The 47,369-nt window shown below is 71.6% G+C and carries 47 protein-coding genes (1 of these 47 running past the window's edge); 31 read left to right on the top strand and 16 right to left on the bottom strand.

Features of this window, described 5'->3' with window-relative positions; genetic code table 11:
- Positions 1 to 217: 217 nt before the first annotated feature.
- The 3 genes from VQ03_RS17360 to rpsT all read right to left on the bottom strand — a co-directional run bounded on the left by VQ03_RS17360 (position 218) and on the right by rpsT (position 4,380).
- Complete coding sequence (locus VQ03_RS17360) at positions 218 to 2,242, bottom strand: ATP-binding protein (RefSeq protein WP_083468060.1); 2,025 nt, start codon at positions 2,240 to 2,242, stop codon at positions 218 to 220.
- 140 nt (positions 2,243 to 2,382) lie between these two features.
- On the bottom strand, positions 2,383 to 3,921 hold the full coding sequence (locus VQ03_RS17355; RefSeq protein WP_048452140.1) for a YifB family Mg chelatase-like AAA ATPase: 1,539 nt from the start codon (positions 3,919 to 3,921) through the stop codon (positions 2,383 to 2,385).
- A 183-nt stretch (positions 3,922 to 4,104) separates the two neighbouring features.
- Positions 4,105 to 4,380, bottom strand: a complete 276-nt coding sequence (gene rpsT / locus VQ03_RS17350; protein ID WP_048452139.1) for a 30S ribosomal protein S20 — start codon at positions 4,378 to 4,380, stop codon at positions 4,105 to 4,107.
- Between the two features lie 226 nt (positions 4,381 to 4,606).
- Between rpsT and VQ03_RS17345 the strand changes: the two genes are divergently transcribed.
- The 4 genes from VQ03_RS17345 to VQ03_RS17330 all read left to right on the top strand — a co-directional run bounded on the left by VQ03_RS17345 (position 4,607) and on the right by VQ03_RS17330 (position 8,261).
- Complete coding sequence (locus tag VQ03_RS17345; RefSeq protein ID WP_048452138.1) at positions 4,607 to 4,822, top strand: glycine zipper 2TM domain containing protein; 216 nt, start codon at positions 4,607 to 4,609, stop codon at positions 4,820 to 4,822.
- An 88-nt stretch (positions 4,823 to 4,910) separates the two neighbouring features.
- Positions 4,911 to 5,618, top strand: a complete 708-nt coding sequence (gene queC / locus VQ03_RS17340) for a 7-cyano-7-deazaguanine synthase QueC (RefSeq protein WP_048452137.1) — start codon at positions 4,911 to 4,913, stop codon at positions 5,616 to 5,618.
- Positions 5,619 to 5,695: 77 nt separating this feature from the next.
- The gene (locus VQ03_RS17335; protein WP_048452136.1) at positions 5,696 to 6,862 is read left to right on the top strand and encodes an acetyl-CoA acetyltransferase; all 1,167 of its coding nucleotides are present in this window, start codon (positions 5,696 to 5,698) and stop codon (positions 6,860 to 6,862) included.
- Positions 6,863 to 6,980: 118 nt separating this feature from the next.
- Entirely contained in the window at positions 6,981 to 8,261 is a 1,281-nt protein-coding gene (locus VQ03_RS17330) for an MFS transporter (protein ID WP_048452135.1), read from the top strand.
- Here the strand turns inward: VQ03_RS17330 and VQ03_RS17325 are convergent.
- Positions 8,203 to 8,475, bottom strand: a complete 273-nt coding sequence (locus VQ03_RS17325) for a BolA family protein (protein ID WP_048452134.1) — start codon at positions 8,473 to 8,475, stop codon at positions 8,203 to 8,205. The genes VQ03_RS17330 and VQ03_RS17325 overlap by 59 nt on opposite strands.
- A gap of 134 nt (positions 8,476 to 8,609) precedes the next feature.
- On the opposite strand from VQ03_RS17325, the gene VQ03_RS17320 reads away from it, so the two are divergent.
- The 3 genes from VQ03_RS17320 to cobT all read left to right on the top strand — a co-directional run bounded on the left by VQ03_RS17320 (position 8,610) and on the right by cobT (position 12,506).
- The gene (locus VQ03_RS17320; protein WP_048452133.1) at positions 8,610 to 9,236 is read left to right on the top strand and encodes a J domain-containing protein; all 627 of its coding nucleotides are present in this window, start codon (positions 8,610 to 8,612) and stop codon (positions 9,234 to 9,236) included.
- Between the two features lie 221 nt (positions 9,237 to 9,457).
- A complete protein-coding gene (gene cobS / locus VQ03_RS17315; protein ID WP_048452132.1) occupies positions 9,458 to 10,441 on the top strand; it encodes a cobaltochelatase subunit CobS in 984 nt (327 codons plus the stop codon).
- Between the two features lie 163 nt (positions 10,442 to 10,604).
- Positions 10,605 to 12,506, top strand: a complete 1,902-nt coding sequence (cobT, locus tag VQ03_RS17310; protein ID WP_048452131.1) for a cobaltochelatase subunit CobT — start codon at positions 10,605 to 10,607, stop codon at positions 12,504 to 12,506.
- Between the two features lie 285 nt (positions 12,507 to 12,791).
- Here cobT and rpmB read toward each other — a convergent pair whose 3' ends face one another.
- A complete protein-coding gene (rpmB, locus tag VQ03_RS17305) occupies positions 12,792 to 13,082 on the bottom strand; it encodes a 50S ribosomal protein L28 (protein WP_048434774.1) in 291 nt (96 codons plus the stop codon).
- Positions 13,083 to 13,516: 434 nt separating this feature from the next.
- Here rpmB and VQ03_RS17300 point away from each other — a divergent pair, with 434 nt between their 5' ends.
- The 8 genes from VQ03_RS17300 to VQ03_RS17265 all read left to right on the top strand — a co-directional run bounded on the left by VQ03_RS17300 (position 13,517) and on the right by VQ03_RS17265 (position 21,968).
- Positions 13,517 to 14,056: a hypothetical protein gene (locus tag VQ03_RS17300; RefSeq protein ID WP_048452130.1), complete on the top strand. Its 540-nt coding sequence runs from the start codon at positions 13,517 to 13,519 to the stop codon at positions 14,054 to 14,056.
- Between the two features lie 58 nt (positions 14,057 to 14,114).
- Positions 14,115 to 15,014: a DUF3108 domain-containing protein gene (locus tag VQ03_RS17295; protein ID WP_048452129.1), complete on the top strand. Its 900-nt coding sequence runs from the start codon at positions 14,115 to 14,117 to the stop codon at positions 15,012 to 15,014.
- A 3-nt stretch (positions 15,015 to 15,017) separates the two neighbouring features.
- Complete coding sequence (locus VQ03_RS31050; protein WP_053078626.1) at positions 15,018 to 15,347, top strand: hypothetical protein; 330 nt, start codon at positions 15,018 to 15,020, stop codon at positions 15,345 to 15,347.
- A gap of 88 nt (positions 15,348 to 15,435) precedes the next feature.
- Positions 15,436 to 18,945: a helicase-related protein gene (locus tag VQ03_RS17285; RefSeq protein WP_048452128.1), complete on the top strand. Its 3,510-nt coding sequence runs from the start codon at positions 15,436 to 15,438 to the stop codon at positions 18,943 to 18,945.
- 9 nt (positions 18,946 to 18,954) lie between these two features.
- Positions 18,955 to 19,248: an RNA-binding S4 domain-containing protein gene (locus tag VQ03_RS17280; RefSeq protein ID WP_048452127.1), complete on the top strand. Its 294-nt coding sequence runs from the start codon at positions 18,955 to 18,957 to the stop codon at positions 19,246 to 19,248.
- A 160-nt stretch (positions 19,249 to 19,408) separates the two neighbouring features.
- Positions 19,409 to 19,747 (top strand): ferredoxin FdxA, encoded by a 339-nt coding sequence (gene fdxA, locus VQ03_RS17275; protein WP_048445664.1) that lies wholly within the window; start codon positions 19,409 to 19,411, stop codon positions 19,745 to 19,747.
- A 442-nt stretch (positions 19,748 to 20,189) separates the two neighbouring features.
- Positions 20,190 to 20,777: a CarD family transcriptional regulator gene (locus tag VQ03_RS17270; RefSeq protein WP_048452126.1), complete on the top strand. Its 588-nt coding sequence runs from the start codon at positions 20,190 to 20,192 to the stop codon at positions 20,775 to 20,777.
- 312 nt (positions 20,778 to 21,089) lie between these two features.
- Entirely contained in the window at positions 21,090 to 21,968 is an 879-nt protein-coding gene (locus VQ03_RS17265; protein WP_048452125.1) for an RNA polymerase factor sigma-32, read from the top strand.
- Between the two features lie 282 nt (positions 21,969 to 22,250).
- Here the strand turns inward: VQ03_RS17265 and VQ03_RS17260 are convergent, their stop codons facing one another.
- A complete protein-coding gene (locus tag VQ03_RS17260) occupies positions 22,251 to 22,931 on the bottom strand; it encodes a 4'-phosphopantetheinyl transferase family protein (protein WP_048452124.1) in 681 nt (226 codons plus the stop codon).
- A 70-nt stretch (positions 22,932 to 23,001) separates the two neighbouring features.
- Positions 23,002 to 23,937 carry a LysR family transcriptional regulator gene (locus VQ03_RS17255; RefSeq protein WP_245292111.1) on the bottom strand — a complete coding sequence of 312 codons (936 nt, stop codon included), beginning with the start codon at positions 23,935 to 23,937 and terminating at the stop codon, positions 23,002 to 23,004.
- Between the two features lie 352 nt (positions 23,938 to 24,289).
- On the opposite strand from VQ03_RS17255, the gene argJ reads away from it, so the two are divergent.
- From argJ to VQ03_RS17240, 3 genes are read left to right on the top strand one after another with little or no spacing between them, the layout of a single operon-like run.
- Positions 24,290 to 25,531, top strand: coding sequence for a bifunctional glutamate N-acetyltransferase/amino-acid acetyltransferase ArgJ (gene argJ / locus VQ03_RS17250; protein WP_048452122.1), 1,242 nt, complete (start codon positions 24,290 to 24,292; stop codon positions 25,529 to 25,531).
- Complete coding sequence (locus VQ03_RS17245) at positions 25,528 to 26,259, top strand: SIMPL domain-containing protein (RefSeq protein ID WP_048452121.1); 732 nt, start codon at positions 25,528 to 25,530, stop codon at positions 26,257 to 26,259. Before argJ ends, VQ03_RS17245 begins: the two co-directional genes overlap by 4 nt.
- A gap of 59 nt (positions 26,260 to 26,318) precedes the next feature.
- The gene (locus tag VQ03_RS17240; protein ID WP_048452120.1) at positions 26,319 to 26,735 is read left to right on the top strand and encodes a (deoxy)nucleoside triphosphate pyrophosphohydrolase; all 417 of its coding nucleotides are present in this window, start codon (positions 26,319 to 26,321) and stop codon (positions 26,733 to 26,735) included.
- 3 nt (positions 26,736 to 26,738) lie between these two features.
- On the opposite strand, the gene VQ03_RS17235 is transcribed toward VQ03_RS17240, so the two are convergent.
- Both VQ03_RS17235 and VQ03_RS17230 read right to left on the bottom strand, forming a co-directional pair.
- Entirely contained in the window at positions 26,739 to 27,092 is a 354-nt protein-coding gene (locus VQ03_RS17235; protein ID WP_048452119.1) for a DUF427 domain-containing protein, read from the bottom strand.
- Positions 27,089 to 27,970, bottom strand: coding sequence for a methyltransferase domain-containing protein (locus tag VQ03_RS17230; protein WP_048452118.1), 882 nt, complete (start codon positions 27,968 to 27,970; stop codon positions 27,089 to 27,091). Before VQ03_RS17230 ends, VQ03_RS17235 begins: the two co-directional genes overlap by 4 nt.
- Positions 27,971 to 28,094: 124 nt before the next feature.
- On the opposite strand from VQ03_RS17230, the gene VQ03_RS17225 reads away from it, so the two are divergent.
- Both VQ03_RS17225 and VQ03_RS17220 read left to right on the top strand, forming a co-directional pair.
- Positions 28,095 to 28,970 carry a lytic transglycosylase domain-containing protein gene (locus VQ03_RS17225; RefSeq protein ID WP_048452152.1) on the top strand — a complete coding sequence of 292 codons (876 nt, stop codon included), beginning with the start codon at positions 28,095 to 28,097 and terminating at the stop codon, positions 28,968 to 28,970.
- A 160-nt stretch (positions 28,971 to 29,130) separates the two neighbouring features.
- Positions 29,131 to 29,310, top strand: coding sequence for a hypothetical protein (locus VQ03_RS17220; protein WP_157064143.1), 180 nt, complete (start codon positions 29,131 to 29,133; stop codon positions 29,308 to 29,310).
- A gap of 51 nt (positions 29,311 to 29,361) precedes the next feature.
- Here the strand turns inward: VQ03_RS17220 and VQ03_RS17215 are convergent, their stop codons facing one another.
- The 4 genes from VQ03_RS17215 to VQ03_RS17200 all read right to left on the bottom strand — a co-directional run bounded on the left by VQ03_RS17215 (position 29,362) and on the right by VQ03_RS17200 (position 33,236).
- Complete coding sequence (locus tag VQ03_RS17215; RefSeq protein WP_048452116.1) at positions 29,362 to 30,567, bottom strand: pyrophosphate--fructose-6-phosphate 1-phosphotransferase; 1,206 nt, start codon at positions 30,565 to 30,567, stop codon at positions 29,362 to 29,364.
- Positions 30,568 to 30,632: 65 nt separating this feature from the next.
- On the bottom strand, positions 30,633 to 31,499 hold the full coding sequence (gene fabI / locus VQ03_RS17210; protein ID WP_048452115.1) for an enoyl-ACP reductase FabI: 867 nt from the start codon (positions 31,497 to 31,499) through the stop codon (positions 30,633 to 30,635).
- Positions 31,500 to 31,643: 144 nt separating this feature from the next.
- Entirely contained in the window at positions 31,644 to 32,570 is a 927-nt protein-coding gene (locus tag VQ03_RS17205; RefSeq protein ID WP_048452114.1) for a DnaJ C-terminal domain-containing protein, read from the bottom strand.
- 216 nt (positions 32,571 to 32,786) lie between these two features.
- Positions 32,787 to 33,236 (bottom strand): RT0821/Lpp0805 family surface protein, encoded by a 450-nt coding sequence (locus tag VQ03_RS17200; protein WP_425350074.1) that lies wholly within the window; start codon positions 33,234 to 33,236, stop codon positions 32,787 to 32,789.
- 160 nt (positions 33,237 to 33,396) lie between these two features.
- On the opposite strand from VQ03_RS17200, the gene pdxH reads away from it, so the two are divergent.
- From pdxH to VQ03_RS17165, 7 genes are all read left to right on the top strand, one after another.
- Positions 33,397 to 34,005, top strand: coding sequence for a pyridoxamine 5'-phosphate oxidase (gene pdxH / locus VQ03_RS17195; protein WP_048452112.1), 609 nt, complete (start codon positions 33,397 to 33,399; stop codon positions 34,003 to 34,005).
- A gap of 157 nt (positions 34,006 to 34,162) precedes the next feature.
- Positions 34,163 to 34,885 carry an SDR family NAD(P)-dependent oxidoreductase gene (locus tag VQ03_RS17190; RefSeq protein ID WP_048452151.1) on the top strand — a complete coding sequence of 241 codons (723 nt, stop codon included), beginning with the start codon at positions 34,163 to 34,165 and terminating at the stop codon, positions 34,883 to 34,885.
- Entirely contained in the window at positions 34,878 to 35,897 is a 1,020-nt protein-coding gene (locus VQ03_RS17185) for a hypothetical protein (RefSeq protein WP_048452111.1), read from the top strand. Before VQ03_RS17190 ends, VQ03_RS17185 begins: the two co-directional genes overlap by 8 nt.
- Positions 35,894 to 36,358 (top strand): NUDIX hydrolase, encoded by a 465-nt coding sequence (locus VQ03_RS17180; RefSeq protein WP_048452110.1) that lies wholly within the window; start codon positions 35,894 to 35,896, stop codon positions 36,356 to 36,358. The genes VQ03_RS17185 and VQ03_RS17180 overlap by 4 nt, the downstream gene beginning before the upstream one ends.
- The gene (locus tag VQ03_RS17175) at positions 36,355 to 36,786 is read left to right on the top strand and encodes a TIGR02301 family protein (protein WP_048452109.1); all 432 of its coding nucleotides are present in this window, start codon (positions 36,355 to 36,357) and stop codon (positions 36,784 to 36,786) included. Before VQ03_RS17180 ends, VQ03_RS17175 begins: the two co-directional genes overlap by 4 nt.
- 195 nt (positions 36,787 to 36,981) lie before the next feature.
- Entirely contained in the window at positions 36,982 to 37,245 is a 264-nt protein-coding gene (locus tag VQ03_RS17170; protein ID WP_048452108.1) for a hypothetical protein, read from the top strand.
- Positions 37,246 to 37,348: 103 nt separating this feature from the next.
- Positions 37,349 to 38,437: an SPL family radical SAM protein gene (locus VQ03_RS17165; RefSeq protein WP_048452107.1), complete on the top strand. Its 1,089-nt coding sequence runs from the start codon at positions 37,349 to 37,351 to the stop codon at positions 38,435 to 38,437.
- Positions 38,438 to 38,457: 20 nt separating this feature from the next.
- Here VQ03_RS17165 and VQ03_RS17160 read toward each other — a convergent pair whose 3' ends face one another.
- Entirely contained in the window at positions 38,458 to 39,411 is a 954-nt protein-coding gene (locus VQ03_RS17160) for a polyphosphate kinase 2 family protein (RefSeq protein ID WP_048452106.1), read from the bottom strand.
- A gap of 81 nt (positions 39,412 to 39,492) precedes the next feature.
- On the opposite strand from VQ03_RS17160, the gene VQ03_RS17155 reads away from it, so the two are divergent.
- Together VQ03_RS17155 and VQ03_RS17150 are read left to right on the top strand one after the other, a co-directional pair.
- Complete coding sequence (locus VQ03_RS17155; protein ID WP_048452105.1) at positions 39,493 to 40,086, top strand: histidine phosphatase family protein; 594 nt, start codon at positions 39,493 to 39,495, stop codon at positions 40,084 to 40,086.
- Between the two features lie 276 nt (positions 40,087 to 40,362).
- The gene (locus tag VQ03_RS17150) at positions 40,363 to 44,448 is read left to right on the top strand and encodes a Pls/PosA family non-ribosomal peptide synthetase (RefSeq protein ID WP_048452104.1); all 4,086 of its coding nucleotides are present in this window, start codon (positions 40,363 to 40,365) and stop codon (positions 44,446 to 44,448) included.
- A 14-nt stretch (positions 44,449 to 44,462) separates the two neighbouring features.
- Here the strand turns inward: VQ03_RS17150 and VQ03_RS17145 are convergent, their stop codons facing one another.
- A complete protein-coding gene (locus VQ03_RS17145) occupies positions 44,463 to 45,299 on the bottom strand; it encodes an EamA family transporter (RefSeq protein ID WP_048452103.1) in 837 nt (278 codons plus the stop codon).
- A gap of 178 nt (positions 45,300 to 45,477) precedes the next feature.
- On the opposite strand from VQ03_RS17145, the gene gcvA reads away from it, so the two are divergent.
- Positions 45,478 to 46,365 carry a transcriptional regulator GcvA gene (gene gcvA / locus VQ03_RS17140; protein ID WP_048452102.1) on the top strand — a complete coding sequence of 296 codons (888 nt, stop codon included), beginning with the start codon at positions 45,478 to 45,480 and terminating at the stop codon, positions 46,363 to 46,365.
- 57 nt (positions 46,366 to 46,422) lie between these two features.
- Here gcvA and VQ03_RS17135 read toward each other — a convergent pair whose 3' ends face one another.
- The gene (locus tag VQ03_RS17135; RefSeq protein ID WP_048452101.1) at positions 46,423 to 46,812 is read right to left on the bottom strand and encodes a DUF3775 domain-containing protein; all 390 of its coding nucleotides are present in this window, start codon (positions 46,810 to 46,812) and stop codon (positions 46,423 to 46,425) included.
- Positions 46,813 to 46,973: 161 nt separating this feature from the next.
- On the opposite strand from VQ03_RS17135, the gene VQ03_RS17130 reads away from it, so the two are divergent.
- Positions 46,974 to 47,369, top strand: partial view of a sulfate transporter family protein gene (locus VQ03_RS17130; RefSeq protein WP_048452100.1) — the 5' portion only. The gene runs 354 nt beyond the window's last position; only the first 396 of its 750 coding nucleotides appear in the window; the start codon lies at positions 46,974 to 46,976; its stop codon lies beyond the right edge, outside the window.

Raw genomic sequence — 47,369 nt, 5'->3', positions numbered from 1 at the left:
CAAGCACGCACGCATTCCCTCCTCACGACCCTCACGACGAAGCCCGCCAGAACCTTCTGGCGGGCTTCGTCGCGTTCAAGCCCCCTCGCCTCACGGCGACCGACGCTTTGCAAGGGTCTTCACCCGATTCAGGACGAGTGGCTTGGGATGCCCACAGCCTCCAACCAGGGTGAGCGCTGCGGGACCCACCGTCCCTCCACAGCGCTCGGGGGATGCATCACGCCGCCTGCGCTTCCAGGAGCGGCGGCAGGGCCTTGAGATCGAGGGGCTTCGACAGGAAGCCGTCAAAGCCGGCATCGAGGGCAGCGGCCTGATCCTCGGCCTGGACGTTGGCGGTCAATGCCACGAGGCGAAGGCGTGGGAGACGATGTTCCGCCTCGTGAGCGCGCACCTGACGCGCCGCTTCGAGCCCGTCGAGGATGGGCATGCGGATATCGACCAGGGCAAGGTCGAACTGCGTCGCAGAGGTCGCCGCCTCCTGAAGCCGTGCGACGGCTTCCGCGCCGTCCCGGGCCCAGAGCACGACGGCACCGAGGCGCTCGAGGGCTTTGGTGGCGAGGAGCGCGTTGATCGGGTTGTCCTCCGCCAGCAGCACCCGCGGCCGGCGCGAGGATGGCCGCACGGCGCCCTCTCGGGCGGCCGGGGCGCGAGTGGGCGGCGGTGTCGGCTCGGCCAGACGAGCGAGGAGAGAGGTGAGGCGAACCGGCTTGATCAGGTAACGGTCGAAGCCGGCGGCAGCCGGAGAGCCGAACTCGCGCCGGTCGAAGGGTGACAGCAGCACGATGCTGCGGCTCACGCCGGCCTGTCGCGCCGCGGCCGCGATGCCGCGCACCGCCGCATCGCCGAGGGCGCGGTCGGCGACCACCGCCGCGAAGGCCTCGCCAGAGAGGGCCGTGACGGCCTCGGCCGCGCTTTCGACCACCACCGCCTCGGCGCCGGCCCGGCCGAGACGCCGCGCGATGTAGGGCGCCTCGAAGGCCGCGGCAGCGACCACCAGAACGCGCTGTCCGTCGAGGCTCGGCGGTAGCTGTCGAGTCCGGTCTGGCCCCTTGCTCAAGGGCAGATGCACCCGGAAACAGCTCCCCTCACCCGGGCACGACGTGACGGCGAGCCGGCCGCCCATGCGGTCGACGAGGCGTTGCGTGATCGCGAGGCCGAGGCCGGTGCCCTCGTGCCGCCGGCTGGCACTGCCGTCCCCCTGCTCGAATTCCTGGAAAAGCATCGGCAGTCGCTCCTCCGGGATGCCGGGGCCGGTATCGTGCACGGCGACCGTGAGCCCATCGGCCTCCCAGGCGGCCGTCACGCCGACACCGCCCGCCTCCGTAAACTTCACCGCGTTGCCGGCGAGGTTGATCAGGATCTGGCGCACCCGGTCCGCATCGCCGATCACGGTCGCGGGCAGCGCCTCGATGTCGGCGGCGATTTCCAGCCCCTTGTCCTGGGCGCGGGGCGCCAGCAGCTCCACGACGCTCTCCACCAGGGCCGCCGGGTCGAACGGCTCCGCCGCGAGGTCGAGGCGGCCGGCCTCGATCTTGGAGAAGTCGAGGATGCCGTCGATGAGCGACAGAAGCGCTTCGCCAGAGGTCTTCACCGCCTCGGCATAGGTGCGCTGCTCGGGGTTCAGGGGCGTGTCGAGCATCAGGTCGGCCATGCCCATGATGCCGTTGAGCGGCGTCCGGAACTCGTGGCTGACGCTCGCGATGAAGCGCGACTTCGCCACGCTCGCGGCCTCGGCCCGGCTGCGGGCCTCCTCGAGAAAGCGGGCGGCTTCGACCCGTTCGGTGACGTCCCGGCCGGCCCGCAGCATCTCGGCCCGCCCGTCGCGTCCGACCGTCACGGTCTCCACGAAGGCGAACCAGCGCGAGGGGCCGCCACCGGCCGGCTGGATCGCGAGGTCGACCAGGCGGGCGCCGTCGGCACGCTGGTGCATCACGCCGCTCTCGACCACGTCGGCCTCCCGCATGGTGCCCAGCAACGCCTCGGGCGTCGTGCCGAGCAGGTCGGCGAAGCCGCGATTGGCGAAGGTGATCCGGCCTTCCAGATCCCTCTGGACGACGAGCTCGATCTGCGCCTCGACCAGGCTGCGATAACGCTCCTCGCTCTCGGAGGTCCGCCAAACGAGGTCGTGCAGGCGTTCGACCTCCCCCTCGCGCCAGCTCCGGGTGAGACGGTCGCTTCTCCACCGCGCCGCCAGCCAGGCAAGAACGGCGACGAGCCCGATCGCCACGCAGAGCCACACCATCCCGCATCCTCCAGGGCACAGTCGCGGCGCGAGGATGGCGGATGGAGCTGAAAGATGAGTGGGGAAAGTGGCTTAGCGAGGTCTTCGGTCCATCGCGAGAATCCTGCGGACCGCGGCGACGTTCCGTTAACCAGGATGCATCACGCCGCTGCCGGCCGCCGGTCCGAGCGGCTGCGATAGGACAGGGCCTCGGCGAGATGCAGCCGGCGCACCCGCGCCTCGCCGTCGAGGTCGGCGAGCGTCCGGGCGACGCGCAGCACCCGGTGGAAGCCGCGGGCGGAGAGCCGCATGGCGTCGGCGGCGTCCCGGATCAGCGCCATCCCCTCCGCGTCGGGCCGGGCCGCCTCCTCGATCAGGGTCGCCGGGCAGGAGGCGTTGGTGGTGCCGGCGGGCTGGCCGACCTCGGCGTAGCGACGCTCCTGGAGGCTCCGCGCCGCGGCGACCCGGGCGGCGGCCTCGGCTGAACCTTCGTCCGGCGGCGGCAGGATCAGGTCGGCGGCGGTGACGGCCGGCACCTCGATCTGAAGGTCGATGCGGTCGAGGAGCGGGCCGGAGAGCCGGGCCTGGTACTGGGCGACGCAGCGCTCGTTGGGCCCGCGCCGGCAGGCGAAGCCGGGCTCCGTGGCCTGGCCGCAACGGCACGGATTCATCGCGGCCACCAGCTGGAACCGGGCCGGGTAGGTCACCCGGTGGTTGGCCCGGGCGATCATCACGTTGCCGGTTTCCAGGGGCTGGCGCAGGGAATCGAGCACCTGCCCGTTGAACTCGGGCAATTCGTCGAGGAAGAGCACGCCGCCATGGGCGAGCGACACCTCGCCGGGCCGGGCGCCGATGCCGCCGCCGACCAGAGCCGCCATCGAGGCCGAGTGATGCGGCGCCCGGAACGGCCGGCGGTTCGACAGCGCGCCGTCCTTCAGCGTACCGGCGACCGACTGGATCATCGAGACTTCGAGCAGCTCACGCGGCCCGAGCGGCGGCAGGATCGAGGGCAGCCGGGCGGCCAGCATCGACTTGCCGGCCCCGGGCGGGCCGTTCATCAGGAGATTGTGCGCGCCGGCCGCCGCGATCTCCAGCGCGCGCTTGGCGCCCTCCTGGCCCTTGATCTCGCGCAGGTCCGGCAGCGCGCCGGCGGGGGCGGCCACCGCCGGCACCGGCCGGGCCATCACCTGCGTGCCCTTGAAGTGGTTGGCCAGCTGGATCAGCGAGCGCGGTGCCAGCACGTCCATGTCGCCGGCGGCCCAGGCGGCCTCCGGGCCGCTCGCCGCCGGACAGATCAGGCCGAGGCCCCGGGCATTGGCCGCCATCGCCGCCGGCAACACCCCGGCGACTGCCGTGAGGCTGCCGTCGAGCGCCAGTTCCCCGAGCACGCAATAGCCCGAGAGCGCGTCCGCCGGCAGGGCGCCGATGGCGCACATCATCCCGAGCGCGATCGGCAGGTCGTAATGCGAGCCTTCCTTTGGCAGGTCGGCGGGGGCGAGGTTGACGGTGATGCGCTTGGCCGGCAGCGCCAGGCCGGAGGCGATCAGCGCCGAGCGCACCCGCTCGCGGGACTCCGCCACCGCCTTGTCGGGCAGCCCGACCACCGTGAAGGCGACGGCACCGGGCGTGATCTGCACCTGCACGTCGACGGCACGCGCCTCGATCCCCTCGAAGGCGACGGTGGCGACGCGGGTGACCATGCGGAGAAGGCCTTCAGGCTGGCTTGCTGCCGCAACGTTAGTTCGCGGGCCGCACCGGCACAACCCGGATCCGCAAAAGAGCTTTGCAGACACGAAAAAGCCCGGCACGGGGCCGGGCCATTTCCTCTCGTCCTCGGGGCCTCACCTCACGCGCCGCGGGGGGCGGGCCCTCGGGGCCAGGCCTTACGCCTGGGCCGCCTGGAGGCCCTTCACGCGGGCGGCGAGGCGCGAGACCTTCCGCGAAGCGGTGTTCTTGTGCACGATCCCCTTCTGGGACGCGCGCATGATCTCCGGCTCGGCGCTGCGCAGGGCAGTCAGGGCGTTGCCGTGATCGCCGGCCTCGATCGCCTCCTCGACCTTGCGGATGAAGGTGCGCATGCGGCTGCGGCGCGAGCGGTTGACTGCCGTACGCTTGGCAATCTTGCGGGTCATCTTCTTGGCCGACACGGTGTTGGCCATCGGCGTTCCTCATTCTCAAAGCGAGGCCCGAGCGATCCCGGCGGGATCGTGGCGTCGCGTGTCAGGGCATGGAAGCACGGGCAACCCGCCGGGCGAAAGCCCGCAGGTCCGCGAGCCGCGGTCTATAGACGCGACGGACCGGTCCGTCAACGCCGGAACGCACCCGGCCATGGAACACCCTGCCCGGTCAATGGTTGAGGTTCCCACACAGACACGGGAGCTTCCCATGATCCGTTCCGCTTCCCTCCTCGCCGCCGGGCTCCTCGCCGTCGCAGGCGTCGCGATCCCGCACCAGGCCGAGGCCAAGGGCTGCATCAAGGGCGCCATCGTCGGCGGGCTTGCCGGCAAGGCGGTCGGCCACGGCAAGGCCGGTGCGGCGGCGGGCTGCGCGGTGGGCCACCACAACGCCAACAAGAAGGCGAACCAGGCGCAAGGGCAGTGAGCGCGGGCCGTTAGGCCGCGCTCGCGCCTCGGGCTTATAAGGAGGGCGGCTCCGGGACGCGGAGCCGCCCTTCTCTCGTGGAGCCTGCATGACGTCCCCCGACGGCGCCCTGGTCCTGTTCTCCGGTGGACAGGATTCCGCCACCTGCCTCGCCTGGGCCCTCGACCGCTTCGCCCATGTCGAGACCCTCGGCTTCGATTACGGCCAGCGCCACCGGATCGAGCTGGATTGCCGGGCTTCCTTGCGCGCCGAGATGACCCGGATCGTGCCGGCCTTCGCCGGGCGCCTGGGCGAGGACCACACTTTGTCCTTGAGCGCCCTCGGCGAGGTGTCCGAGACTGCCCTGACCCGGGAGACCGCCATCGCCATGGAGGCGGGCGGGCTGCCCAACACCTTCGTGCCGGGCCGCAACCTCGTCTTCCTCACCTTCGCGGCCGCCCTCGCCTACCGGCGCGGCCTGCGCCACATCGTCGGCGGCATGTGCGAGACGGATTTCTCCGGCTATCCCGATTGCCGCGACGACACGATCAAGGCGCTGCAGGTGGCGCTGAACCTCGGCATGGATCGCCGCTTCGTCCTGCACACGCCGCTGATGTGGATCGACAAGGCCGAGACCTGGCGGCTCGCCCGCGACCTCGGCGGCGAGGCGCTGGTCGATCTCATCGTACGCGAGAGCCATACCTGCTACCTCGGCGAGCGCGGCGCGCTGCACGCATGGGGCCATGGCTGCGGCGCCTGCCCGGCCTGCTCGTTGCGCGCCGCCGGCTATGCGCGTTTCCGCGCCGAGGATGCGTGAGCGGCGCTTGCGGGCCGCCCTTCCGTTGCGCAGAGTGCGCCGCAAACACGGCAAGGTGAATACGGGAGGAGACCATCATGACCGCCTGCATCGTCGGCTGGAGCCACACGCCCTTCGGCAAGCACGATTCCGAGACCGTCGAGAGCCTGATCGTGCGCGTCGCCAACGAGGCGATGGCGCATGCGGGGATCGGCCCGCAGGACGTCGACGAGATCGTGCTCGGCCACTACAATGCCGGGTTCACGCCGCAGGACTTCACCGCCTCGCTGGTGCTCCAGGCCGATGACGGGTTCCGGTTCAAGCCGGCGACCCGGGTCGAGAATGCCTGCGCCACCGGCTCGGCCGCGGTGCATCAGGGCATCAAGACCATCGAGGCCAAGCGCGCCCGGGTGGTGCTGGTGGTCGGCGTCGAGCAGATGACCCGCACGCCGGGCCCGGAGATCGGCCGCACCCTGCTCAAGGCCTCTTATTTGCCGGAGGACGGCGACAACCCGGCGGGCTTCGCCGGCGTGTTCGGCAACATCGCGGGTGCCTATTTCCAGCGCCACGGCGACCAATCCGACGCGCTGGCGATGATCGCCGCCAAGAACCACCAGAACGGCGTCCAGAACCCCTACGCGCAGATGCGCAAGGACCTCGGCTTCGACTTCTGCCGCACCGAGTCCGACAAGAACCCCTTCGTCGCCGGCCCGCTCAAGCGCACCGATTGCTCGCTGGTCTCGGACGGCGCCGCGGCCGTGGTGCTGGCCGATACCGAGACGGCGCTCCGCATGCGCCGCGCCGTCGCCTTCCGGGCCACCGCCCACGCGCAGGACTTCCTGCCGATGTCGAAGCGCGACGTGCTGAAGTTCGAGGGCGCCGCCACCGCCTGGGCCCGCGCCCTGGCCCAGGCCGGCATCACCCTCGACGACCTGTCCCTCGTCGAGACCCACGACTGCTTCACGGTCGCGGAGCTGATCGAGTACGAGGCGATGGGCCTGACCAAGGAGGGCCGCGGCGCCGACGCGATCCGCGAGGGCTGGACCACCAAGGAGGGCAAGCTGCCGGTGAACCCGTCCGGCGGGCTGAAGGCCAAGGGCCACCCGATCGGCGCCACCGGCGTGTCGATGCACGCCCTCTCGGCGATGCAGCTCTGCGGCGATGCCGGCGGCATGCAGATCCCGGACGCGACGCTCGCCGGCGTGTTCAACATGGGCGGCGTCGCGGTGGCGAACTACGTCAGCGTGCTCGAGCGCATCAAGTAAGGGATCGGAGCCTCACCCGATCACGGAGCGGTCGGGTGAGGCTCCGCGGTGTCGGTCATGTCGCCTTCCGACGAAGCGGTCTCCGCTTCATCGGAATGGCTATGGGGGTCGCAGGGCCATGACGGCGTTCCTGGTCCTGCTGCTCGCCTACACGATCAGCCAGTTCGACCGCGGCTTCCTGGCGATGGTCGCGCCCGATCTCGGGCCCGACCTCGGCTTGGCACCCTCCGACCTGGCGCTGCTCTCGGCGGGCTGGTTCCTGGCCTTCGCCGCCGGCCAGGTGCCGACCGGGCTCCTCCTCGACCGGATCGGGCCGCGGCGCACCGTGGCGGGCTTCCTGGTCGTCGCGGCGTTCGGTGCGGCCTCCTTGGGGCTGTCGCGGGGGTTTTCCGGCGCGGCGACCGCGATGGCGCTGATCGGGCTCGGCTGCGCGCCGGCCCTGATGGGCGGGCTCTACCTGTTCGGGCGGTCCTATCCCCCTGAGCGCTTCGCCATGCTGTCCTCGCTGATGATCGGGCTCGGCACCTCGGGGGACCTCCTCGGCTCGACGCCGCTGGCGCTGGCGAGCCACGCCTTCGGCTGGCGCACCATCCTGTTCGGGCTCTGTGCCGTCACCCTGGCGGCGGCAGGGCTGGTGCTGTGGCTGATCGAGGACCCGCCGCGTCTGGCCGACCCGCCCAAGACCTCGGTCTGGCGGGGCTTTGCCGAGGTCGCCCGGATGCGGGCCCTGTGGCCGGTCTTTCCCGTGGTGTTCGTGAGCTATGCCGTCGTCATCGCGACGCGCTCGCTCTGGGTCGGATCCTATCTCGGCGGCGTCCACGGCCTCGATGCGCTTGCGCGCGGCAACGGCACGCTTGCGATGAGCGCCGCGATGGCGGCGGGCGCCATCGGGTACGGGCCGCTGGAGCGGCTGGTGCGCGATCCGAAGCGCACGGCGCTCGGTGGCTGCCTCGTCACCGGGCTGGCGCTCTCGGTGCTCGGCCTGTTCGGCGGCGGCTCGACCGCCCTCGCGGTGGCGCTGCTGGCGCTCACCGGCGCGGCGGGCCTGAGCTACGGCATCCTGATGGCCCATGCCCGGCTTTTCTTCCCCGCCCACCTGCTCGGGCGCGGCGTCGCCTTCATGAACATCGTCTTCATGGGCGGGGCGGCGGCCGTGCAGGGTCTTTCGGCCCTGTTCGTGCTGGGCACGGACGGGCTCGCGCCGGACGCCCTCTACGGCCGGCTGTTCCTGGCGTATGGGCTGGCGCTGCTGGCGGCGACGGCAGTCTATGCGTTCGCGCCGCGGGAGCCGGTATTCGGGGCGATCGTCCCGGCCGACGCGGAGCGGGGATCGTCAGCCCCTACCCCGCCTCCCCCGGCGTCCGCGCCCGCAGGGCCAGGGCGTGCAGGCCGCGCTTGAAGGCGTCGTCCAGGAGGGCGTTCACCATGCGGTGGCGCTCGACCCGGCTCTTTCCCTCGAAGGCCGCCGACACCACATCTAGGCGGAAGTGAGTTTCTCCCCCCTCGCGCCAGCCGGAATGGCCGGCATGCTGGTGTGATTCGTCGACGACGCTGAGCGCCGTCGGCGCCAGACGCTCCTCCAGCGTCGTCCTGATCCAGTCGCCCAGGCTCATCGCGCACCCGTCCTTAACCTGCTTCGGCTCGACTGACCGGAGCGGGCGTTCCCCGTCAAGCCGTCCGGTTCCGCCTGCGGCATCAGGCCCGGAGGCCTTGTGCCCGCCCCGCCGCCCCTCATAATCGCCCCGTCATGGATCTGAACTCGCCCCTGTTCGACCGCATCCGCATCCGGCCCTCCTGCGACGAGCCGAAGAAGGCCGAGGGTCCGGCCTGCGACCGGCCGGGCTGCACCCAGCCCGGGCTGCACAAGGCGCCCAAGGGGCGCAAGCAGGAGGGCCAGTACTGGCGCTTCTGCATGCAGCACGTGCGCGAGTACAACGCCTCGTACAATTACTTCGACGGGATGAACGACGCCGCCGTCCAGGCCTACCAGAAGGACGCGGTCATCGGGCACCGGCCGACCTGGGCGATGGGCGTCAACCCGGGGGGCAAGACCGGTCCGAAGCCCGACGCGCCCCAGCGCGACTGGGACTACGTCGATCCGCTCGGCATCCTGCGCGGCGAGGGCGCCGGCCCGGCTGCCTCGCGCCGCGCCCGCGCCGAGCCGCCGCCGCCGCGCTACTCCGCCCCGGTGCGCAAGGCCCTCGACGTGCTCGGCCTCGACGAGAGCGCGGACCCGGCCGCCGTCAAGGCGCAGTACAAGGTGCTGGTGAAGCGCTTCCACCCGGATGCCAATGGCGGCGACCGCTCCTTCGAGGACCGCCTGCGCGACATCATCAAGGCCCACGACACCCTGCGGGCCGCCGGGCTGTGCTGACCGGACTATGGCCCAGGGACGAACGGGCACGGATCTCGCATCCCTGATCCGCGGCGGAAGGGGCTCGAAACGCGGCGCCTCCCCCATATATCCGGGTGAGGCACGTTTGCGCCGGCTCCCCCCGCAGATTAATGACATGCGGCGCCCGCCGGACTCTCCCGCGCCGTCGCGACATCCGCAGGACGCCCATGGAGGGGCGGCCTGCCCCGACGAGGCTTCGTATGCTTGCTGAGAAGACGCCACCCGCTCTCCCGGACACGACCGTGTCGGTGCGCAAGGTGTTCGGGATCGATTCGAACCTCGAAGTGCCGGCCTACTCGGCCACCGACGAGCACGTGCCGGATCTCGACCCCGACTACCTGTTCGATCGCGAGACCACCCTGGCGATCCTGGCGGGCTTCGCCCGCAATCGCCGGGTGATGATCACCGGCTATCACGGCACCGGCAAGTCCACCCATGTCGAGCAGGTCGCCGCGCGGCTGAACTGGCCCTGCGTGCGCATCAACCTCGACAGCCACGTCTCGCGCATCGATCTCGTCGGCAAGGACGCGATCGTGCTGCAGGAGGGCAAGCAGGTCACCGCCTTCCAGGACGGCATCCTGCCCTGGGCGTTGCAGAACAACGTGGCGCTGGTCTTCGACGAGTACGATGCCGGCCGGCCGGACGTGATGTTCGTGATCCAGCGCGTGCTCGAAGTGTCGGGCCGCCTGACGCTCCTCGACCAGAAGCGGGTGATCCGTCCCCATCCGGGCTTCCGCCTGTTCGCCACCGCCAACACGGTCGGCCTCGGCGACACGTCGGGCCTGTATCACGGCACCCAGCAGATCAACCAGGGCCAGATGGACCGCTGGTCGATCGTCACCACCCTCAACTACCTGCCGCACGACCGCGAGGTCGACATCGTGCTGTCCAAGGCGCCGCATTACCGCGGCGAGGGCGGGCGCGACGTCGTCAACAAGATGGTGCGCGTGGCCGACCTCACCCGCAATGCCTTCATCAACGGCGACCTCTCGACCGTGATGAGCCCGCGCACGGTGATCACCTGGGCCGAGAACGCCGACATCTTCAACGATATCGGCTTCGCGTTCCGGGTGACCTTCCTCAACAAGTGCGACGAGCTGGAGCGCGCGCTGGTGGCCGAGTTCTACCAGCGCTCCTTCGGCAAGGAGCTGCCCGAGAGTGCGGTCAACGTCGCGCTGAGCTGACGGCGTCGGAGCCGTCACCCGGCGGCGGGGTTCCGCTGCGCCAGCGCCGCTTCGTGGCGCCGCCGCAGCGGGGCCGCCCCTGGAGGGACGAGCCCCGGCGCTTGCCAGCAGGCCCCCGACGCCGCGCCCCTTCGACCTCGACTCGCTGAAGAAGTAGCCTCGCATGTCCATCTCCAACCGCAAGCCCGGCGAGAAGCGCGAGTCCGTCGCCGAGCCGCTGAAGCGCTCGGTGGCCGGGACGCTGCGGGCCATCGCCCGCAAGGCCGAGATCGAGGTCACCTTCGCGACCGACCGGCCGGCCCTCACCGGCGACAAGGCCCGCCTGCCCGAGCCGCCGCGCAAGCTCGCACCCGGCGACGTGGCGATCCTGCGCGGCCACGCCGATTCGATGGCGCTCCGCCTCGCCTGCCACGACAACGCCGTCCACCGCCGCCTCGCCCCGGAGAATGCCGCCGCCCGCGCGGTCTTCGATGCCGTCGAGCAGGCCCGGGTCGAGGCGATCGGCTCGCGCCGGATGGCGGGTGTGGCCGGCAACCTCACGGCCATGCTGGAGGACCGCTACCACCGCGGCGGCAAGTACGAGGAGATCACCGACCGGGCCGACGCGCCGCTGGAGGACGCGGTCGCCCTGATGGTGCGCGAGCGCCTGACCGGCCAGGCTCCGCCGCAGGCGGCGCAGCGCATCGTCGGGCTGTGGCGCGAGTTCATCGAGGACCGGGCCGGGCGCAACCTCGACGGGCTCCTGGGGACACTGGAAGACCAGCGCGCCTTCGCCCGATCGGTGCGCGACCTGCTCTCCTCCCTCGACATGGCGGACGAGGCCCCCCTCGATCCCGACGACGACGAGAACGACGACGAGAACGAGGCCGAGTCCGACGAGCAGCAGGCCGGCGAGGGCGAGGCCGAGCAGCAGAGCCAGGGCGACCGGGCCGAGATGGAGGTCTCGGACGAGGCCTCCGACGAGATCGAGGAAGGCGCCACCGAGGCCGCCGACGCCCCCTCCGGCGAATTGCCGGAGGATGCGGAGGACGCCGACTCGGAAGAGGCTTCCGAGTCCTGGCGCCCGCCGGGCCCGCGGGCGAACGAGCCCCGGGGCCCGGATTACAAGGTCTTCTCGCAGAAATACGACGAGGTGATCCACGCCGAGGACCTGTGCGACGCCGACGAGCTGGCGCGCCTGCGCTCCTACCTCGACAAGCAGCTCGCCCATCTCCAGGGCGTGGTCGGGCGCCTCGCCAACCGCCTCCAGCGGCGCCTGCTGGCGCAGCAGAACCGCGCCTGGGAGTTCGACCTGGAGGAAGGCCAGCTCGATCCGGCCCGCCTGGTGCGCGTCGTGATCGACCCGTTCCAGCCTCTGTCCTTCAAGCACGAGAAGGACACGAATTTCCGTGACACGGTCGTCACCCTGCTCCTCGACAATTCGGGCTCGATGCGCGGCCGGCCGATCACCGTGGCGGCGACCTGTGCCGACATCCTCGCCCGCACGCTGGAGCGCTGCGGCGTCAAGGTCGAGATCTTAGGGTTCACCACGAGGGCCTGGAAGGGCGGGCAGTCGCGCGAGGCGTGGCTGCAAGCGGGCAAGCCGCCGACCCCGGGACGCCTCAACGACCTACGCCACATCGTCTACAAGTCGGCCGACGCGCCGTGGCGCCGGGCGCGCAAGAATCTCGGCCTGATGATGCGCGAGGGACTGCTCAAGGAGAACATCGACGGCGAGGCCCTGGACTGGGCCCACAAGCGCCTGCTCGGCCGGCCCGAGCAGCGCCGCATCCTGATGGTGATCTCAGACGGCGCGCCGGTCGACGACTCGACCCTCTCGGTCAATCCGGGCAACTACCTGGAGCGCCACCTGCGCTACGTGATCGACGAGATCGAGACCCGCTCGCCGGTGGAGCTTCTGGCCATCGGCATCGGCCACGACGTGACCCGGTACTACCGCCGCGCCGTCACCATCATCGACGCCGAGGAGCTCGGCGGCGTGATGACCGAGAAGCTGGCGGAGCTGTTCGAGGAGGATGCCGGTCCTGCGCCGGCGCGCCGGATGGCGGCGGGTGGGCGGCGGTAGGCTTCGCTCGCTCACGACCTCGTCCTGAGGCCGGCTTGATGGATCGTGGTGGTCGATCGGGCCGATACGCCTATCACCTCACCACGCCATCCCGGGTTCTCGCCGGGTTCTCGTCCTCGACGAGCACCGGGATGACGTGGAGGGTCTGAGTTCCGTCGGACGGGATGAACGGTGCATCGATGGCACCGTGAACCAACGCGAAAAACCCCCGGGCGCCGTCGGCGCATCCGGGGGTTTTTGTCATCCCTGGCGACGGAGGCGCTGGGCGCCTCCACCGCGAAAAAATCAGGCCGCCTCGGCGAGCTTCTTCTCGATCTCGCGCTTCAGCAGGCGAGCGTTCTGCGACAGGTCGGTCTCGCCGGCCTTGATCAGGAACGCATCGAGGCCGCCGCGGTGCTCGACCGAGCGCAGGGCGTTCGCCGAGACGCGCAGGCGCACCGAGCGGCCGAGCGTGTCGGAGAGCAGGGTGACGTTGCACAGGTTCGGGAGGAACCGGCGCTTGGTCTTGCGGTTCGAGTGGCTCACGAGGTGGCCGGTGAGCACCCCCTTACCGGTGAGCTCGCAGCGACGCGACATGGTCTTCTATCCTCAACTGGTCATCGTTCGGCGAGGGACCACGCAACGCGAGAGCCGGGTGTGCAGCGCACCCCGGCGAGAACCGGACCCCGCGAAGTCCCTGGAAAGCACGCGCCTATAGAGGGGGAATGCGGGTCTCGTCAAGGCGCAGGCTCCGAACGCGACGGGGAACGGCGGCCCTCGTCCGGCGGACCGGTGTCGAGCGGGCCCCGCGCGAGAGTTGCGCCAGGGCCTGTGGCCCCGATTTCCGCAGCTGTGAACGAGGCCGCCGCAAGTTGTCCACCGGATCGGTACCGATCTCGGCCGCGAGGCGGCGGGCGCCACGTCACGCTCTTGATTGTCCCTCGACATCCCGGCATCCCGGAGGACGGCAATCGACTGCGTATGAAGCCGAATGGGCGCTCCGCATATATCGGTCGTGCGAGGGGTCCGTCATGGCCGGGACCAGCTTTCTCGCCTGCATCGATGCGGTCTACGCGGCCAGCCTCGATCCCGGTCTGTGGCCGGAGGCGCTCGCCCGGGTGTCGGAGGTCACTTCGTCGGTCGGTGCCCTGCCGATTCCCGTCGTCCCGGCCGAGGCGGTTCCTCTCGTCGTCTCGGAGCGGCTCACGGAGGCGAATCGCGATTACGGGGCTGGCTGGTCGCAGTACGACAGCCGGGTCCGCGCCAGCCACCGTCTCGCCCTCAGGCCGGGCCTGCTCCTCACCGATGCGGCGCTGTTCACCCCCGAGGAGATCGCCCGGGACCCGTTCTACCAGGAGTCCCTGCGGCGCCATGGACTCGGCTTCGGCACCTACCGGCTGATTCCCGACGGGGCCGGCGCCCTCGCCTCGGTTTCGCTTCAACGCCAAGCTCGGCCTCTCGCGCCAGGGCGAACTCGTCGCCCTCGTGACGCGGCTCTCCGGCTGGACGCGTCCCGACCGCCCGCAGGCGCTCGGAGAGACGGTCCATTAACCTTGATTGCGTCACGATAGGGCCAGATTTTCCCCGCTTCATCGGTGGCGGGTGACGGCGTTCGAGATCGGTTCCCCTATGCGTTCCAAGGCCTTCCTCTCGCTCGCCCTCGCGGCGGGGCTCGCCCTCCCGGCCGGCGAGGCGGCGCCGGCCAAGGCCGCGCGGGGCCGCGCACCGAAGGCCGGCGAGACCGCCGTCACGGTCGATTACGGCATCATGCTGGCGGGGATGCCGATCGGGACGGCGCAGGTCACCGGGTCGGTGCAGGGCCCGCGCTACACCATGGATGTCAGCGCCCGCCTCACCGGCCTCGTCGGGGCGATCACAGGCGGCTACGGCTCGGGCCGGGCGAGCGGCACGGTGGCGGCCCGGCCGGTGCCGGCCGCCTTCGCGCTCTCCTCCAACAGCGCCAGCGCCTCGATCACCGTGCGCATGGCGCTCGCCCGCGGCAACGTCGTCGCCTCCGACATCACCCCCCCGCTGGTGCCGGACCCGGAGCGGGTCACCGTCAGCGAGGTGCACAAGCGCGGCATCATCGATCCGGTGAGCGCCCTGATGATGCCGGCCCAAGGCCGCGGCGACCTCACCGACCCGCAGAACTGCAACCGCACCATCCCGGTCTTCGACGGCGCGAGCCGGTTCAACGTGGTGCTGAGCTACGGCGAGACCCGCAGCGTCCAGAAGCCCGGCTATGCCGGCCCGGTCCTGGTCTGCAACGCCCGCTACCAGCCGATCGCCGGCCATCGGCCGGATCGGCCGGGGGTGAAGTTCATGGAGGAGAACACCGAGATGTCGGTGTGGCTCGCCCCCGTCGAGGGAGCGCGGGTGCTGCTTCCCCTGCGCATCGCCGTACGCACCCAGCTCGGCCTCAACATCATCGAGGCGACGCGCTGGGCCCAGAGCGGGGGCCCGGGCGCCCCGGAGGCCACCGTGCAGGCCGCGGCGCAGAATCCGGGAACGCCGGCCGACGGGCGCTGAGGCATGCGCGCCCTCGCCCTTCTCATCCTGCTGGCCCCGCTCCCGGCGCTGGCCGGCGGGCCCGATTGCGGCGGCGACGCCTATTCCTCGGCGACGATCGGCCCGAACCCGCCGGGTCCGCTCACGGCCGTGCCCGACACGCTCTGCGCCGACCTGGAGCAGGGCCAGGCACCCGGCACCCGCATCGAGATCATCGCTCCCGGCCTCGCCCCGCCCTCCCCGTATGGCGATCCGTACAGCAATCCGTATGGCGATCGGTACGCTCCCGCCCCATATGACGGGAGGCCGCTGCTCGGGCCACGGCCGCGGGGCGGTCGCGATCCGGAGCGCTGAAGGGGTCGCGCGACGATCCCGGGACCGGGCTCGGGACGGCGCGGCGGCCCCTGCCGGAGCCTAGCCCCGAGGATATCCGTTCATCGCGATGACGCGCCGTTCCCTCTCACCGCAGGCCCGCTTGCGCGGCGCCACGGCGGTGCTCGGTCCCACCAATACCGGCAAGACCCACCTCGCCATCGAGCGGATGCTCGGCCACCCGACCGGCATGATCGGCCTGCCGCTGCGGCTGCTCGCCCGCGAGGTCTATCACCGCGTGGTCGAGCGGGTCGGCCCCGAGCGGGTCGCCCTCGTCACCGGCGAGGAGAAGATCAAGCCGAACCGGCCGAGCTACTGGATCTGCACCGCCGAGGCGATGCCGCGGGACAATCAGGTGGATTTCGTCGGGATCGACGAGATCCAGCTCGGTGCCGACCGCGACCGCGGCCATACCTTCACCGACCGGCTGCTGCACCAGCGCGGCCGCGAGGAGACGCTGCTGATCGGCTCGGCGACGATGGAGCCCCTGGTCCAGTCGCTGATTCCGGGCATCCACGTCACGACCCGCCCGCGCCTGTCGCAGCTGAGCTTCGCCGGCAGCCGCAAGCTGTCGCGCCTGCCCCATCGCAGCGCCATCGTGGCGTTCTCGGCAGAGGAGGTCTACGCCATCGCGGAGCTGCTGCGGCGCCAGCGCGGCGGCGCAGCGGTGGTGCTCGGCGCCCTCTCGCCGCGCACCCGCAACGCCCAGGTCGAGCTCTACCAGTCCGGCGAGGTCGATTACCTCGTGGCGACCGACGCGGTCGGCATGGGCCTCAACCTCGACGTCGACCACGTCGCCTTCGCGTCGAACCGCAAATACGACGGCACGCGCTTTCGCGACCTCTCCCCCTCCGAGATGGCGCAGATCGCGGGACGCGCCGGGCGCCACCTGCGCGACGGCACCTTCGGCACCACCGGCCGCTGCCCGCCGATGGAGGCCGAGATGGTCGAGGCGCTGGAGGGCCACACCTTCGAGCCGCTGCGCATGCTGCAATGGCGCAACCCGGACCTCGATTTCGGCTCGATCGACGCCCTGCGCCGCAGCCTCGGCGAGCACCCGACCGAACGCGGCCTGACCCGCGCGCCGACCGGCGACGACGAGGCCGCCCTCGACCTCCTGGCCAAGGAGGACGACATCCGCGACTACGCCACCTCGAAGAGCGCGGTCGAGCGGCTCTGGGCGGTGTGCGGCGTGCCGGATTACCGCAAATCCGCGATCCAGACCCATGCCGACCTCATCGCCCAGCTCTTCCGCTTCCTGATGCGCGGCATGGCCGGGCGGATCCCGGTCGACTGGTTTTCCCAGCACGTGGCGATGGTCGACCGCACCGACGGGGACATCGACGCCCTGTCGCAGCGCATCGCCCACGTGCGCACTTGGACCTTCGTGGCGAACCGGCCCGACTGGCTCGCCGACCCGGAGCATTGGCAGGGCGAGACGCGTCGGGTAGAGGACAGGCTGTCCGACGCCCTGCACGAGCGGCTGGCGAGTCGATTCGTCGATCGGCGCACCAGCGTGCTGATGCGGCGCCTGAGAGAGAATACCATGTTGGAAGCTGAGATCACCGCGGGCGGCGACGTGACGGTCGAGGGACAGCACGTCGGCCACCTGCACGGATTCCAGTTCGTGCCGGATCCCGGCGCCGAGGGCCAGGAAGCCAAGACCCTGCGCAGCGCCGCCGAGAAGGCGCTGGCGAGCGAGATCGAGGCGCGGGCCGACAGGTTCGCCGCCGCGGCGGACGCGGCGCTGGTGCTCTCGAACGACGGCACGATCCGCTGGACCGGCAACCCGGTCGCCAAGCTCGTCCCGGGCGAGAAGCTCTACGCGCCCGGCCTGCGGCTGCTGGCCGACGAGCAGCTCACGGGCCCGGCCCGCGAGAAGGTCGAGACCCGGCTGAATGCCTGGCTCAAGGCGCATATCGTGCGCCTGCTCGGCCCCGCGCTCGAGCTCGAGACCGCCGCCGACCTGACGGGCCTCGCCCGCGGCATCGGCTTCCAGGTCGCGGAGGCCCTCGGCGTGCTGGAGCGCGCCAAGGTCCTCAACGAGATGCGCAGCCTCGACCAGGAGGGCCGCGCCGCCCTGCGCAAGCACGGCGTGCGGTTCGGCGCCTACCACATCACCATGCCGGCCTTGCTGAAGCCCGCGCCCCGCACCCTGGCGGCGCAGCTCTGGGCGCTCCAGAACGGCGGCCTCGACCAGCGCGGCCTCGACGAGATCGCCCACCTCGCCGGCTCCGGCCGCACCTCGATGCCGGTCGATCCCGAGATCGCCAAGGGCCTCTACCGCGCCGCCGGCTTCCGGGTCTGCGGCGGCCGGGCGGTGCGCGTCGACATCCTGGAGCGCCTGGCCGACCTGATCCGCCCGGCGATCACCTACGTGCCCGGCACCACCCCCGGCGAGCCGCCTCCGGGCGCGGCCGACAAGGACGGCTTCGTGCCGACCGTCGGCATGACCTCGCTGGTCGGCTGCTCGGGCGAGGATTTCGCCTCGATCCTGAAGTCGCTCGGCTACGTCGTCGACCGCCGGCCCGGCCCGGCCATCACCGTGCCGCTGCGCCCGGCCGCCCCGACGGTGCCAGTGCAGGCGAAGGCCGCGGAGACCGGAGAGGCGGCCGGCGAGGCGTCGGCCGAGGCGGCCGACTCCGCGGAGGCCGCGCCCGGCGACGAGGCGCAGGCCGAGGCCGTGACGGCGGAGGCGGCCCCGGCCGACGACGCCGCGCATCACGAGACCGCCGCCGAGACGGCCGAGATCCCGGCCGCCGAACCGGTGCAGGCCGAGGCGGCGGAACCGGTCCAGGAGACCTTGGCACAGGAATCGCCGGTCGAAGAGGTGCCGGCGCAAGAGGTGCCGGCGCAAGAGGCCGCGGCTCAGGAGGCCGTGGCCGAGGACGCTGCCGTCGAGGAACCCGTCTCCGAGGAGCCGGCTCAGGCCGAAGCCCCCGACGCCGCGCAGGCCGAGGCGGGCGAGCCGGCCGAAGGCGTCGAGGCTGCTGCCGCCGGCGAGACCACCCCTGCGGAGACCGCCGAGGCGACGGGCGAGCCGGCCGCACCGGCGGAGCCGGTCGTCATCGAAGTGTGGCGGATGCACCGCCACCAGCGCAACCACGCGCCGCGCCACCAGGGCCGCGGCCGGCCGCAGGACGGCCAGCAGCGCGAAGGGGGCCAACGCGACGGCCGCTCGCGCGGCTTCCCGCGCCCGGAGGGCGGCGAGGGCGCCCCGGCGGAGCAGCGCGCCCATCGCGCTCCCCGCGACGGCCAGCGCTGGGGCGACCGGCGACCGGGCGAGAACCGTGGCGAGAACCGCCCCGCCGGCGAAGGCCGGCCCGAGCACCGCTTCGAAGGCCGGGGCGGTGAGAACCGGGGCGAGGGCCGCCGCGACGGCCGTCCGCCGCGCGGGCCGCATCCGGGTGGGCGCGACGGCGGCCGGCCGCCCCAGGACCGGCGCGACGGCGCTCCCCGCGGCGGCATGCACGAGGCCCGGCCGCCACGGCGCGACCGCGCCCCGGATCCGGATTCGCCCTTCGCCAAGCTCCTCGCCCTCAAGGCGCAGATGGAGGCGAGGGACGGCGACAAGCGCTGACCGCGAGCCATGCGCGCGGACCGGCAGCGCCTCGACAAGTGGCTGTGGTTCGCGCGCTTCGCCAAGACGCGCTCCCTGGCCGCGCGCCTGATCGAGGACGGCTTCGTGCGGGTGAACGGCCAGCGGGCCGACGCCCCGTCCAAGGCCGTGGCGGTGGGCGACGTGATCACCGTCGCGGCCCAGCACGTCACGGCGGCGGTGCGGGTGCTCGATCTCGGCATGCGCCGGGGTCCCGCCCCGGAAGCCCGACTGCTCTATGCCGACCTCTCGGCCGACCTCTCGGCCGGCGAGGCGGAGGGGTGAGCGGCTCCGTGCGAAAGCGTGACGCGAAGGCGACGCGTCACGGCTACGCAACGCTGCCCCCCATGGGGCGGCTTGCAAGCCCGCCCGCCCGGGTCTAAGGCCCGCCCATACGCCCGGGTGCCGCGCGAGCGCCCATCTGCCTTCGAGGTTTCACCGGCCCATGACCTACGTCGTCACCGACAACTGCATCAAGTGCAAGTACATGGACTGCGTCGAGGTGTGTCCGGTCGACTGCTTCTACGAGGGCGAGAACATGCTCGTCATCCAGCCGGACGAGTGCATCGATTGCGGCGTGTGCGAGCCCGAATGCCCGGCCGAGGCGATCAAGCCCGACACCGAGCCGGGCCTGGAGAGCTGGCTGAAGCTGAACGCCGACATGGCGAAGAGCTGGCCGAACATCACCCAGAAGAAGGCCGCGCCGGCCGACGCCAAGGAATGGGACGGCAAGCCCGGCAAGTTCGAGGCGCATTTCTCGGCCAATCCCGGTTCGGGCGACTGAACGGACCTGCGCGGTTCCACCAAGGATCGCGCCGGAGCCGCCCGACCCCTTCCCGGGTCGCATGGCGGGTCTGCGAAGCTCCCGCCAAGCTGGTGAAACATGGTGCAAGGTGCCCGCGCAGCTATGCCGGGCGCCTGAATTTTTTTGATTTTCTGGCCTCTTCGTGCTAGCTTCCTGCTCGCCGTCGCTTTTCGTCCGACGTGCAGCCTCCGTCCACCGAGCGGGAATTTTTTCGATGGGACGAGGCGGCATGCGATCAGCCGAGGTGGATCTTATGCGGTCCGCAGCGCGTTCGGACGTTCCTTAGCTATGGTTTGACAGGGACTGGCGGGCGCCCCTCGGGATGTCCGGCAGGCGCGTATTTTTCGCCGGGTGCCCTGACCCGGATGAATGATCCGGTCGCGGACATTGCCGCGAACGGTGACCTGGAGGCCACCCCCGCATGACGACCGCCAAGAAGACGACAGCCGCCCGGCAGGGCTTCAAGACCGGCGAAGCGATCGTGTACCCGGCTCACGGTGTCGGCCGCATCACGGCGATCGAGGAGCAGGAGATCGCCGGCTACAAGCTCGAGCTGTTCGTGGTGTCGTTCGAGAAGGACAAGATGGTCCTGCGGGTCCCGACCGCCAAGGCGAACTCGGTCGGCATGCGCAAGCTCGCCGAGCCCGAGCTGGTCAAGAAGGCGCTCGACGTGCTCACCGGCCGCGCCCGGGTGAAGCGCACCATGTGGTCGCGCCGGGCCCAGGAATACGAGGCGAAGATCAATTCCGGCGACCTGATCGCCGTCACCGAGGTGGTGCGCGACCTCTACCGCTCCGACGCCCAGCCCGAGCAGTCCTATTCCGAGCGTCAGCTCTACGAGGCGGCCCTCGACCGGGTGGTGCGGGAGATCGCGGCGGTGAACCGCATCACCGACACCGAGTCGCTCAAGCTCATCGAGCAGAGTCTCGCCAAGTCGCCCCGCCGGGCCAAGGGCGCCGAGGCCGAGGCCGACGGCGAGGACCTGCAGGACGAGGCCGAGGCCGCCTGATCCCTGCTGCCTTCAAAGATCCAACGAGAGCCCGGCCCCGTGCCGGGCTTTCGCATTTCGAGGCCTTGGGCAACCATCCCCGTTCCAGAGCCACTGCCACCGCTTCGCCTCTCCGGCCTCCCGCCCCCACGATGTCTCGCATGATGCGCCGCGCGCACGAAGGAATCGCACCGCAGAGGATTTTTTCGCGGTGCGGGAACCGGGCGGGTGGTCGCGCCGTTGTCGCAGGCCTTGCGGTGTAACGAGCGCGCGCCACGCTGCGCTTCGACCTCATCGCGACACACAGCGCTCACCACAGTGGCGGAGGCGGGGATGGCGGAAATCGCAGGCATACGTCGGCAGTTCGTGCGAGTTGCGATGGATGCCCCCTTCCTCGAAAGGGAGGAGGAGCGCGGCCTCGCGGTGCGCTGGAAGGACGAGCGTGACGAGCAGGCCCTGCACCGTCTGATCTCCGCCCATATGCGGCTCGTGATCGCCCTGGCGGGCCGCTTCCGCCATTACGGCCTGCCGATGGCGGATCTGGTCCAGGAGGGCCATGTCGGCCTGATGGAGGCCGCCGCCCGCTTCGAGCCCGAGCGCGACGTGCGCTTCTCGACCTACGCGACCTGGTGGATCCGGGCTTCGATCCAGGATTACATCCTGCGCAACTGGTCGATCGTCCGCGGCGGCACTTCCTCCGCCCAGAAGGCGCTGTTCTTCAATCTTCGGCGCCTTCGCGCCCGGCTGATGCAATCGACCGACGAGCGCGTCGGCGACGAGATCCATCGCCGCATCGCCACCGCCATCGGCGTGTCCCGTGAGGACGTCGCGCTGATGGATGCCCGTCTCTCCGGCCCGGACATGTCGCTCAACGCCCCCGTCGGCGACGATGGCGAGGCCTCGGCCGAGCGCGTGGACTTCCTGGTCGATACCTCGCCCCTGCCCGACGAGACCGTCTCCGACGCCGTCGACGGCGAGCGCCGCCTGACCTGGCTGCGCCAGGCGCTGACCGTGCTTTCCGAGCGCGAGCTGCGCATCCTGCACGAGCGGCGCCTCGCCGAGGATCAGGCGACGCTGGAGGCCTTGGGCCACCGTCTCGGCATCTCCAAGGAGCGCGTGCGCCAGATCGAGAATCGCGCCCTCGAGAAGCTCCGCCGCGCCCTGGCCGAGCGCTTCCCGCAATCGAATGCCGGGATGAGCGCGTACGTTTGAGAGCCTGTTTGATCGAAACGGCAGACGTGAAGCGCTCCATCGTCATCCCGGGGCCGTGTGGCGGAGCCCGGGATCCATAAACGCCAATGATTCCGAAATGGGGTGGAGCGTTGGTCGCTCGATACTGGGGCGTCAGCGATGACAGATCTCAGGCTCTCGACTTCGTCGATCCCCGGGGTAACGTGGAGACATCTCGGTTTCCGTGCCAGTTGTTCACCGGCCTTGCCGTCCCTCACGGATGAACCATCTTCGGATTCCGGCTACCGGTTGATTGGCAAGCGATCAGCCTGCGACTGCGACCGACACCTCCACCCCCTCCTCGACCGCCCAGGCGAACCGCGACCCGTCCGGCAGGACCCGCGACTCCGCCCTCAGCGACAGGCCGGCCCGCGCCAGGCGCCAGGCCGCTCCCTCCGGCGTCAGGCGGACCGTTCGTGGCTCGGCCACCAGCCCCTCGCCCGTCGCCTTCAGGCAGGCCTCCTTGACCGACCAGTATTCCAGGGCCCGCCGCGGCCGCGCCCCGGCGGGCAGGCCGTGATACTCGGCCAGCTCGGCCGGATGCAGGAAGACCGGTGCCACGCGATCCCACTCCACCGCTCGGGCAGCGCCCTCGACGTCGACGCCGATCCGGCCGGAGGTCGACAGCCCGACCGCGACCCAGCCGCCGCCATGGCTGAGATTGAGGTCGAGGCTCGTCACCCCGGGCAGGAACGGCCTGTCGCCCGCATCCCGCGCCAGGACGACCGCGGCCGGGTCACGGCCGAGCCAGGGCCCGAGCAGGTGGCGGAGCAAGCCATGGGCCGCCGCTCGCTCATGGCGGTCCCGCGCCTGCCGGTAGCGGGCGATGCGCGCGACCTCGTCCGGCGACAGGACTTGGCGCCCCGCCGACAGGCGGGCGGCCGCGTCGGCTGGCGCCGCCACCGCCAGCGTCACACCCGTGAAAACGAGATCGGAAAGTGTCATCACGCCGCTGCCCTGCCCCCCGCGAGCTAAAGCACGGGCTGGCTTCGAAAGCACGGGCCGGCTCGGCGCGTCACGCCTCCTGCAGGTCGTACAGGGCGGCGAGCTCGGCCTCGTCCAGGGTGACGCCGCGCGGCATCAGCTGCTCGGCGAGCTGGCGCGACGCGAAGGCGATGAAGCTGCGGGTCTTGGCCGGCAGCAGCCGCGAGGTCGTCACGATGTAGACCGGGCTGGGACGACCGTGCCAGGCGGGCAGCACCCGCTCCAGGCGTCCGGCCTCCACGTCCTGCCCCACGTCGATCGCCTGCAGCAGGGCGATGCCATGCCCGGATACGGCGAGGCGCCGGGCCAGGCCCTGGCTGTTGCTCGAGACCGTGCTGCCGATGGTGACCGAGACCGCCTCGCCCTCCCGCTCCAGCGACCAGGCATTCGACGCGGCCGGCGGGCCGACCGCCACGGCCTGGTGCCGCGCCAGTTCCGCCGGGGCCTCGGGCCGCCCGGCTCGATCCAGGTAGTCGGGCGAGGCGTACAGGCCGTTCTCGAGTTCCGCCACCTTGCGGGTGATCATCGAGGTCTCCCGCGGCGCGCCGACGGCGAGCGCCAGGTCGTAGCCATCCTGGGAGAGATCGACGAGTTGGGGCCAGAGGTCGAGTTGCACGCGCACCTGCGTGTAGCGGAGCGCGTATTCCGCCGCGACGGTCGAGAGATGATGCATCACCCACGGATCCGGGGGCGCCGCGATCTTGAGCAGGCCGCTCGGTCCCTTCGCCTGGGCGATCAGTTCGTCGAAGGTCCGGTGCGCCTCCTCCACCAGGCGCGTCGCCTGCTCGTAATAGGCCTCGCCGTGCGGGGTCAGCACGATCTTGCGGGTGGTCCGGTCGAGCAGGCGCAGCCCGATCGACATCTCGAACTGGGTGATGCGTCGGGAGAGGGACGAGATCGGCACATCGAGCGCCACAGCAGCCTGGCTGAAGCTCTTCCGCTTCGCGACCTCGACGAACAATGCCATGTCGCGAAGAACTTGCGGGTGGGCCAAGCGGAAACCTCCGGGCAGCAAACGGCGGCTCGCAACCGCGCATCCTGACTCTGACTCTCTAGATAATAATGTGCAACTCTAGATAAGATAGCTCTCCGCCGCCGCTACGTCAGCCCCGCCGTGGAAAACAGTTTTCCACTGCCTCGCCCCAAGGGCGCAGCCCGCGCCGCGGCGCGGAAGCGGAGCGATCAACCCGGACATGCACAACCGCAAGCACAACCGCCCCTGCCGCGAAAGCACGGCCCCGGTTGACGCAGGGCGCCTCCGCGGGGCAACACCGCGGCGCCGACGCGGACGACGAGGCGTCGGCGGACCGGAGCCCCGCATGTCTCATCCCGTCTCGCCGCTCGCGCCCAAGCACCAGCCCGCCCTGCCGCCGATCGCCGGCGTGCGCCTCGCCACCGCGCAGGCCGGCATCCGCTATCGCGGCCGCACCGACGTGCTGCTGGTCCTGCTCGATCCCGGCACCCGGGCCGCCGGCGTCTTCACCCGCTCGAAATGCCCCTCCGCGGCGGTCGACTGGTGCCGCGAGACCCTGCGCGGCGGGCAGCAGGCCCGCGCCCTGGTGGTCAATTCCGGCAATGCCAACGCCTTCACGGGCCTCAAGGGCCGCGACTCGGTGCGCCTCACCGCCGAGATCGCCGGCAAGGCGGCGGATTGCGCACCCGGCGAGGTGTTCATCGCCTCGACCGGCGTGATCGGCGAACCCCTCGACGCCACCAAGTTCGACGGCGTGCTGGCGGAATGCGCCGGTCGCGCCGGCGGGGGGGCCGAGCGCTGGACGGAAGCCGCCAGCGCCATCATGACCACCGACACCTTCCCGAAGCTCGCCACCCGCCGGGTGCGGCTCGGCGGGGTGGACGTGACGATCAATGGCATCGCCAAGGGCGCCGGCATGATCGCCCCCGACATGGCGACGATGCTGTCCTTCGTGTTCACCGATGCCGACCTGCCGGCCGAGGTGCTGCAGGCGTTGCTCACGAGCGGCGTCGCCAAGAGCTTCAACTGCTGCACGGTCGACGGCGACACCTCGACCTCCGACACCCTGATGCTGTTCGCCACCGCCAAGGCCGGCAACGCTCCCGTCGCATCGGCCGAGGATCCGGCCCTGGCCGGGTTCGCCGAGGCGCTCGACGACCTTCTGTGCGAGCTCGCCCAGCTGGTGGCCCGCGACGGCGAGGGTGCGCGCAAGTTCGTCACCATCGAGGTCGGCGGTGCGACCGACGACGCCTCCGCCCACCGGATCGCGATGTCGATCGCCAACTCGCCGCTGGTGAAGACCGCGGTGGCGGGCGAGGACGCCAATTGGGGCCGCGTGGTGATGGCGGTCGGCAAGGCCGGCGAGCCGGCCGACCGCGACCGGCTGGCGATCTGGTTCGGCGACGTGCGCGTCGCCGTCGAGGGCGCCCGCGATCCGGGCTACGACGAGGCGGCGGCCTCGGCGGCGATGCGGGGAGACGAGGTCAGGATCGCGGTCGATCTCGGTCTCGGCGGCGGGAAGGCCCGGGTCTGGACCTGCGACCTCACCAAGGCCTACGTGGAGATCAACGGGGATTACCGCTCGTGAAGGCGGGTGCGGCGCTCCTCCTGGCGGGGTTCCTGACCGGGCCCGGCCTCGTCCTGGCGGGGCCTGTGCTCGCCGACGATGCGCCCGGCCGCATCAGCGTCGTCGGCCGGGCGAGCCGGGAGGTGGTGCCGGATTTCGCCACGGTGGAGATCGCGGTGGAGAGCCGCGGTCCCAACCCGGCCGCGGCCCTCGACCAGAACTCGGCCGCCGCCCGCAAGGTGGTGGAGCTCGCCGGCGAATTCGGCATCACGGGCCCGGACCTCGCCACCGCCGCCGTGTCCCTGCGACCGGTCAGCAAGACCGTGCGCGATCCCGGCGGGCAGATGCGCGACGTGCCCGACGGCTACCAGGCCACCAACGCCGTCTCGGTGCGGGTGCGCGACCTCAAGCGCCTCGGCGCGCTGATGCGCCGCCTGCTCGACGGCGGGGCCGACCGGATCGGCGGCGTCGCCTTCGGGCTGTCGGATCCGGCCCAGACGGAGAACGCCGTCCGGGCGGATGCGGTGCGGGATGCGCGGCGCCAGGCCGAGACCCTGGCGGAGGCGGCCGGCATCCGCCTCGGGCGACTGGAGAGCCTGGTCTCGCCGCCGCGGGAAGGCTCGCCGGCGCCGATCCAGGCCCGTGCCTTCGCCGCGAAGGCGGCGCCCGTCGGCGTCGCGGTCCCGGTCGAGGCCGGCACGATCACGATCGAGGCCGCCGTCGAGGCCTCGTACCAGGTCGCGCCCTGACGCGCGCAGCATCGGCGCGCCGACGGGCGCGCCCCACCCTTCCAGGAGACCCGCTCCGCATGGCCGAACCCGTGAAGCTCCTCCTCGTGGTGGCGGTCGCCCTCGTCGATCCGGACGGGCGCGTGCTCCTGGCGCAGCGCCCGCCCGGGAAGCAGCTCGCAGGGCTGTGGGAGTTCCCGGGCGGCAAGATCGAGCCCGGCGAGCGCCCGGAGGAGACGCTGATCCGTGAACTCGCGGAGGAGCTCGGCATCACCGTGAAGGCGGATTGCCTCGCACCCCTCAGCTTCGCCAGCCACGCCTATGAGAGCTTCCACCTCCTGATGCCGCTCTATGTCTGCCGGCGCTGGGACGGCTTCGTGCAGTCGCGGGAGGGGCAGGCGCTCAAATGGGTGCGCCCGCGCGACCTCGCGAGCTACCCGATGCCGCCGGCCGACCTGCCGCTGCTGCCGGCGATCGTCGATCTGCTCGGGCCGTGACGCTCAATCCGTGAATTCCTCGATCGCATCGACCTTGTTCGGATAGAAGGCCAGGTAGCCCGCGATCGCCGACACCGCCGGGAACGGCGATTCGTAGCTCCAGACGGCGTTCGCCCGCTCGAGACCGCCGGCCGTGAGCGAGTAGTAGCTCGCATCGCCCTTGTGCGGGCAATGCGTGCGGTGCTCCGTGCGCTCGAAGAGGTCCATCTCGGCATCCTCCCGTGGGATGTACTGGACCGGGGGCAGCCCGCCCTCGCGCAGGGTGAGCGCCCGGGTGGTCTCGGCGACGATCGTGCCGCCGAGCATGACGCGGATACGGTGCGGGTTCGGCGTGATCGTGATCGGGTGGTCCGTCATGACGGCTCCTTGCGTTCGACGGTGCCGAGGGCGTCGGCCAGCCGGGCCTGGGCGCTGCCCGGCCGCAGCGGCTTCTGCTGGCTCTCGTGCGGCACCCAGCCCGAGAGCCAGATCAGCTCGAAGGTCGCGCGCAGGCGCCCATCCGCATCGGCGAAGCGCTCGGCGTAGAGGCTGGCGGCCCGCATCAGCGTCTCGCGGCGCAACCGGCCTCGGCGCTCCCGCATGGCGTTGGTGAGCCCCATGGCCCGCAGGTCGCGCATCAGCCCGAACGGATCGCCGTAGCGCACCGTCACGGTCTCGACATCGGTGACCGGCAGGGCGAAGCCGGCGCGCTGCAGGAGGCCGCCGAGGTCGCGCACCTCCGCGAAGGGCGCCACCCGGGGGCTGACCCCGCCCTCGACCTCGCTCTCGGCCTGGGTGAGGACCTGGCGCAGCTCCGTCAGGGTGCGCCCGCCGAGCAGGCAGCCGACGAACAGCCCATCGGGCTTCAAGGCCCGGCGGACCTGCACCAGGGCGCCGGGCAGGTCGTTGGCGTGCTGGAGCGCCAGGAGCGACACCGCGAGGTCGAAATTCCGGTCGCCGAACGGCAGCGCCTCCGGATCGCCGACCACGACCGCGAGGCCGGGGCTGGCCGCCTCGGGGACGGGGGCGAGGCGCGTCACGGCGCCGGCCCGGCCGCTCCGCTCGAGCCAGGTCGCCGCAGCCGGCACGGGGGTGGCGAGGTCGAGGGCGCGGGGGAACTCCCGCAGCACCGCGCCGAGGCGGTCGGAGAGGTCGTCGACCGCCCGCGCCACCAGGAAATCGGCGAAGCCGGCGCGGCGGGCGCGGGCGAGGCGCTTGCGGATGAGGGGGGCGTCGAACAGGAGCGGCGAGGACATCGCCCGCTAGATGGCGCAGGCCCGTGCCCGGCGCCAGGGCCTCGCCCACCGGGAGACCGTGAAACGCCCCCGCGACGATCACACCTTGCCGAATCGTTCAGCGAATCACGGTAAAGGTGTGCCCGTGACCCGCGCCCTCCTCCTCATCCTCGCCGTCGCGCTCCTCGGCTCGCCGGCCCGCGCCGCCCCCGCGGCACCCGCCCCTGCCGCCGACAGCAAGGAGGAGACGGTCGAGCAGGCCCTGTGCCGGCTGATCGAGGGAGCGGCCCAGTCCAAGGGGCTGCCGGTGGCGTTCCTCACCCGGCTGATCTGGCGCGAGAGCAGCTTCCGGCCCGGGGTGGTGAGCCGCGCCGGGGCGCAAGGGGTGGCGCAATTCATGCCCGGCACGGCGCAGGAGCGCGGCCTCGCCGATCCGTTCGACCCCGAACAGGCGATCCCGGCCGCGGCCCGCTTCCTCATCGACCTGCGCGGGCGCTTCGGCAATCTCGGCCTCGCGGCGGCGGCCTATAACGGCGGGCCCGGCCGGGTCTCCGCCTGGCTCGCCGGAACCGGCGGCCTGCCGGCCGAGACCCGCGCCTACGTCTCGGCGATCACCGGGCGCAGCGCCGAGGACTGGGCCGCCGCCGCCAAGGCCGAGACAAAGAGCGACCTGACCGAGCCCGAGGGCACGCGCTGCCTGCAGGTGACGGCCTCCTTACGCATCCGCGGGCGCACCGAGACGTTCTTCGCCGAGACCGCGGCGGCGCTCGCGCCCTGGGGCGTCCAGCTCGCCGGCAACTTCTCGAAGTCGATCGCCCTGGCGAGCTTCGGCCGGGCCCGCGACCGCTACGCCACGATCCTGGGCGATGTCCGCCCGATGATCATCGGCACCCGCCTGCGCCACCGCGGCACGCGGGCCTTCTATCGGATCCGCGTTCCCTCCGAGACGCGCGCCAGCGCCGAGGCCCTGTGCAGCCGCATCCGCGGGGTCGGCGGAGCCTGCATCGTACTCAAAACTTGAGGTTGGCACCACCTCACCCAAATGGGTGATGACACGGCGGGCCGGCCCTTGTTTCGTTCATGAGGCGACATCCGTCGCGATGTGGGCGAGCAGGGAGAGAAGCCCGATGAAGTTCGGTGAGGGCGTGCCCCGATGGGCGCGGAGGCGGGCCGAGCGGCACTTGGCGCGTCATGCCGACGGCAAGATCGTCCGCTGGATGTCCTTCGCGAGTGGGCAGCAGCGGGTTCGTGCCGAGCCGGTTCCGTTTGAGACCGGCGGAAACGTGCTGCCCTTCATCCGCCGCAACGCGGTGACGGAGCCCGGCCGCGCCATCGCCCCGCTCGACGCGACTGGATCGTGATGTTACCTAGAGTAATATGACGAGCCGGCACCCGGACGGTGCCGGCTCGGCTCATGCCCGCTGCTGGCCGATCTGCTCCAGCATGGCGGTGAACCACGGCGTGGCCGGGTCGAAGGCCTTTCCGCCGCGGATGCGCGGGAACTCGATCGCCCGCAGGCGGCCGCCCCGATCCTCGTCGTGGCCGATCACGCCGGAGACGCCCTTCAGCCCGCACTCGACCGCGAGGTCGACCATGCCCTGGATCAGCCGCAGGTCGTCGGCGTTCGGCGCGGCCGAGCGGCAGAAATGTCCGGATTTCAGCACCAGGGTCTTCTCCGCCCCGATCAGCGGCGCCATCCGGTCGGCGAACCACTTGCCGACATTGATGGTGTCGATCTTGACATGGCCGAAGGGATCGCGGCCGACCGTCTCGCCACTCCCCTCGATCTCGGCCACGATCTCGTCGAGGCCGGCGCCCTCGCTCAGGAAGACCGTGACGCAATCCTTGGCGTCGAGCCTCGCGCGCAGCCGCTCGGCCTCGCGGTCGACGTCGATCGGCAGTTCCGGCAGGTAGACCGCGTCCACGTCCCTGTGCGCCCGGTCGAGCCCGAATTCCGGCAGGAAGGCGGTGCGGTCCAGGCGCTCGCGATAGGCCTTGGCCGTCGCGGCGGTGAGCCAGCCGCACTTGCGGCCCATGACCTCGTGGACGATCAGCATGCGCGGGTTGGCGCTCTGCTCGTTGACGATGTTCTCGGCGAAGATCGCCCCCTGCTCCGCCGCGCTCCAGGCGCCCAGGGTCTGGCGGATCGGCACCACGTCGTTGTCGATGGTCTTCGGCAGGCCGACCACCGTCAGGTGATAGCCGTTCGCCTCGAGATAGGCCGCGAGATCGGCCGCCGTGGTGTTGGTGTCGTCGCCGCCGATCGTGTGCAGCACCGTGACCCGGTCGCGGGCAAGCTGCTCGGCCGCCACCTTGAGCGGGTCCTGCCCGTCCTTGACCAGGCCGCGCTTCACGCAATCCTTGACGTTGGTGAGCTTGATCCGGCTGTTGCCGAGCGGCGAGCCGCCGTGGCGCAGGAGCACATGGGCCTGCGCCCGCACCTCCGGGGTGACGGGCATGAAGTCGCCGAGGAGCAGGCCCTTGTAGCCGCTGCGGTAGCCGATGATCTCGGCCTCGGGCGCGAGATCGGTGTAGCGGGCGATGAGTCCGCCCACCGCCGCCGACAGGCAGGGAGCGAGGCCGCCGGCGGTGAGCATGGCGATCTTGGGAGAAGGCATGGCGGGCTCCGCGTTGCGATGCGGAGCCACATTGCGCCGAACGGCCTGCGGGTCCAGCCCCGGCCTCACTCCTTGTCGAGGCTGAGGTCCGGCGCCTCGGGGTTCTTCATGCCGACGACGTGGTAGCCGGCATCGACGTGCAGGATCTCGCCGGTCATGCCGCGGGACATGTCGGAGACCAGATAGGCGGCGGTCTCGCCGACCTCGTCGATGGTCACCGTGCGCCGCAGGGGCGCGTTGTACTCGTTCCACTTCAGGATGTAGCGGAAATCCCCGATGCCCGAGGCGGCAAGCGTCTTGATCGGCCCGGCCGAGATCGCGTTGACGCGGATCTTCTGCGGCCCCAGATCGGCGGCGAGGTAGCGCACCGAGGCCTCCAGGGCCGCCTTGGCGACGCCCATCACGTTGTAATGCGGCATCCACTTCTCGGCGCCGTAATAGGTCAGCGTGAGGAGCGAGCCGCCGTTGCGCATCAGCTTCTCGGCGCGCTGGGCGATGGCGGTGAACGAGTAGCAGGAGATCAGCAGCGACTTGGAGAAGTTCGCCTCGCTGGTGTCCAGGTAGCGGCCGGTCAGCTCGTCCTTGTCCGAGAAGGCGATGCAGTGGACGACGAAGTCGATCCCGTCTGGGAAGTGCCGGCCGGTGGCCTCGAAGGCCGCGTCGATCGAGGCCGGGTCGGTGACGTCGCAATGGCCGACGACGGCGGCGTCGAGCTCGCGGGCCAGCGGCTCGACGCGCTTGCGCAGGGCTTCGCCCTGATAGGTGAAGGCCAGTTCCGCGCCGTGCTGGCGCGCGCTGCGGGCGATGCCCCAGGCGATCGAGCGGTTGTTGGCGACGCCGAGCACGAGGCCGCGCTTGCCGGCGAGAAGCCCGGTCCCGGGGGACGCGGCCTGCCCGTCTTCCTGTACCTGTGCCCGGTTCGAGTCAGCCATGAGTCACCCAAAGAACAGCCGCCACGGGAAGCCGGAGGCGGCAGGGCGGACCCGGCCGTGCATAGCTCCCCAGCGGTTTCCTTAACCGACGCCCGCGGGCGACGGAAGTGCGCCGGCTCCGGTAAAGCCCGGCCCTACCCCGGCTCAACCCGCCGTCGCGGCGGCGCGGCGCTTGCGGGCGAACTCGGTCAGGGCCTCGTCGGCATCGGCCGGCAGGGTCACGGCGATGCTGGCGAGCAAATCGCCGCGGGTGCCGTCCTTCTTCGGCAGGCCCTTGCCGCGCAGGCGGAAGACCCGGCCCGAGCTCGTCATCGGGGGGATCTTCATCTCGACCGCGCCGGTGAGGGTCTGGATCCGGATCGGCCCGCCCAGCACCGCGTCCTCGAGCGGGACCTCGGCGGTGGTGCGCAGATCCGCACCCTCGACCTGGAAGCGCGGATCGGCGGCGAAGCGGACGGTCAGGAGGGCGTCGCCCGGCTCGGCGCCGTGGGCGCCCGGATAGCCGAGGCCGCGCAGGCGAATCACCTGCCCGTCGACCACGCCCTTGGGCACCACCGCGTCGACCTCGCGGCCGCTCGGCAGGTTGAGGCGCAGCTTCGCCTCGTTGGCGACCTGATCGAGGGTGACGGTCAGCTCGGCGGCGACGTCCTCGCCCTTCTGCGGGGCGGCGCGCCCGGGCCCGCCGGCGGAGCGGAAGGCCTCGCCGAACAGGTGCGAGAAGATGTCCTCGCCGAAGCCGCCGGCGCCCGCGCCGCCGGCACCGCCGCGGCCGCGGGCCATCGACTCGAAGTCGAAGCCGCCGCCACGGCCGGCACCGCCGCCGAAGCCCTCGAAGCCGGCATAGCGCGGCTTGCCCTCGGCATCGATGGCGCCACGGTCGAACTGCTCGCGCTTCTTGGCGTCGCCCAGGATCTCGTAGGCCTGGTTGACCTCGGCGAAGCGATCCTGCGCCTTGGCGTCGTTCTTGTTGCGGTCGGGGTGGTAGGCCTTGGCGAGCTTGCGGAAAGCCTTCTTGATCTCCGCCTCGTCGGCCGAACGGCTCACGCCGAGTACGTCGTATGGGTTGCGCATGGCGATCCGATGGCGATTCGGGCGGCCCGGTCCCGGCGCGATGCATCCGGGCGCGGATCCGCCTGCGTGAATGGGTTGAGCCCTATCTGGCGACCGTGTTGCCGGATTGCAACGCAGGCGGAGGCGGCAAGCGCCCAGGGTACGTCACTTCATCGGGCGGCGCCACGCTGCGCGAGGCGAAGGGCGCGACGGGCGCCCCGCCCCCTGGCGCTCGCCTCACCCGGGTTTCGTCGTCATCTTCAGGCTCTTCAGCTCCCAGGCGCCGCCGGAGGGCCGGCAGCCGGTGCCGCGCACGAAGCGGTTGCCGCCGGGGCCGATCACCGAGGCCAGGAAGCCGCGGCAGATCTCGTCGTTCTTCACGAAGGGCAGACCGGTCGGGTTGACCATGCCGCGCATGCCCGAATCCGGGTTGTCCCACTTCACCGGCTGGCCGTTGCCCTGGGGGTCCAGGGCGACGGAGAGCGCCGCCTTGGCCCGGCGCCAATCTTCGCCGGAGAGGTCGGGGCCGAAGCTCCTCGGTGCCGCGGGCTCGATGCTGCCGGTGCTCTCCGGCTCCGGCGGCGCGGCATCGACCTGAGGCGCGAACATGATGAGCGGCTGGCTGCAGCCGCCGATCGCCAGGATGCCCCCGAGGGCGCCCAGCGTGAGCGCGAGGCCGAGCGTCACCGAACCGACTTTACACGCACGCCGACGCATTACACCTGTTCTCACGACCGGACGGCCCGCCGCGACGCATGAGGATGCGACGCCGGCCCGCCCCCGGTTCCGGTTGTCACACGGGCTCAGGCCATCCAGGCACTCGAGCCACTTGGGTAAGGACGATGCCGTGGACGGGTTAACGAAAGATGATTTCACGAAGAACCCGGATCCCTGGGGACTGTTCCGGCAATGGTTTGCCGAGGCCGAGGCCGCCGAGCCCGAGGATCCGAACGCCATGGCCCTCGCCACCTGCGACGCCGACGGGCTGCCGGACGTGCGGATCGTGCTCCTGAAAGGTGCCGACGAGCGCGGGTTCGTGTTCTACACCAACACCCTGTCGGTGAAGGGGCTGGAGCTCGCGGACAATCCCCGCGCCGCCCTCGTGCTGCACTGGAAGAGCCTGCGCCGCCAGGTGCGGGCCCGCGGCACCGTGACGAAGGTCGAGGATGCGGAAGCCGACGCCTACTTCGCCTCCCGGGCCCGAGACAGCCGCCTCGGCGCCTGGGCGAGCCGTCAGTCGCAACCCCTCGACAGCCGCGAGACGCTGATCCGGGCGGTGGACGAGGTGGGCGCGCGCTTTCCCGGCGAGAGCGTGCCGCGTCCGCCGCACTGGACCGGCTACCGCATCGCCCCGGTGACGATGGAGTTCTGGCAGGACGGCGCCTACCGCCTGCACGACCGGGTGCGCTTCACCCGCCGGGGCGACGGCTGGGAGGGGAACCGCCTCTACCCGTGAGCCGCGCAAGCTTTGCTGCGGCGCGGCAAGCCCTGGATTTCCGGGGCGCCGGGCCCTACCCTGAGGCTCTTCGCGCCCCCGCACAGCCGGCGGCGCTCAGCACCGGACATCCCGAGGAACGGCCGTGGCCCAACCGTCGAACGAACGCCGCCGCGTGATGCTGCTCACCGGCGCGAGCCGGGGCATCGGCCATGCCACCGTCAAGCGCTTCTCGGCGGCGGGCTGGCGCGTCATCACCTGCTCGCGCCACGCCTTCCCGGAGAACTGCCCGTGGGAGATGGGGCCGGAGGACCACCTGCAGGTCGACCTGGCCGATCCGGAGGACACGGTCCGCGCCGTCAAGGAGGTGGCCGGACGGCTCGAGGCCGAGGGCGGCCTGCTGCACGCCCTCGTCAACAATGCCGGCATCTCGCCCAAGGGGCCGGGCGGCGAGCGGCTGGGCGCCATCGCCACCCCGTTCTCCGACTGGCAGCGGGTGTTCCAGGTCAATTTCTTCGCGCCCATCCTGCTCGCCCGCGGCCTGTGCGAGGAGCTGACCCGGGCGCGCGGCTCGATCGTCAACGTGACGTCGATCGCGGGATCGCGCGTCCATCCCTTCGCGGGGGCGGCCTACGGCACCTCCAAGGCGGCGCTGGCCGGCCTGACCCGCGAGATGGCGTCCGATTTCGGGCCGCTCGGCGTCCGGGTGAACGCGATCTCGCCCGGCGAGATCGACACCTCGATCCTGTCCCCGGGCACCGACAAGCTGGTGGCGCAGATCCCGCAGCGCCGCCTCGGCACGCCGGACGAGGTCGCCAAGGCGATCTACTTCCTGTGCACCGAGGCCTCGTCCTACGTGAACGGCGCCGAGCTGCACATCAACGGCGGCCAGCATGTCTGAGCGGCGGGCGCTCGCCGTCGCGGTCGCCTTTCTGCTCGCGGCGGCCCCCGCCGCCGCCGAGCCGCGGGTCACGCTCCTCGACCTGCCGTTCCGGGTGACGCAGCTGCGCGACGCGGGCAGCGAGGCGGCCCTGTCGGTCACCACCGCCGGCCTGCCGCAGCTGCCGCGCAAGGCGGGCCCGGTCGCGGTGGTGTGGGGCGAGGGGGGCGCGGCCGTCCTGACGCTGTCGGGCGACACGATCGCGGTCGTCCCCCTCCCCCTCGACGCGATCGAGGGCCTGACCGCCGGCGAGACGCCGAAGGGGGCGCTGCCGGGCTCGCGCCGGGTGCTGTCGGGGCCGATCAGCGCCTACCTGTCGGGGCCGAGCCGGGGGCCGGACGGGCGCCCGGGCGCCGCCGGCGTCACCGTGCGCGAGCGCCAGAAGGTGACGATGAGCGCCGACCCGAAGCCCGTGCCGGTCGAGACCGCGACGGTACCGCCGGGGGCCGGCGCGGTCTTCTCCGCCGAGACCCTGCGACCGGTCGAGATCGGTGGATCGCTCAACCTTCTCGCGCTCAGCGAGCACCCGGAGGGCGCGGGACTCGCGGTGATCGGGCGCCGGGACGGCACCTGGCGGGTGCGGGCCGAGACCCCGCCCGAGCCCGGTCCCCTCGCCCTCGCGACCGACCTCCCGGGCCCGCGCCCCGGCGCCGTCCTGGTGCGCGGCGAGGAGGGCCGGCTCGAGCAATGGAGCCTGTCCGGCGAGGCGCCCGTCCGGCAGATGCGGAGCACCGGGAGTGCGGACGGCAAGGGGTTCTCCGCCCCCGGCGCCGCCCTCGGGGACGCGCTGGTCGTGGCCTCCCGCGACCGCACCGCCCTCGCCTACCTCTCGCTGAAGGACCTGACCGAGCGCGCCCGCGCGACCCTGCCGGCACCGGTCGGGGCGGGCCTCGCGGTCCTGGGCAACCAGGTCGTGGTGGCGCTGGCCGACGGGCGGCTCGCCTCGGTGCGGGACGGGAATGCCCGGCCTTGAGCGCGGATGCCGAGGACCCGGCCTGGCGCCGCCGCTATCCCGTTCGCCCGTTCATCGCCGCCTCGGCAGCCGTCGTGCGCGGGGGCCGGGTGCTGCTCGCCGCGCGTGGCCAGGCGCCGATGCGCGGGATCTACACCCTGCCGGGCGGCCAGGTCGAGGTGGGCGAGACCCTGGCCGAGGCCGCCTTGCGGGAGCTGCACGAGGAGGTCGGGGTCGTGGCCGAGGTGGTCGCGGGACTGGCTCCCCTCGAGGTGATCGAGCGCGATGCCGAGGGCGCGGTGCTGCACCATTTCGTGATCCATCCCCATGCCGCCCGCTGGCGCTCCGGCGAGCCGACGACCGGGCCGGAAGCCCTCGACCTGCGCTGGGTGACCCCGGCGGAGGCGCACGAGCTCCCGACCACCAGGGGGCTGCACGGGGTGATCGCGCAGGCCCTCGCGGCCGTGGGGGACGACGCATGAGACGCGCCGTGATCCTGGCCGCCTGTCTCGTCGCGGCTCTCCCCGCCCTGGCCCAGAACCGGCCGAAGCCGGCCGCGAAGCCGCCCGAGAAGGAGGCTCCCGCCCCGCCTCCGCCGGCCGACACGCCGGCCCCCTACGACCGCGACCTGCTGCGCCTGTCCGAGATCATCGGCGCGCTGAGCTTCCTGCGCGAATTGTGCGGCAATCCCGACGCGCCGGAATGGCCGGCCCGGATGAAGGCCCTGCTCGATGCCGAGGGCACCAGCCCGGGCCGGCGCGACCGCCTCGCCGGGGCCTATAACCGTGGCTATGGCGGCTACGCCGTGACCTACCGGGTCTGCACGCCCTCGGCGGTCGAGGCCGCGACCCGCTACATCGCGGAAGGAGAGCGCCTCTCGGTCGCCCTGGCCGGCCGTTTCGGGGGCTGACCGCCTCTCTGTTGCACCTGCGCCACGCTGTGGCACCTGTGTCGAAGAGGGAGGCATTCTCGTGGCGCCGTTAACCTCTTCGCAATTCCTTGCTGGCCCGGAACCGGCCGACAGCCTATGAATCCGGTCATCACACGAGGCCGCTGCGGATTCGAGACCGCCGTTCTCACCAGAGACCCGATCTCAAGGCTGTCGATGACCGAATTCGAAACCCACCACCCCACGCTCGATTCCGACCAGGAGGCGAAGCGCGCCGCCCTGAGCTACGTCTCGGAGGCCTTCGCGGAAGGTTGCCTGGACGGGCTCGACGGCGACTGCATGGCCCAGGCCGCCCTGTTCGCGGCCTTCCAGGAGCTGGTCCATACCTACGGCGAGGAGGCCACTGCCCGCTACGCGGAAGGCTTTCCCGAGCGCATCCGCGGCGGCACCTACACGGTACGGCCCCAAGCCCGGCATTGACGTCCGGCATTAACGTTCGGCGTTAACGCTCCCCGTCCCGATCGTCGACGGTCGGGACATCGAGGGTCGGGACCCGGAGGACGGCCCCGCGCGTTCGCCGGGCATGACCTTCCACGATCCCGCCCCCGCCCGCACGGCCCGACTCTGGCGCCCGCGCCGGGTCGTCATCACCGCGGCGGCGCGGGAGCACGCCCACGGGCGGGCGATCGCGGCCCGCGCCGAAGCGCTCGGGCTGCCCGTCGAGGCGCTGCCCGGCAACCGCCTCACCGGCCTGCGCCATCCCGATCCGCGCCGGGCCTATAGCGAGGCGAAGAACACCCTCGCGGTGGTGGTGGCTCCACCCACCAAGCTGAAGCTGCAGCCGATTCCGCCGAGCGCCGACTGGCGCGTCGACCTCGCCGAAGGCTGCCCGGCCCATTGCCAGTACTGCTACCTCGCCGGCTCGCTCTCGGGCCCGCCGGTGACGCGGGTCTATGCCAACCTGCCGGAGATCCTCGAGAACCTCGCCGCTTACGTCGGCCGGGGCGGCGTCACCTCGGCGAGCGCGGAGCGCGCGCAGGAGGGCACCACCTTCGAGGCCTCGTGCTACACCGATCCCCTCGGCATCGAGCACCTGACCGGCTCCCTCTCGGCGGCGATCCGGCATTTCGGCGCCTGGGACGCTCCGGTCGCCTTACGCGCCACCACCAAGTTCGCCGCGGTCGAGACCCTGCTCGGCCTGGGGCACCGGCGCCGCACGCGGCTGCGCTTCTCGGTCAATGCGGCGGCGGCCGCCCGCTACGAGGGCGGCACCGCGCCGTTGCGCGACCGCCTCGCCGCGATGGGGGCGCTGGCCCGGGCGGGCTATCCGGTCGGTCTCACGGTCGCGCCGATCCTCCCCGTGCCGGACTGGCGCGAGGCCTATGCCGACCTGTTCACGCGAGCCGCCGCGGCCCTCGACGGCGTCGAGGATCTCGACCTCACCGCGGAACTCATCACCCATCGCTTCACCCCCGGTTCGAAAGAGGTGCTGGAGGGCTGGTATCCGGGCTCCGACCTGCCGATGCGGGAGGACGAGCGCAGCCGCAAGCTCACCAAGTTCGGCTCGGTGAAGTACGTGTTTCCGGCCGAGCTGATGCGGGAGATGCGGGCCTGCCTCACGCAGGCCCTGGCGGAGCGGCTGCCGGCGGCGCGGGTGCTCTATTGGACGTGAGCGACGGCCGGCGATGCGCGTCAATCCGGCACCGTGATCCCCGTCAGATCCGCCTTCGGCTCGGGGAAGCGCGGGTCCATCGCCTCCAGCGTGTCGGCGATCAGCCGGGCGACCGCGAGGTTGCGGAACCACTTGCGGTTGGCCGGCACCACGTGCCAGGGCGCCAGCCGGGTGCCGCAGAGCGTCAGGGCGTCCTGGAACGCCGCCTGGTAGGAGTCCCAGGCCTGTCGCTCGACGAGGTCGGCGGGATCGAACTTCCAGTTCTTGGTCGGGTCGGCGAGCCGGCTTTCCAGGCGCTTCTTCTGCTCCGCCTTCGAGATGTGCAGGAAGATCTTGAGCACGGTGGTGCCCGAGAGGGTGAGCAGGCGCTCGAAATCGTTGATGAGGTCGTAGCGCGGCCGCCACAGGGTCTCGGGCACCAGCTGCTTCACCCGGACGATGAGCACGTCCTCGTAGTGGCTGCGGTTGAACACCCCGATCATGCCGCGGCCCGGCACCGCCCGGTGGTAGCGCCACAGGAAATCGTGGTCGAGCTCCTCGGCGCTCGGCGTCTTGAACGACGAGACCTGGCAACCCTGCGGGTTCACGCCCTCGAAGACGTGGCGGATCGTCCCGTCCTTGCCGCCGGTATCGATGGCCTGGAGCACCACCAGCAGGCTGCGCTTGCGCTCGGCGTAGAGCCGTTCCTGCAGGGCCTGGATGCGGGCGCGCACCTCCACCAGCTCGGCCTCGGCCTGGGCCTTGCCGTCGGAGGAGCCCGGCGCGTCGGGGTCGATCTCGGCGAGCCGGCACGGCGCCTCGGGCCGGCACTGGACCACGCCCGGCGGCGGCACCGGGATCGTCGCGCCGTGCTCGGCGAGGAAGCCCGGGCTCGCCTCCGCCAGCGATCCGGCCTCGCTCGCCCAGGCGGCGGAGGAGGGGCGCGGATGGCCCGGAAGCGAAACCGGCTTGTCTTTCGAGTGCTTCTTCGACATCGGAAGGGAGGGGCTCCGGTGGGGACGAGGCGTGTCAGCATCAACGACAGCGAAGCGGGGCCGTTCCGAGAGGGATGGCCGGTGAACCGGGCGCCGATCTACTTCGTGCGCCACGGCGAGACCGACTGGAACGCGGAAGGGCGGCTGCAGGGCCAGCGCGATACGCCGCTCAACCGCAAGGGCCTCGCCCAGGCGGCCGAGGCCGGCGAGCGCCTGCGCGGCCTGCTCGGTGACGGCCTCGCCGACCTGCCCTATCTGGCGAGCCCGATGGAGCGCACCCGGCACACGATGGAGGGCCTGCGCACGGCGCTCGGCCTCGATCCCGCCGGCTACGTCACCGATCCGCGCCTGCGCGAGATCGGCTTCGGCGCCTGGGAGGGCCTGACCTGGAAGGACGTCCGGCGCAGCGACCCGGCCCGGGCGCAGGCCCGCGACCGCGACCGCTGGGGCTACTGCCCTCCGGGCGAGGGGGCGGAGAGCTACGCCATGGTGGCCGAGCGGGTGCGCCCGCTCCTCGAATCCCTCGATCGCCCCACAATCATCGTGGCGCATGGCGGCGTCGCCCGCGCCGTCATGGTGACGCTGGGCGCGGCGAGCCGGGAGGAGGCGCCGCACCTGGAAATCCTGCAGGGCCGGATCCTGGTCTTCGAGGCCGGCGGGCGGCGCTGGGCCTGAGACCGGCATCCCCCGGAAACTGCCTTCGGCGACGCTCTCGGACGCTCCGCAAGCCCCTGGACCGACGTCGAAAACCCGAGATGCGCCGGCGGCCGGACGCGCCGGCAGCCCGGCCCGTTGAAAGGGCATCGCGTTTTGTGCCCGAGCGTGCCTTGAACCGGCCCCGGTTCTCGTTCACCTCCCGCCTGCCCGGGATCGGGCCGGGATTGCGCCGGAGGCCGGGAAAGGCCCGGCTCCCGTAGGTCAACGGCCCGCCCGGGCCAGCGGAGTCGCTTGATGAACCACACCGCCGGGACCGCCCGCACGCCCAGCCCCGGGATGAGCGTCCCGTCATCCGGCGCGGCGGTCTTGCGCGGCCCTGCCCGGCCGGACCTCCTGCGCGACGAGGTGCTGGCCGAGATCTTTCGCGACACGGCGCGGAACCGGCCCGACCACCCGGCGCTCATCGACGCGGCGAGCGGCGGCGACCCGGCCTCCCGCACCCGCCTGTCCTACGCCGAGGTCGACCGTCTGTCCGACGCGATCGCCTCCGGCCTCGCGGCGCGGGGCATCGGGCCCGGCGACGTGGTGGGCCTGTGGATGGCCCGCTCGCCCGACCTGCTGGTGGCGCAGATCGGCATCACCAAGGCCGGGGCGGCCTGGCTGCCCTTCGACGCCGAGGCACCCTCCGACCGCGTCGCGGTCTGCCTCCAGGACGCCGACGCCAAGGCGCTGGTCGTGTCGCGCGCCCTCCAGGAGAAGGCGCCGCCCGAGACCTGCCCGGCCCTCACCCCCGACGAGGTCGCGGGCGCCGCGAACGGCCCGGCGCCGGACCTGCGCGCCGCCGGGCTCACGCCCGAGCACCCGGCCTACCTGATCTACACCTCGGGCTCGACCGGCGTGCCGAAGGGCATCGTCATCAGCCACCGCAACATCTGCCACTTCCTGCGCTCGGCCAACGACCTCTACGGCGTCACCGGCGACGACGTGGTGTTCCAGGGCGCCTCGGTCGCCTTCGATCTCTCGATGGAGGAGATCTGGGTTCCCTACCTCGCCGGCGCGACCCTGTTCGTGGCGAGCCCGGCCCAGATGGGCGATGCCGAGGCCCTGCCCGACATCCTGATCGAGGCCGGCATCACCGTCCTCGACACGGTGCCGACCCTGCTCGGGCTGATGACCCAGGACGTGCCGCGCCTGCGGCTGATCCTGCTCGGCGGCGAGGCTCTCCCTGAGCCGCTCATCGCCCGCTGGGCGACACCGTCCCGCAAGCTGTTCAACACCTACGGGCCGACCGAGGCGACCGTGGTGGCGACCGCCGCCGAGATGAAGCCGGGCGATCCGGTCACGATCGGCGGGCCGATCGCCAACTACACCGCCTACATCGCCGACGAGGCCCTGAACCTCGTCGGGCCGGGCGTGCAGGGCGAGCTCCTGATCGGCGGTCCCGGCATCGCCAAGGGCTACCTCGCCCGGCCGGAGCTGACGGCCGAGAAGTTCATCGCCAACCCCTATGGCGGCGACGGATCCGACCCGGTGCTCTACCGCTCCGGCGACGCCGTCTCGCTCGATCACGCCGGCCGCATCGTCTTCCATGGCCGCATCGACGACCAGGTGAAGGTCCGCGGCTTCCGGGTCGAGCTCGGCGAGATCGAGGCCCGGATCCGGGCGCAAGCCGGCATCGCCTCGGCCGCGGTGGTGCTGCGCCAGGATGACGGGGTCGACCGGCTCGTCGCCTTCGTGGTCCCCGAGCGGGGTGCGGAGTTCGACCGCGGGCGCCTGCGTTCGGCGCTGGCCGGGACCATGCCGCCCTACATGATCCCGGCGCATTTCGAGGTGGTGGAGAGCCTTCCGGTGCTGGCCGCCTCCGGCAAGGTCGACCGCAAGGCCCTGCGCGCCCGGCCGCTCGCCGTGGTCGAGACGTCCGGCGAGCAGGAGGAGCCGCGCGACGAGACCGAGGCCGCCCTGCTCGCGGCCGCCCAGAAGGTGTTCGGCAACCAGCCGATCCCGTTCGAGGCCGACTTCTTCGGCGATCTCGGCGGCCACTCGCTGCTCGCCGCCCGCTTCGTCTCGGCGGTGCGCGAGGTGCCGGCGCTCGCCGCCATCACCCTCCAGGACGTCTATAACGGCCGCACGCTGCGCGCGATGTCCGAGACCCTGATCGAGCGGACCGGCGGCGCAGGCGCGGCCGCCGCGACCCACGACCTGTCCTTCGACCCGCCGCCGCTGCTACGCCGCTTCCTGTGCGGCCTCGCGCAAGCCGCCGTGCTGCCCTTCATCATCGCGCTCGCCACCGCGCAGTGGCTCGGCATCTTCGTCACCTACCTGCTGATCACCGGCGGCGATCTCGGCTTCTTCGCCGAGATGGCGGTGCTGCTGCTGGTCTATATCGGCCTCAACGCCGCCACCGCGCTGATCGCCATCGCGGCCAAGTGGCTGGTGCTGGGGCGCACCCAGCCCGGGCGCTACCCGCTCTGGGGCACCTATTACTTCCGCTGGTGGCTGACCCAGCGCCTGACGCCGCTCGTCCACGTCAAGTGGCTCCAGGGCTCGCCGATGATCCGCATCTACCTGCGGCTCCTCGGCGCCAAGATCGGCGAGGACGCCCTCATCTCGGACATCGAGATCGGCGCGCCGGACCTCGTCAGCATCGGGCGCGGCGCCTCCCTCGGCGGCCGTCTGACGCTCGCCAATGCCGAGGTGGTCGGCAACGAGCTGGTGATCGGCCGCGTCTCGATCGGCGACGACGTCGCCATCGGAACCTCCTGCGTCGTCGGCTACGACACCCGCATCGAGGACCACGCGGAACTGGCCGACCTAACCACCGTGCCTTCCGGCACCGTGGTCGGCCGCGCCGAGGCCTGGGACGGCTCGCCCGGCCGCAAGGTCGGCATGGTCGATCTCTCGGACATCCACCCGGAGCCGGCGGTCTCGCGCGAGCGCCGGGCCGTGTTCTTCGTGATCTACGCGCTCCTGCTGGCGGCGATCCCGGCGGTGGGCCTGCTGCCGATCTTCCCGGCCTTCTACATCTTCGACCAGATCAGCGATTCGCTGGCGACGCTGACGGACGTGGACTACCACTGGTATCTGCCGCTCCTGACCTGGCCGACGGCGATGCTGATGACCGCCGGCACGGTCGGGCTGATCGCCGGCATCCGCTGGGCGGTGCTGCCGCGCCTGCGCGAGGGCAGCTACTCGATCCACAGCGGCACCTACCTGCGGAAATGGGCGGTGGCGCTCGCCGCCGAGGTGACGCTCGAGACCCTCTCCTCGCTCTTCGCCACCGTCTACATGCGGGCCTGGTACCGGCTGATGGGCGCCGGCATGGGCCAGGGCGCGGAGATCTCGACGAACCTCGCGGGCCGCTACGACCTCGCCGAGGTCGGCCCGCGCAACTTCATCGCCGACGAGGTCGTCTACGGAGAGGAGGAGGTGCGCCGCGGCGTGATGGAGCTGCGCCCGGTGCGCACCGGCGCCCGGGTCTTCGTCGGCAACGACGCGGTGGTGCCGCCCGGCGCCTTCATCCCGGACGACGTGCTGATCGGCATCAAGTCGAAGCCGCCGGCCAACGACCGCATGGCTCCCGGCGAGACCTGGTTCGGCTCGCCGCCGATCAAGCTGCCGGTCCGGCAGAAAGTCGATCTCGGCCAGAACAAGACCTTCGACCCCGGGATCTGGCCGCGGGTGGGCCGCGGCGTGTTCGAGGCGTTCACCTCCTCGTTCTCGCCGATGCTGTTCATCACCTTCGCCATCCTGGCGATCGACTTCGTGTTCTACCCGGCGATCCTGGCCGGCGATTGGGGCGGCCTCGCCGTCAGCTTCGTCGCCACCAGCGTGGTGATCGCGGTGCTGCAGACCCTGGTGGTCATCGCCGTGAAGTGGCTGCTGATGGGACGCTACGAGCCCGGCATGCACCCGATGTGGTCGTGGTGGGCGATGCGCACCGAGGCCGTGGCGGTGATGTACTGGGGGCTGGCCGGCAAGGTGCTGCTGGAGCACCTGATGGGCACGCCGTTCCTGCCCTGGGTGCTGCGCCTCTTCGGCACCCGCACCGGCGAGGGCACGTGCATGCTCGCCACCGACATCACCGAATTCGACTGCGTCACCATCGGCGACTTCGCGTCGATCAACCGGATGTCGGCGCTCCAGACCCACCTCTACGAGGACCGTGTGATGAAGGTCGGCCGGGTCGAGGTCGGCCGCGGCGTCAGCGTCGGCGCGTTCGCGACGGTGCTCTACGACACGAAGGTCGGCGACTACGCGCAGTTGCGCCCGCTCACCATCGTGATGAAGGGCGAGACGATCCCCGCCCATTCCCGCTGGGAGGGCGCGCCGGCGGTGCCGGTGGTGCATCAGGCCCCGGAGATGCTTCGGGCGGCGGAGTAGCCGCCGTTGCGCCTTCAGCCGACCGGATAGGCCAGGCAGGCCGCCCCGGCGGCGATCGCCAGGCAGGAGCCGATCCGGCGCGTGGTCAGCCGCTCGTCGAGGAAGACTCGCCCGATGATCGCGGCGTAGACCACGCTGGTTTCCCGCAGGGCCGACACGACACCCATCGCGTCGTACTGCATGGCCCAGATCACGATGCCGTAGGCGGCGATCGAGACCAGTCCGCCGGCGAGCGCCGCCGCGGTCTGCGCACGCGTATAGGCCGGAGGCCGCTGGCGCGCGAAGGCGTAGACGGCCGGCGTCGTGACGCTCCACAGCAGGAACATGCTGTTGGCATAGGCGAGGCTGTTTTCGGCGAGCCGCACCCCGATCCCGTCGACGACCGTGTAGGCCCCGATCAGGATCCCGGTGAGGAGGGCGGCGGGCAGGAAGCCGCTCCGCAGGCGCCCGCCCTGCAGGGCCAGGGACAGGATCCCGCCGGACACCAGGGCGATGCCGAGAATGGCGGCGGCGGTGAGGGTCTCGTGCGCGAAGGCCGCAGCGCCGAGCGCGACCAGGACCGGCGAGGAGCCGCGCGAGACCGGATAGGTCTGCCCCAGCTCCCCCGACCGGTAGGCACGCACGAGCGACAGGTTGTAGCCGGCATGGATCAGGGCCGAGGCCGCCACGTAGGGCCAGCTCGCCGGCGCGGGCCAGGGCAGGAAGACCGCCGCCACCGCGCTGGTGCAGCCCACGGCGATCATCATCAGCGTCATCGACCAGAGCCGATCGCTGCCGCCGCGGAGAACCGCGTTCCAGCCGGCATGCAGAACGGCCGCGACCATGACGCAGGCCAGGACGAAGGGAGTCATTGCGTTCCCCGAAACCCGCCCGCGCGACGGCAGCGAGCGATGCGGAGGGGCAGCGGACCCACTCGACAGGCAGCCCCTCCACCGCGCTCGAATGAGCATGCCTGTTGCGAAACCGGTCGGCAAACCAGTATTCCAGGGCGTAACGATCAGGAAAACTCTTGCGAAACAGGCGCTGGCCATGTCGCGGTCCTTGCCCCCGCTCAACGCCATGCGGGCCTTCGAGGCCGCCGCCCGCCTCGGCAGCTTCAAGGACGCGGCCGGCGAACTCGGCGTGACGCAGGGCGCGATCAGCCAGCACGTCCGCCTGCTCGAGGATTGGCTCGGATCGCGGTTGTTCGAGCGGCACAACCGGCGGATCGCGATGACCGCTGCGGCCCGGGCGTACCTGGCCGGAATCGGCCCGGCCCTCGACCGGATCGCCGACGCCACGGCACGGTTCGGGCGCGACGACCAGGCAGTGCTGCGGGTCAATGCCCCGGCGACCTTCGCGCTGCGCTGGCTCGTGCCGCGGCTGGCGCCGTTTCAGGATGCGCATCCGGGCGTGCGGGTGCGGCTCGAGACCTCGAACGCATCGCCCGAATCCCTGCGCGACCCCTTCGACGTGATCATCCGCGGCGGGCCGGACACGTTCTACGGCTACGTGGCGTCGCCCTTCCTGTCCGAGATGCGCGTCCCGGTCTGCAGCCCGGCGCTGCTCGACCGGCTCCCGCTGCGAACCTGCGACGACCTGGAGCGTCACACGCTCCTGCACACGCTGAGCCTGCCCCGGTTGTGGAACGACTGGCTGGCCAGGGCCGGCCGAGCCGGGCTCGAACCGGCCGCGACGCTGGTCCTCGACCATTTCTACCTGACGCTCCAGGCGGCCTTGGACGGGCTCGGCGTCGCGATGGGGCCGACGGCCCTGGTGGCGGAGGATCTGGCGCAGGGCCGCCTCGTCGCACCCTTCGCCGGCCCGCTCCTGCCGGCCCGGAGCTACTGCACCTACCTGCCCGCGGAGCGGGCGGACGACCCGCTCACCCTCGCCTTCCGGTCCTGGCTGGAACGCCAGGGCAACCTCCGGGCCTGAACGACGCGCGGCGCACGGCCCGCCGCGGAACGGCGGCACGCTTCCCGCGCGAGAGGATCAGACGTCGCAGCTGAGCCCCAGGGCTGCCAGCCCTTCGTCGAGCAGGTCGCCGACATTCGGGATGCCGAGCAGGTAATCGGCGGTGCGGGTGCCGGCGGCCTCGCGCTCGCGGGCGAGGCGGACCGCGTCGGGAAATTCCTCCGGCTCCATGTCGCCGCGGCCGACGAACAGGATCGCCACCAGCTCGGCCCGCTCGTCGTCGTTGAGGCCGGCGACCATCTCGCGCAGCTCTTCCTCGGTCGCGTCGTCGGTGCCGTCGACCAGCACGTCGCGGGCGCCGTCGTCGATCGGGTTGGAGCCGGAATCGGGGTCGCTCAATCCCTCCTTCACGTCGAGGGCCCGGGCCCGCAGGATGAACTCACAGACCTTCTCAACGGCGATGTCCATCGGTCGAACCTCCTCGCACCACGAGCGACACTGGGTGCAGCCTCAACCCGCGAAGCGATCCGCGGTTCGCCAAGGTTGAGCCGGCGCGGCGCCTTCGCCCCTGGACGGCGGCGCCGTTCGACATCAAGTGAGCGGCGGCGCGCCCTTTCCCGAGGTTCCCGATGCTGATCAACGCCGCCTTCGCGGCCCTGCGGCAGGTCTTCTCCCCGCCGCTGCGCCAGATTCTGTGGAAATCCCTCAGCCTGACGATCGGGCTCCTGTTCCTGATCTGGTTCGGGCTCACCAAGGGCATCGCGGCGCTGATCGCCGCCCACCCGATCTCGACCGACTACGCGATGGTCAACGCCGTGGCGTCGTTCCTGGCCGGGGCCGGCCTGTTCGTCGGGCTCGCCTACATCCTGCCGCCGGTCTCGATCCTGGTGGCGGGCTACTTCCTCGACGACGCCGCCGCGATCGTCGAGCGCACCGATTTCCCGGACGAGGTGCCGGGCCAGCCGATGCCGCTCTCCCAGGCGATGCTCTACACGGTGCGGTTCGCCGCGCTCGCGCTCGCCGTC

Origin of the sequence: Methylobacterium tarhaniae, from assembly GCF_001043955.1 — a bacterium.
Classification (GTDB): domain Bacteria; phylum Pseudomonadota; class Alphaproteobacteria; order Rhizobiales; family Beijerinckiaceae; genus Methylobacterium; species Methylobacterium tarhaniae.
This window is presented reverse-complemented; position numbering and strand designations above follow the sequence as displayed.

Excerpts from the sequence above, each read along its gene's own strand:
- VQ03_RS17360 (WP_083468060.1), bottom strand. The coding sequence starts at position 2,242 with ATGGTGTGGCTCTGCGTGGCGATCGGGCTCGTCGCCGTTCTTGCCTGG.
- VQ03_RS17355 (WP_048452140.1), bottom strand. The coding sequence starts at position 3,921 with ATGGTCACCCGCGTCGCCACCGTCGCCTTCGAGGGGATCGAGGCGCGT.
- rpsT (WP_048452139.1), bottom strand. The coding sequence starts at position 4,380 with ATGGCCAACACCGTGTCGGCCAAGAAGATGACCCGCAAGATTGCCAAG.
- VQ03_RS17345 (WP_048452138.1), top strand. The coding sequence starts at position 4,607 with ATGATCCGTTCCGCTTCCCTCCTCGCCGCCGGGCTCCTCGCCGTCGCA.
- queC (WP_048452137.1), top strand. The coding sequence starts at position 4,911 with ATGACGTCCCCCGACGGCGCCCTGGTCCTGTTCTCCGGTGGACAGGAT.
- VQ03_RS17335 (WP_048452136.1), top strand. The coding sequence starts at position 5,696 with ATGACCGCCTGCATCGTCGGCTGGAGCCACACGCCCTTCGGCAAGCAC.
- VQ03_RS17330 (WP_048452135.1), top strand. The coding sequence starts at position 6,981 with ATGACGGCGTTCCTGGTCCTGCTGCTCGCCTACACGATCAGCCAGTTC.
- VQ03_RS17325 (WP_048452134.1), bottom strand. The coding sequence starts at position 8,475 with ATGAGCCTGGGCGACTGGATCAGGACGACGCTGGAGGAGCGTCTGGCG.
- VQ03_RS17320 (WP_048452133.1), top strand. The coding sequence starts at position 8,610 with ATGGATCTGAACTCGCCCCTGTTCGACCGCATCCGCATCCGGCCCTCC.
- cobS (WP_048452132.1), top strand. The coding sequence starts at position 9,458 with ATGCTTGCTGAGAAGACGCCACCCGCTCTCCCGGACACGACCGTGTCG.
- cobT (WP_048452131.1), top strand. The coding sequence starts at position 10,605 with ATGTCCATCTCCAACCGCAAGCCCGGCGAGAAGCGCGAGTCCGTCGCC.
- rpmB (WP_048434774.1), bottom strand. The coding sequence starts at position 13,082 with ATGTCGCGTCGCTGCGAGCTCACCGGTAAGGGGGTGCTCACCGGCCAC.
- VQ03_RS17300 (WP_048452130.1), top strand. The coding sequence starts at position 13,517 with ATGGCCGGGACCAGCTTTCTCGCCTGCATCGATGCGGTCTACGCGGCC.
- VQ03_RS17295 (WP_048452129.1), top strand. The coding sequence starts at position 14,115 with ATGCGTTCCAAGGCCTTCCTCTCGCTCGCCCTCGCGGCGGGGCTCGCC.
- VQ03_RS31050 (WP_053078626.1), top strand. The coding sequence starts at position 15,018 with ATGCGCGCCCTCGCCCTTCTCATCCTGCTGGCCCCGCTCCCGGCGCTG.
- VQ03_RS17285 (WP_048452128.1), top strand. The coding sequence starts at position 15,436 with ATGACGCGCCGTTCCCTCTCACCGCAGGCCCGCTTGCGCGGCGCCACG.
- VQ03_RS17280 (WP_048452127.1), top strand. The coding sequence starts at position 18,955 with ATGCGCGCGGACCGGCAGCGCCTCGACAAGTGGCTGTGGTTCGCGCGC.
- fdxA (WP_048445664.1), top strand. The coding sequence starts at position 19,409 with ATGACCTACGTCGTCACCGACAACTGCATCAAGTGCAAGTACATGGAC.
- VQ03_RS17270 (WP_048452126.1), top strand. The coding sequence starts at position 20,190 with ATGACGACCGCCAAGAAGACGACAGCCGCCCGGCAGGGCTTCAAGACC.
- VQ03_RS17265 (WP_048452125.1), top strand. The coding sequence starts at position 21,090 with ATGGCGGAAATCGCAGGCATACGTCGGCAGTTCGTGCGAGTTGCGATG.
- VQ03_RS17260 (WP_048452124.1), bottom strand. The coding sequence starts at position 22,931 with ATGACACTTTCCGATCTCGTTTTCACGGGTGTGACGCTGGCGGTGGCG.
- VQ03_RS17255 (WP_245292111.1), bottom strand. The coding sequence starts at position 23,937 with ATGGCATTGTTCGTCGAGGTCGCGAAGCGGAAGAGCTTCAGCCAGGCT.
- argJ (WP_048452122.1), top strand. The coding sequence starts at position 24,290 with ATGTCTCATCCCGTCTCGCCGCTCGCGCCCAAGCACCAGCCCGCCCTG.
- VQ03_RS17240 (WP_048452120.1), top strand. The coding sequence starts at position 26,319 with ATGGCCGAACCCGTGAAGCTCCTCCTCGTGGTGGCGGTCGCCCTCGTC.
- VQ03_RS17235 (WP_048452119.1), bottom strand. The coding sequence starts at position 27,092 with ATGACGGACCACCCGATCACGATCACGCCGAACCCGCACCGTATCCGC.
- VQ03_RS17230 (WP_048452118.1), bottom strand. The coding sequence starts at position 27,970 with ATGTCCTCGCCGCTCCTGTTCGACGCCCCCCTCATCCGCAAGCGCCTC.
- VQ03_RS17215 (WP_048452116.1), bottom strand. The coding sequence starts at position 30,567 with ATGCCTTCTCCCAAGATCGCCATGCTCACCGCCGGCGGCCTCGCTCCC.
- fabI (WP_048452115.1), bottom strand. The coding sequence starts at position 31,499 with ATGGCTGACTCGAACCGGGCACAGGTACAGGAAGACGGGCAGGCCGCG.
- VQ03_RS17205 (WP_048452114.1), bottom strand. The coding sequence starts at position 32,570 with ATGCGCAACCCATACGACGTACTCGGCGTGAGCCGTTCGGCCGACGAG.
- VQ03_RS17190 (WP_048452151.1), top strand. The coding sequence starts at position 34,163 with ATGCTGCTCACCGGCGCGAGCCGGGGCATCGGCCATGCCACCGTCAAG.
- VQ03_RS17185 (WP_048452111.1), top strand. The coding sequence starts at position 34,878 with ATGTCTGAGCGGCGGGCGCTCGCCGTCGCGGTCGCCTTTCTGCTCGCG.
- VQ03_RS17175 (WP_048452109.1), top strand. The coding sequence starts at position 36,355 with ATGAGACGCGCCGTGATCCTGGCCGCCTGTCTCGTCGCGGCTCTCCCC.
- VQ03_RS17170 (WP_048452108.1), top strand. The coding sequence starts at position 36,982 with ATGACCGAATTCGAAACCCACCACCCCACGCTCGATTCCGACCAGGAG.
- VQ03_RS17165 (WP_048452107.1), top strand. The coding sequence starts at position 37,349 with ATGACCTTCCACGATCCCGCCCCCGCCCGCACGGCCCGACTCTGGCGC.
- VQ03_RS17160 (WP_048452106.1), bottom strand. The coding sequence starts at position 39,411 with ATGTCGAAGAAGCACTCGAAAGACAAGCCGGTTTCGCTTCCGGGCCAT.
- VQ03_RS17150 (WP_048452104.1), top strand. The coding sequence starts at position 40,363 with ATGAACCACACCGCCGGGACCGCCCGCACGCCCAGCCCCGGGATGAGC.
- VQ03_RS17145 (WP_048452103.1), bottom strand. The coding sequence starts at position 45,299 with ATGACTCCCTTCGTCCTGGCCTGCGTCATGGTCGCGGCCGTTCTGCAT.
- gcvA (WP_048452102.1), top strand. The coding sequence starts at position 45,478 with ATGTCGCGGTCCTTGCCCCCGCTCAACGCCATGCGGGCCTTCGAGGCC.
- VQ03_RS17135 (WP_048452101.1), bottom strand. The coding sequence starts at position 46,812 with ATGGACATCGCCGTTGAGAAGGTCTGTGAGTTCATCCTGCGGGCCCGG.